The sequence below is a fragment of the Streptomyces sp. NPDC052101 genome (assembly GCF_040680235.1).
GTDB lineage: Bacteria > Actinomycetota > Actinomycetes > Streptomycetales > Streptomycetaceae > Streptomyces.
In genome coordinates, this window is sequence record NZ_JBFAWH010000020.1 from 56,359 (window position 1) to 112,741 (window position 56,383).

General features: G+C 70.6%; 52 protein-coding genes, 3 pseudogenes and 1 riboswitch (2 of these 56 running past the window's edge). Of the genes and pseudogenes, 32 read left to right on the forward strand and 23 right to left on the reverse strand.

The window, feature by feature from the left end; all coding sequences use genetic code 11:
• Together AB0L75_RS30295 and AB0L75_RS30300 are read left to right on the forward strand one after the other, a co-directional pair.
• Positions 1-215, forward strand: the 3' portion of a protein-coding gene (locus tag AB0L75_RS30295) for a hypothetical protein (protein WP_365187171.1). 670 nt of this gene lie to the left of the window's left edge; 215 of the gene's 885 nt are visible here — the last part of the coding sequence; the start codon falls outside the window, past its left edge; the stop codon is at positions 213-215.
• Between the two features lie 66 nt (positions 216-281).
• Entirely contained in the window at positions 282-950 is a 669-nt protein-coding gene (locus AB0L75_RS30300) for a histone deacetylase (RefSeq protein WP_365187174.1), read from the forward strand.
• Between the two features lie 160 nt (positions 951-1,110).
• Here the strand turns inward: AB0L75_RS30300 and AB0L75_RS30305 are convergent, their stop codons facing one another.
• The 3 genes from AB0L75_RS30305 to AB0L75_RS30315 all read right to left on the reverse strand — a co-directional run bounded on the left by AB0L75_RS30305 (position 1,111) and on the right by AB0L75_RS30315 (position 5,108).
• The gene (locus AB0L75_RS30305) at positions 1,111-3,099 is read right to left on the reverse strand and encodes an FAD-dependent oxidoreductase (RefSeq protein WP_365187176.1); all 1,989 of its coding nucleotides are present in this window, start codon (positions 3,097-3,099) and stop codon (positions 1,111-1,113) included.
• Positions 3,100-3,243: 144 nt separating this feature from the next.
• Positions 3,244-3,480 (reverse strand): GMC oxidoreductase, encoded by a 237-nt coding sequence (locus AB0L75_RS30310; protein ID WP_365187179.1) that lies wholly within the window; start codon positions 3,478-3,480, stop codon positions 3,244-3,246.
• Between the two features lie 140 nt (positions 3,481-3,620).
• On the reverse strand, positions 3,621-5,108 hold the full coding sequence (locus AB0L75_RS30315) for an MFS transporter (protein ID WP_365187181.1): 1,488 nt from the start codon (positions 5,106-5,108) through the stop codon (positions 3,621-3,623).
• 16 nt (positions 5,109-5,124) lie between these two features.
• Between AB0L75_RS30315 and AB0L75_RS30320 the strand changes: the two genes are divergently transcribed.
• Positions 5,125-5,727 (forward strand): TetR/AcrR family transcriptional regulator, encoded by a 603-nt coding sequence (locus AB0L75_RS30320; RefSeq protein WP_365187182.1) that lies wholly within the window; start codon positions 5,125-5,127, stop codon positions 5,725-5,727.
• A gap of 204 nt (positions 5,728-5,931) precedes the next feature.
• Here AB0L75_RS30320 and AB0L75_RS30325 read toward each other — a convergent pair whose 3' ends face one another.
• Complete coding sequence (locus AB0L75_RS30325) at positions 5,932-6,105, reverse strand: hypothetical protein (protein WP_365187184.1); 174 nt, start codon at positions 6,103-6,105, stop codon at positions 5,932-5,934.
• A 161-nt stretch (positions 6,106-6,266) separates the two neighbouring features.
• On the opposite strand from AB0L75_RS30325, the gene AB0L75_RS30330 reads away from it, so the two are divergent.
• A complete protein-coding gene (locus tag AB0L75_RS30330; RefSeq protein ID WP_365187186.1) occupies positions 6,267-6,656 on the forward strand; it encodes a LuxR C-terminal-related transcriptional regulator in 390 nt (129 codons plus the stop codon).
• Between the two features lie 24 nt (positions 6,657-6,680).
• On the opposite strand, the gene AB0L75_RS30335 is transcribed toward AB0L75_RS30330, so the two are convergent.
• Positions 6,681-7,349: a DUF1707 domain-containing protein gene (locus AB0L75_RS30335; RefSeq protein ID WP_365187189.1), complete on the reverse strand. Its 669-nt coding sequence runs from the start codon at positions 7,347-7,349 to the stop codon at positions 6,681-6,683.
• Between the two features lie 100 nt (positions 7,350-7,449).
• Here AB0L75_RS30335 and AB0L75_RS30340 point away from each other — a divergent pair, with 100 nt between their 5' ends.
• Together AB0L75_RS30340 and AB0L75_RS30345 are read left to right on the forward strand one after the other, a co-directional pair.
• A complete protein-coding gene (locus AB0L75_RS30340) occupies positions 7,450-7,719 on the forward strand; it encodes a PqqD family protein (protein ID WP_365187190.1) in 270 nt (89 codons plus the stop codon).
• A gap of 73 nt (positions 7,720-7,792) precedes the next feature.
• Positions 7,793-8,290, forward strand: a pseudogene (locus AB0L75_RS30345) (alpha/beta fold hydrolase); the annotation flags it as partial.
• A 134-nt stretch (positions 8,291-8,424) separates the two neighbouring features.
• On the opposite strand, the gene AB0L75_RS30350 reads toward AB0L75_RS30345, so the two are convergent.
• Entirely contained in the window at positions 8,425-8,661 is a 237-nt protein-coding gene (locus AB0L75_RS30350) for an SDR family oxidoreductase (protein ID WP_365187192.1), read from the reverse strand.
• Entirely contained in the window at positions 8,646-8,900 is a 255-nt protein-coding gene (locus AB0L75_RS30355; RefSeq protein WP_365187194.1) for a hypothetical protein, read from the reverse strand. Before AB0L75_RS30355 ends, AB0L75_RS30350 begins: the two co-directional genes overlap by 16 nt.
• Before the next feature lie 172 nt (positions 8,901-9,072).
• On the opposite strand from AB0L75_RS30355, the gene AB0L75_RS30360 reads away from it, so the two are divergent.
• On the forward strand, positions 9,073-9,507 hold the full coding sequence (locus AB0L75_RS30360; RefSeq protein ID WP_365187197.1) for a cold shock domain-containing protein: 435 nt from the start codon (positions 9,073-9,075) through the stop codon (positions 9,505-9,507).
• A gap of 111 nt (positions 9,508-9,618) precedes the next feature.
• On the opposite strand, the gene AB0L75_RS30365 is transcribed toward AB0L75_RS30360, so the two are convergent.
• The 3 genes and pseudogenes from AB0L75_RS30365 to AB0L75_RS30375 form a co-directional block, all read right to left on the reverse strand.
• The gene (locus AB0L75_RS30365) at positions 9,619-9,795 is read right to left on the reverse strand and encodes a hypothetical protein (protein ID WP_365187199.1); all 177 of its coding nucleotides are present in this window, start codon (positions 9,793-9,795) and stop codon (positions 9,619-9,621) included.
• Positions 9,795-10,172: pseudogene (locus tag AB0L75_RS30370) on the reverse strand (beta-ketoacyl synthase N-terminal-like domain-containing protein); the annotation flags it as partial. The gene AB0L75_RS30365 and the pseudogene AB0L75_RS30370, both read right to left, overlap by 1 nt.
• A gap of 186 nt (positions 10,173-10,358) precedes the next feature.
• Complete coding sequence (locus tag AB0L75_RS30375) at positions 10,359-10,733, reverse strand: metalloregulator ArsR/SmtB family transcription factor (RefSeq protein WP_365187201.1); 375 nt, start codon at positions 10,731-10,733, stop codon at positions 10,359-10,361.
• A gap of 79 nt (positions 10,734-10,812) precedes the next feature.
• Positions 10,813-11,002: riboswitch (cobalamin riboswitch) on the forward strand.
• Between the two features lie 26 nt (positions 11,003-11,028).
• Between AB0L75_RS30375 and AB0L75_RS30380 the strand changes: the two genes are divergently transcribed.
• Both AB0L75_RS30380 and AB0L75_RS30385 read left to right on the forward strand, forming a co-directional pair.
• The gene (locus AB0L75_RS30380; protein ID WP_365187203.1) at positions 11,029-12,138 is read left to right on the forward strand and encodes a HoxN/HupN/NixA family nickel/cobalt transporter; all 1,110 of its coding nucleotides are present in this window, start codon (positions 11,029-11,031) and stop codon (positions 12,136-12,138) included.
• Positions 12,139-12,448: 310 nt separating this feature from the next.
• On the forward strand, positions 12,449-14,098 hold the full coding sequence (locus tag AB0L75_RS30385; protein ID WP_365187206.1) for an allantoin permease: 1,650 nt from the start codon (positions 12,449-12,451) through the stop codon (positions 14,096-14,098).
• Positions 14,099-14,117: 19 nt separating this feature from the next.
• Here the strand turns inward: AB0L75_RS30385 and AB0L75_RS30390 are convergent, their stop codons facing one another.
• The 4 genes from AB0L75_RS30390 to AB0L75_RS30405 form a co-directional block, all read right to left on the reverse strand.
• The gene (locus AB0L75_RS30390) at positions 14,118-14,630 is read right to left on the reverse strand and encodes a copper chaperone PCu(A)C (protein WP_365187209.1); all 513 of its coding nucleotides are present in this window, start codon (positions 14,628-14,630) and stop codon (positions 14,118-14,120) included.
• Positions 14,627-16,894, reverse strand: a complete 2,268-nt coding sequence (locus AB0L75_RS30395; protein ID WP_365187211.1) for a heavy metal translocating P-type ATPase — start codon at positions 16,892-16,894, stop codon at positions 14,627-14,629. The genes AB0L75_RS30390 and AB0L75_RS30395 overlap by 4 nt, the downstream gene beginning before the upstream one ends.
• Positions 16,891-17,127 (reverse strand): hypothetical protein, encoded by a 237-nt coding sequence (locus tag AB0L75_RS30400; RefSeq protein ID WP_365187365.1) that lies wholly within the window; start codon positions 17,125-17,127, stop codon positions 16,891-16,893. Before AB0L75_RS30400 ends, AB0L75_RS30395 begins: the two co-directional genes overlap by 4 nt.
• Positions 17,128-17,253: 126 nt before the next feature.
• Positions 17,254-18,945, reverse strand: coding sequence for a hypothetical protein (locus tag AB0L75_RS30405; protein WP_365187213.1), 1,692 nt, complete (start codon positions 18,943-18,945; stop codon positions 17,254-17,256).
• Between the two features lie 184 nt (positions 18,946-19,129).
• On the opposite strand from AB0L75_RS30405, the gene AB0L75_RS30410 reads away from it, so the two are divergent.
• From AB0L75_RS30410 to AB0L75_RS30440, 7 genes and pseudogenes are all read left to right on the forward strand, one after another.
• Complete coding sequence (locus AB0L75_RS30410) at positions 19,130-20,812, forward strand: ABC transporter substrate-binding protein (RefSeq protein WP_365187215.1); 1,683 nt, start codon at positions 19,130-19,132, stop codon at positions 20,810-20,812.
• Positions 20,809-21,753, forward strand: a complete 945-nt coding sequence (locus AB0L75_RS30415; RefSeq protein WP_365187217.1) for an ABC transporter permease — start codon at positions 20,809-20,811, stop codon at positions 21,751-21,753. The genes AB0L75_RS30410 and AB0L75_RS30415 overlap by 4 nt, the downstream gene beginning before the upstream one ends.
• Positions 21,750-22,742, forward strand: coding sequence for an ABC transporter permease (locus AB0L75_RS30420; protein WP_365187220.1), 993 nt, complete (start codon positions 21,750-21,752; stop codon positions 22,740-22,742). The genes AB0L75_RS30415 and AB0L75_RS30420 overlap by 4 nt, the downstream gene beginning before the upstream one ends.
• A pseudogene (locus AB0L75_RS30425) lies at positions 22,739-23,506 on the forward strand (ABC transporter ATP-binding protein); the annotation flags it as partial. The gene AB0L75_RS30420 and the pseudogene AB0L75_RS30425, both read left to right, overlap by 4 nt.
• 50 nt (positions 23,507-23,556) lie before the next feature.
• A complete protein-coding gene (locus AB0L75_RS30430; RefSeq protein WP_365187222.1) occupies positions 23,557-24,597 on the forward strand; it encodes an oligopeptide/dipeptide ABC transporter ATP-binding protein in 1,041 nt (346 codons plus the stop codon).
• Positions 24,594-25,874 (forward strand): alpha/beta fold hydrolase, encoded by a 1,281-nt coding sequence (locus AB0L75_RS30435; RefSeq protein ID WP_365187225.1) that lies wholly within the window; start codon positions 24,594-24,596, stop codon positions 25,872-25,874. Before AB0L75_RS30430 ends, AB0L75_RS30435 begins: the two co-directional genes overlap by 4 nt.
• Positions 25,875-25,934: 60 nt before the next feature.
• The gene (locus AB0L75_RS30440) at positions 25,935-27,143 is read left to right on the forward strand and encodes a M6 family metalloprotease domain-containing protein (RefSeq protein WP_365187227.1); all 1,209 of its coding nucleotides are present in this window, start codon (positions 25,935-25,937) and stop codon (positions 27,141-27,143) included.
• Here the strand turns inward: AB0L75_RS30440 and AB0L75_RS30445 are convergent.
• Positions 27,130-28,119, reverse strand: a complete 990-nt coding sequence (locus AB0L75_RS30445; RefSeq protein ID WP_365187230.1) for a LysR family transcriptional regulator — start codon at positions 28,117-28,119, stop codon at positions 27,130-27,132. The genes AB0L75_RS30440 and AB0L75_RS30445 overlap by 14 nt on opposite strands.
• Before the next feature lie 266 nt (positions 28,120-28,385).
• On the opposite strand from AB0L75_RS30445, the gene AB0L75_RS30450 reads away from it, so the two are divergent.
• From AB0L75_RS30450 to AB0L75_RS30475, 6 genes are all read left to right on the forward strand, one after another.
• A complete protein-coding gene (locus AB0L75_RS30450; protein ID WP_365187233.1) occupies positions 28,386-29,717 on the forward strand; it encodes a cytochrome P450 in 1,332 nt (443 codons plus the stop codon).
• A gap of 386 nt (positions 29,718-30,103) precedes the next feature.
• Positions 30,104-31,513, forward strand: coding sequence for a family 2B encapsulin nanocompartment shell protein (locus tag AB0L75_RS30455; RefSeq protein ID WP_365187235.1), 1,410 nt, complete (start codon positions 30,104-30,106; stop codon positions 31,511-31,513).
• 10 nt (positions 31,514-31,523) lie between these two features.
• Complete coding sequence (locus AB0L75_RS30460) at positions 31,524-32,690, forward strand: family 2 encapsulin nanocompartment cargo protein terpene cyclase (RefSeq protein WP_365187238.1); 1,167 nt, start codon at positions 31,524-31,526, stop codon at positions 32,688-32,690.
• A gap of 30 nt (positions 32,691-32,720) precedes the next feature.
• A complete protein-coding gene (locus AB0L75_RS30465) occupies positions 32,721-33,572 on the forward strand; it encodes a geranyl diphosphate 2-C-methyltransferase (RefSeq protein WP_365187240.1) in 852 nt (283 codons plus the stop codon).
• 61 nt (positions 33,573-33,633) lie between these two features.
• The gene (locus AB0L75_RS30470) at positions 33,634-34,011 is read left to right on the forward strand and encodes a hypothetical protein (RefSeq protein WP_365187243.1); all 378 of its coding nucleotides are present in this window, start codon (positions 33,634-33,636) and stop codon (positions 34,009-34,011) included.
• Between the two features lie 178 nt (positions 34,012-34,189).
• A complete protein-coding gene (locus tag AB0L75_RS30475) occupies positions 34,190-35,860 on the forward strand; it encodes an alkaline phosphatase family protein (RefSeq protein WP_365187246.1) in 1,671 nt (556 codons plus the stop codon).
• Between the two features lie 52 nt (positions 35,861-35,912).
• On the opposite strand, the gene AB0L75_RS30480 is transcribed toward AB0L75_RS30475, so the two are convergent.
• A complete protein-coding gene (locus AB0L75_RS30480; RefSeq protein ID WP_365187248.1) occupies positions 35,913-36,650 on the reverse strand; it encodes a hypothetical protein in 738 nt (245 codons plus the stop codon).
• Positions 36,651-36,800: 150 nt separating this feature from the next.
• Positions 36,801-37,433, reverse strand: a complete 633-nt coding sequence (locus tag AB0L75_RS30485; protein WP_365187251.1) for an RNA polymerase sigma factor — start codon at positions 37,431-37,433, stop codon at positions 36,801-36,803.
• A gap of 370 nt (positions 37,434-37,803) precedes the next feature.
• On the opposite strand from AB0L75_RS30485, the gene AB0L75_RS30490 reads away from it, so the two are divergent.
• The 4 genes from AB0L75_RS30490 to AB0L75_RS30505 all read left to right on the forward strand — a co-directional run bounded on the left by AB0L75_RS30490 (position 37,804) and on the right by AB0L75_RS30505 (position 43,587).
• A complete protein-coding gene (locus AB0L75_RS30490) occupies positions 37,804-38,343 on the forward strand; it encodes a DUF1877 family protein (protein WP_365187254.1) in 540 nt (179 codons plus the stop codon).
• A 70-nt stretch (positions 38,344-38,413) separates the two neighbouring features.
• Positions 38,414-39,151 carry a hypothetical protein gene (locus tag AB0L75_RS30495; RefSeq protein WP_365187256.1) on the forward strand — a complete coding sequence of 246 codons (738 nt, stop codon included), beginning with the start codon at positions 38,414-38,416 and terminating at the stop codon, positions 39,149-39,151.
• Entirely contained in the window at positions 39,148-41,331 is a 2,184-nt protein-coding gene (locus tag AB0L75_RS30500) for a bifunctional polysaccharide deacetylase/glycosyltransferase family 2 protein (RefSeq protein ID WP_365187259.1), read from the forward strand. The genes AB0L75_RS30495 and AB0L75_RS30500 overlap by 4 nt, the downstream gene beginning before the upstream one ends.
• Before the next feature lie 9 nt (positions 41,332-41,340).
• The gene (locus AB0L75_RS30505) at positions 41,341-43,587 is read left to right on the forward strand and encodes a transglycosylase domain-containing protein (protein ID WP_365187261.1); all 2,247 of its coding nucleotides are present in this window, start codon (positions 41,341-41,343) and stop codon (positions 43,585-43,587) included.
• A 28-nt stretch (positions 43,588-43,615) separates the two neighbouring features.
• Here the strand turns inward: AB0L75_RS30505 and AB0L75_RS30510 are convergent, their stop codons facing one another.
• On the reverse strand, positions 43,616-44,536 hold the full coding sequence (locus AB0L75_RS30510; protein WP_365187264.1) for an ornithine cyclodeaminase family protein: 921 nt from the start codon (positions 44,534-44,536) through the stop codon (positions 43,616-43,618).
• Positions 44,537-44,699: 163 nt separating this feature from the next.
• Complete coding sequence (locus AB0L75_RS30515; RefSeq protein WP_365187267.1) at positions 44,700-45,725, reverse strand: proline racemase family protein; 1,026 nt, start codon at positions 45,723-45,725, stop codon at positions 44,700-44,702.
• A gap of 389 nt (positions 45,726-46,114) precedes the next feature.
• On the opposite strand from AB0L75_RS30515, the gene AB0L75_RS30520 reads away from it, so the two are divergent.
• Positions 46,115-47,383 (forward strand): hypothetical protein, encoded by a 1,269-nt coding sequence (locus tag AB0L75_RS30520; protein WP_365187269.1) that lies wholly within the window; start codon positions 46,115-46,117, stop codon positions 47,381-47,383.
• On the forward strand, positions 47,380-47,778 hold the full coding sequence (locus tag AB0L75_RS30525) for a hypothetical protein (RefSeq protein ID WP_365187272.1): 399 nt from the start codon (positions 47,380-47,382) through the stop codon (positions 47,776-47,778). Before AB0L75_RS30520 ends, AB0L75_RS30525 begins: the two co-directional genes overlap by 4 nt.
• Positions 47,779-47,858: 80 nt before the next feature.
• Here the strand turns inward: AB0L75_RS30525 and AB0L75_RS30530 are convergent, their stop codons facing one another.
• Entirely contained in the window at positions 47,859-48,926 is a 1,068-nt protein-coding gene (locus tag AB0L75_RS30530; RefSeq protein ID WP_365187274.1) for an NAD-dependent epimerase/dehydratase family protein, read from the reverse strand.
• A 17-nt stretch (positions 48,927-48,943) separates the two neighbouring features.
• Entirely contained in the window at positions 48,944-50,992 is a 2,049-nt protein-coding gene (locus AB0L75_RS30535; RefSeq protein ID WP_365187277.1) for a DUF362 domain-containing protein, read from the reverse strand.
• Between the two features lie 386 nt (positions 50,993-51,378).
• Between AB0L75_RS30535 and AB0L75_RS30540 the strand changes: the two genes are divergently transcribed.
• The 4 genes from AB0L75_RS30540 (at position 51,379) to AB0L75_RS30555 (ending at position 55,056) form a co-directional block, all read left to right on the forward strand.
• Positions 51,379-52,299: an undecaprenyl-diphosphate phosphatase gene (locus tag AB0L75_RS30540; protein WP_365187280.1), complete on the forward strand. Its 921-nt coding sequence runs from the start codon at positions 51,379-51,381 to the stop codon at positions 52,297-52,299.
• A gap of 147 nt (positions 52,300-52,446) precedes the next feature.
• Positions 52,447-53,013: a Chromate resistance protein ChrB gene (locus AB0L75_RS30545; protein ID WP_365187282.1), complete on the forward strand. Its 567-nt coding sequence runs from the start codon at positions 52,447-52,449 to the stop codon at positions 53,011-53,013.
• Entirely contained in the window at positions 53,010-54,188 is a 1,179-nt protein-coding gene (locus AB0L75_RS30550; protein ID WP_365187285.1) for an MFS transporter, read from the forward strand. Before AB0L75_RS30545 ends, AB0L75_RS30550 begins: the two co-directional genes overlap by 4 nt.
• A gap of 220 nt (positions 54,189-54,408) precedes the next feature.
• The gene (locus AB0L75_RS30555) at positions 54,409-55,056 is read left to right on the forward strand and encodes a phosphatase PAP2 family protein (RefSeq protein ID WP_365187288.1); all 648 of its coding nucleotides are present in this window, start codon (positions 54,409-54,411) and stop codon (positions 55,054-55,056) included.
• 12 nt (positions 55,057-55,068) lie between these two features.
• Here AB0L75_RS30555 and AB0L75_RS30560 read toward each other — a convergent pair whose 3' ends face one another.
• Together AB0L75_RS30560 and AB0L75_RS30565 are read right to left on the reverse strand one after the other, a co-directional pair.
• The gene (locus AB0L75_RS30560) at positions 55,069-56,004 is read right to left on the reverse strand and encodes a M56 family metallopeptidase (RefSeq protein WP_365187291.1); all 936 of its coding nucleotides are present in this window, start codon (positions 56,002-56,004) and stop codon (positions 55,069-55,071) included.
• A gap of 3 nt (positions 56,005-56,007) precedes the next feature.
• Positions 56,008-56,383, reverse strand: the 3' portion of a protein-coding gene (locus AB0L75_RS30565; protein WP_365187293.1) for a BlaI/MecI/CopY family transcriptional regulator. It continues 20 nt past the right edge of the window; the window shows 376 of its 396 coding nt (coding positions 21-396); its start codon lies beyond the right edge, outside the window — the gene reads right to left on this strand; it ends in the stop codon at positions 56,008-56,010.

The following is a 56,383-nucleotide window of genomic DNA, read 5'->3' on the forward strand; positions in this document are numbered from 1 at the left end:
CCGGCCAGGACGGCCCGGACCGGCCGTGGGCCCGCCTGCGCGTCTCCCCCGCGACGCACGGGAGCACCTGCGCCACCCAGCAGGCGGCAGCGCACCCGACCGGGTCGTCCCGCATGGGCACGGTGGCCTGGATCGCGGGCGGGCTGTTCCTCGCCGCCGCGGTGGGAACGACACTTGTTCTGCGGGCCCGCTCCCGTCGCACCGACTCCGCCTGAGCGTCCGGGTCCGCGCCGACGGGTGTCTGCCGTGGCATCGGCTCCGCACCGGACACACTGTCAAGCGTGAAGGCGCTACCCAGCATCGACCCGACATTGCCGAGCGACAACCACCCCGAGCAGGTCTGGTACACCTCCTACGGCTCCAACATGCACCTGGACCGACTGGCCGCCTACATCCAGGGGGGTCGGCCCCTCGGTGCGGGGATGCGGTTTCCGGGGTGCCGGGACCGGAGCATGCCGGCCCGGTCGATCCCTGTGGAGATGACGGGCGCCATGTACTTCGCGACCCAGTCACCTGTGTGGGGAGGAGGCCGGGCCTTCTACGATCCGCATGTCGACGGACGTGTGATGGCGCGGGCACATCTGGTGACGGGCGATCAGTTCTCCGACATCGCGGCGCAGGAGATGTACAGGGAGCCGGGCGGCCTCCTGGACCTTGCGGACGTCCTGTCCAGCGGCCGTGCCGTCCTGGGCGAGGGCCGCTATGAAACCCTGGTGTGTGCGGGGCAGGTCGACGGCCTGCCCGTCCTGACCTTCACCGCCCCATGGGCGATGAACGACGTCCAGTGGGTCGCGCCTTCATCCGCGTATGTGCGTTTCCTCTCCGTAGGGCTGCTGTCGGCCGGCGCCTGGGATGTGGAAGCGGTCGCGACCTATGTGGCCGCGTGCCCCGGCGCGGCCGGCCACTGGTCGGCGCGGGACATCACCGGCCTGCTCGGCGCGGACATGTGAACTGGCCTGCTCGGCGCGGACATGTGATCCGCACGCCCGGCTGACGGCACCTGATCCCGGATCCGACGGCACCGGAGCGCAGGCAGGCTCCGGTGCCGTCAGGGCTGGATCGCCCGGGCTCTTGGCATGAGTCCGCGGCGATAGTCAGCGGGAGCAGGCGTCAGCCTGTGTGGACCTTCAGGGCCGTCCGGACCGCGGACTCCAGTGCACCTTCGATCCAGGCGGGCTTGATGGACGTGTGGTCTCCCGCGAAGTGCAGCGGCCCCTCGGAGGTGGGGACGTCGGGGAACAGTTCCGTGTGCTGACCGGGGAAGAGGACGGAGGCCTCCCCGTAGGCGTAGTGGTCCCGCATCCACGACTGGGTCTTGCACTTGTTGGTGAAGAAGACCTCGCACCGGCGGCCGAAGACCGCCTGCACTCCGGCGAGCGCGCGAAGGTACCGCTCGTCGTCGGCAAAGGCGTCCCACTTCAGCGCGTCGTCGGACCAGCTGTAGGAGGCGAGCATGATGCCTCCGTCGCTGCCCTCCCTAGGATGGGCGTGCTCGAAGTACATGAAGCGGTTGGCGTTGTCGCTCACGCTGCCGCCGCCGCGGATATGGGCCGCTTCGGGGTCGCCGCCGACGGGGCGGAAGGCGGTGAAGCACTTCTTGAGTTCGTCGGGGACGGTCACCCCCAGGTCCTTCACGGACCTGTGCGCGCCGAGGTGTCTGCCGTCCTTGACCCGGCCCGTCCTGTAGGCGTCGTAGAGGTTGTCCTCGATGGAGTTCAGCGCCTCCTTCCACTGTGCCTCGGTGAACTCCCACCACCGCTGGGAGAATTCCAGCAGCACCTTGGTCGCGGCGTCGTAGTGCAGTTCCGTGATGGCCCGGCGCTTGCCGTAGGTGAGCGGCGGGTCGAAGGCGACATGGCGCAGTCCGGAGAAGGGCACGGTGATGATGGCCTCGTCGCCCTCGAAGACCTCCGTGACCCCGCCGTTGCCGGTCTGGCAGTCCTCGGAAACGGTGTGCACCCTGACTCTGCCGGAGCGTTGTTCGATGCGTACGGCGCGCCTGTCGAGCCGCACCTTGCCCTTCACCGGCGCGTACAGCGCGTCGGCGAGCAGCGCGGTGCCGCCCTTGATCTCCCAGAACCTGGTCTTGGGGTCGATCAGCGCGGCGGACAGGAAGCTGTGCGTGAAGGAGAGGTGCAGCCGTGACGTCAGATTCTGGATGGTGCCCACGAGGTCGATGGTCCTGGTGTCGAGTCCGGCGACCTCGGTGAGATACCGGTACATGGACCAGTGGCCGTACCTCCTGAGGACCTCGGCCCATCCGTCGACGAGGGCTGTGCCCTCCTTGCCCCGGATGAGCTGGTGCGCGGGCTCCAGCGCGGCCGCGAGGATGGCGGAGGCGGTCTTCGTGCGGTTGGGGCCCGTGACCCCGAAGGTGTCGTTGATCTTCTCGGGGTTCTTCTCGTAGTCGGCCCGGCGCATGGGAATGCCGTTGACGTGGATCCAGGCGCGGTTGGCCTTCTTCGACGGGTCCTCGACCTCTACGTCCACCAGGTAGAACTCCTGGAGCGGGAGACCGAGCTTCTTGATCAGTGCCATGAGGAGGGAGTGGCTCTCGGGCAGCCGCATGGCCCCCGCCTCGGCGTACTGCCTGGGGTCGGCGAAGGGCTGCTCCCCGTTCTCATGGCCACCCTTGCGGAATGTCTTGATACGGCCGCCGACGCGGTTGCCGTTGGCCTCGATCACGACGACGTCGTGGCCTGCCCGCTTCAGGAGGCCGGCGGCGAGCAGGCCGGCGGGTCCGGCACCGACGATCAGGACCCGCTTCGTCACCTTCGCCCGGCTGGCGGGCAGGCCGTTCTCGATCGCCTTCAGGTAGGCCGGTACGAGGGGTCTGTCGTGCTCGTCGTAGACGGCGATGGCGCGGGCGACCGTGGTGTACGCCGCGGGATCGGTGCCGGGCGGCACCGTCAGGGGTGCGAGGGCGGGGCTCAGCGCACTCGCGGGTGCGGCGGAGGCGGTGGTGAGTCCGGCAGCGAGCGCGGAGGCTCCCGTCGCCGTGATGACGGCACGCCGCGAGGGTCGCGTGCCCCGCGAACCAGGGTCGCTTGATGCGTCCGTGGTCTGCGTGGTCGCAGTGGTCAGGTCCGAGGTGTTCATGTCGTGTGATTGCATCGCTGATCACACTTGACATACGAGCGCCGTGGAGCCAGTGGCTTCCCACGGACCGGGACGGTAAACCACTCCCAGGGATACAAGTCCAGGCGTCCCGCCAACAGCCTTTCGCCAAAAGGAAATTGGCGGTCAGAGGTCTTGCCGGATCGCGTGGGCGACGAGTCCGCCGATGAGGACGGCGGTCGCCGCGGGGCCGCGGTGGGGCGCGTCCGGGAGGATCGAGGTGTCCGCGACACGCAGACCGCGCACACCGTGGACGCGGCCGACCTGGTCGACCGCCGAGCGACCGGGGTCGTCGGCGGGGCCCATCGGAGCGGTACCGCAGGTGTGGTGGGCGGTGCCGAGGAGGCCGGCGGTGACGCGCACGGCCTCGCGCAGCCCGCGGCGGTCGTCCGGGGTGCCGAGGTAGCCGTGGTCGATGCGCGGGGGTGTGGCCGGACGGGCACATGAAGATCTGACACCGTGACGGTGATCGTCACGGCGTCGGAGGACGTACGGGAGAGGAATCAGAGGGAGCCGGCGACCGGCGCGCCACGAGATGTGTCGCCGGCGCTGTCCGCGGGCTGCGCGCTGTACGAGATGTGCCGGAGGCTGAACACGGAGGAGAGAGCGGCAAGTGCGGCCACTCCCGCGCCCACCAACGCGCTGGTGTTGAGCGAGGAGGTGAACGCTTCCCTGGCGGCGTCGAGCAGTTGTGCCGCCTGGGCGGGCTGCAGGTGCGGTGCGGCCTCCGTCGCAGCGCCCACAGTTTCGTGGACGGGTGACGGCAGGGCCGCGCTGAGCTTGGGCGGCAGGGCGTCGTCGAGCTTGTGGGTGAACACTGCCGCGCCGATGCTTCCGAAGATCGCGATGCCGACGGCTCCGCCGAATTCCTGGAAGGTCTTCTGGAGAGCGGCGACGGAGCCGGTCCGTTCCGCGGGTGCCACGGTGACGACCAGGTCGGTCATGATCACGAGGATCGCGGACGAGCCTGCACCGATCGCGGCGATGCCACCGATGACGAGCGGCAGATTCCGGTCCGTGGTCAGCTGGGTCATGGCGACGAAGCCGACCGCGGTGACCAGGAAGCCACCGGCGATGACGTAGGCGGGGCGGACCTTGTTGACGACGGTGGCCGCGACGGGCGCCAGGACGCCGGCGGCCACCGGAGTGACCAGCATCCACAGCCCGGCGGTCAGGGGCTTCATGTTCAGTACGATCAGGAGGTATTGCGTGCTGTAGAGGCCGAAGCCGATGGTGCACAGGAACGCGACGAACGTCAGGCCGATGACCGGACTGAAGCCTCGGTGGCGGAACAGCCTCGGGTCGATCATCGGGTCGTTCATCCGCTTCTGACGGACCACGAAGACGGCGCCGAGCAACAGCCCGATGACGATGCCGGCCGCCGGACAGCGGCTGAGGCCGTTGATCGCGGCCTCCTTGACACCCCAGATCGTGGCGAGCACGGAGGCGAGCGAGAGCACCGCGCTCAGCAGGTCGAACCTTGCGATCTGCTCCTTGGGCAGCCGGCACTCGGGGACCACGGTGGGGAGCGTGATCAGCATGATGACGATGACCGGGACATTGATCAGGAAGATCGAGCCCCACCAGAAGTTGTTGAGCAGCGCGCCACTGATGACCGGGCCGAGGCCCGTGCCCGCCGCCACGCCCATGGACCAGATCGCGATCGAGGAGCGGCGCTCGCGCTCATCGGGATAGATGTGGCGGATCAGGGCCAGAGCCGAGGGCATGAGCGTTGCCGCTGCCAGCCCTTGGATCGCCCGGAAGCTGATGAGCATCGCCGGGCTGGTGGACAGACCGGCACCGACCGAGGCGAAGCCGAAGACGACGGAACAGTCAGGTCCATCGAGACCACGAACGGCGGCAGGGTGAGGGCGGCCAGAGCCATCGACGCCTTGCGTTTGCCTAACGCGTGCGTTTCTGCCATGCCGGAACCATACGACCGTTCCATACGCTCGTACAAGTCGCCCGTGTAATACGTCCGTCTCATACATACGCTAGGTTTGCGGTATGGGACACCGTGAAGATCTACTCGTCGGCGCGAAGCGCTGCCTGATCGAGAAGGGTTACGCCCGGACGACCACGCGCGACATCGTGGCGGCCTCGGGCACGAATCTGGCATCCATCGGCTACCACTACGGATCCAAGGAAGCGCTGCTCAACAAGGCGCTCATCGATGCCGTCAGCGACTCCGCGAGTCAGCTGGCCGACGCGATGACGGCGGGAAGCGACGCGGCCCCCATGGACCAGTTCGAGGCGATGTGGACCCGCCTCATCGAGCAGTTCGCGACCAACAAGCAGCTGTGGCTGGCCAGTTTCGAAGTCTTCGCGCAGATCGGCCGTGTGCCGTCGGTACGCGATGCCCTGGCCGACGGCATCCAGCAAGGGCGCGAGGGCATGGCCCAGATGTTCCGGGGCACGGCCGGCGAGAACACCGACGAGCAAGCACTGCTCGCCGTGGGCTCGTTCTACCAGGCCCTGGCCACCGGCATCATGGCCCAGTGGCTGGTCGACCCGGAACGCGCACCCAGCGGCAGCGACCTGGCTCTCGCCATGCGGACCATCATGGATTGGCAGCGCACCGCGGAGCCGGAAGCACAGTCCGCCACCTGACCTCGGCCAAAGGGCCGCCGAGGGCACCGCAGGCACTAGCCGGCGGCGGCCTCGGCGGCCCTTTTCACCGCACGTCCTTCCAGGCTCTCCGTCTTACAGGCCCTCCGCAGTCCCTCCGCTTACAGGCCCTCCGCGCCGATCCACTCCTCGATGATCCGCGCGGTGTCCTCCGCCTTGTCCTCCAGCATGCTGAAGTGATTGGCGTCAACACTCCGCAGCGTCTGGGACGCATACCAGTTCGTCCGCGATCCCGGCCCGGCCGCCGCCTTCGGTCTGGTAGGTCTCCAGCAGCACGATTCCTACGGGCCGAACGATGTGCATCTGCGGATCGGGCGCAAGAAGACCGCCCACGAGCTGGCGACCGAGCAGATGCACCACCCGGCGGCTCCGGCTACCGCGTCTGCGGGCTCTCGCTGCGCATCATCGCCGCCTGCAGCACCCTGCGGGAGCGCTCACCCATCCTGCGGGAGGCGATCAACCAGCTCCAGGCCTCCGGCGATCGCTTCGAGCTGGCGCGTGCGCTGGCCGATCTGAGTGAAGTGCACCGTCAGCTGGGCCAGTTCGGTCGCGCCGAGATGATGGCGCACCGCGCGAACCAGGAGGCCGAAGCCTGTCAGGCGGACGTATGGGTGCACACGCCGCGCCGCGGGCTGGGCAACGCCGAGGGTGCCAAGGACCAACCAGCGGGAACGGGGCTGCTGAGCGAGGCGGAGCAGCGAGTGGCGGCGCCGGCCGCGCTGGGCCACAACAACCGCGAGATCGGCCGCACGCTCTACGTCACCCTCAGCACGGTGGAGCGGCACCTCACCCGTGTCTACCGCAAGCTCAACGTCCGGGGCCGCAAGGACCTGCCGGCGGCGCTGTCGATCCATTCCCTTCCCCCCATCGCCGAGACGCCCTCCGCGTCTCTGCCGCGACTGGGTTCCTGAGACCTGCGGCCCGGCCGCTCCCCGTCACTGCGACGCGCGCTTCACGCGCACTCGGCTGTGCGCCAGCAGGCCGGTGACCACCAGCCGCAGGGCTCCGGCGTGTGCCTGGCGGGCGCGACGGTCATCGAACTCGGAGTGCTCGCAGTCCAGGTCGCTCGGTTCGACGACGGTCCCGGGCGGCACGATCAGCTGCAGTGTGCCGTGGCGCAGATCGACGTCGATGACGATGTCGCTGCCCGGCAGCACGGCCTGGCGGAAGTCGAGTGTGCAGGTGCCGTGTTCACCCGTCACCTCGATACGGGAGGCGGCGCGCCAGGGGCCCACCCGCTCGGGGCTCCCGTGTTCGTACTCGATCCGGACCACGTCGCCCGTCGCCGGTGCCCCGGCGGTCCGCAGCGCCGGTGCCTCGGCAGTCCGCACCGCAGGGACCGCGGCGGTCTGGGGCAGGTCCGCGACCAGCACAGCCAGCTCACCCATCGTCCGGGCGCCGAAGGCGATCTCCAGCCGCTCGTCGAGTTCGTCCAGGTCGATCCTGCCGTCACCCGCGGCCGTCCGCAGGATCTCGATGACCCGCTCGCGGTCATCGTGGGAGGCCCGGAGGTCAACGGGCCTGGGCTCGCTCTCGCGTAAGTCAAGGGCCTTGGACTCGCTCTTGCGTAAGTCAAGGGCCTTGGATTCGCTCTCATTTGGCATACCTTGCAGCCTAACGAGGTTTCCCACGGCCCGGTACGGCGCTACGCGTTCCCGCGTGGCTGGTACGCGCCCTTGGCGTACACGCCATTCACCTGTACACGTGTATAAGATATTTGGACACCTGGAACTGCACAGCGCGTCCACCGGCGCCTGGTTCCGCTGCAGCCCGGTCGGCGCCGCCATGTGGATCACGCTCAGGCAGCACGACGGCGACGTTCATCGCGCCGCGCACGTCCTGGCGTCCCGATGGAGCACCGACCCGGTCAACATGTGCGCCGATCTGGAGGTCTGGGTCGGGGAACTGTGCGATCTGGGGCTGCTCGCGACGGAACCCCACGACACCGGGGAGTACCGCGAACACCGGGGATGACGGGCAGTCACATCCCTTTCCGCACCATGCGTTCCACGCACGGCACCCCTGACCTGATCCGCGGCGACCCGGACGGCAGGACCGCCAGGACGAGCCCGCCCTGCTGGACCTCGGCGAACTGGCCGACCTCGTGACAGAGGAGTTGCGCCCGTGGCTCGACCGGCCGGTGACACTCTTCGGACACAGCATGGGGGCGGTGCCGGCCTTCGAAGTGGCCACGCGGCTGGAACGGGAAGGGCGGGCGCCCACCGCGCTGTTCGCCTCCGGTCGACGCGCGCCGTCGACCTTCCGCGACGAACGTGCGCACCTCATGGACGCCGACAGCCTGATCGCCGACCTCAAGCGGCGAAACGGCACGGACACTCTATTCCTGGACGACGAGGACGTGCTGCGGATGATCCTGCCGGCGATGCGCGCGGACTACACCGCGGTGGATACCTACCGCTACCAGCCACGCCCACCGCTCGGCTGCCCCGTCCACGCGCTGACCGCCCCCGGCAGCCACTTCTTCCTCAACGAGCACGCGAGGGCCGTACAGGACGAGATCCGCAGGCGCCTCGCACGGCTGTAGCCGTACCCGCACCGGCGACGACCGGGCCGGGGGACGCGAGTGGCAGCCGCCCCTTCGAGGGAACGGCGGCCGCTGGACGTCACCATGACCGGGCGAGGCGCCAGGCAGCCCGGCAGAGGGTCATGTACCGAGGTTCATTTGCCCGCCTTGTTCACCGCCCCCGCATCCACCCGCAGCTGAGTGCCCGTCACATAGCGTGACTCGTCGGAGGCGAGGCAGGTGATGGCGTGCGACACGTCGATCGGCTGCACGTACGGGATCGGCATCGAGTTGACGTACTGGACGAGGGTCTGTTTGGCGAAGGCGTAGGCGGAGCCGCCGGGGCCCATCGCGCCGGGGCTGCCGTACGTCGATATCAGCCCCGCGGCCACGGACGTCGGCCTCCCTCGTGAACGCCCGGCGACCCGGCCTTCTCGACCAGCCGGGCCGTCTCCTTGAGGTCCTCCTCGGTCGACAGCGGGTACGGTACTGCCTCCAGGTCCTCGCACAGGTCGATCGCGATGATGTCGGCGCCCTCCTCGGCCAGCCGTACCGCGTGACTGCGCCCCTGTCCGCGTGCCGCACCTATGTTGACGACGACCTTGCATGAGACGTGAATTCGTCCCTTCACCCCTAACCCGGCTGCCCCGGGCTCTTTAGGGGGCCTCCCCTACTCCACGGAGCTGCCCCATGAGGCAGACTTGACCTGGAGAGGACCCGGCGTCCTCACAGGAACTACTGGTCTGTCTTCAGTGGCAGGGTGTTGGCCGGGCAGTGGGCCCGGCGGTTGAGGGGTTGATGGCATGGTTGCGGGTCGTGTGGTGCGGTTCGACGGTATGCGGGGTTATGGCTTCATCGCTCCCGACCATGGCGGGGAGGATGTCTTCCTGCATGTGAACGACCTGCTCATTCCTGAGCAGTATGTGCGCACCGGTCTGGCCGTGGTGTTCGAGGTCGAAGAGGGCGACCGCGGCCTCAAGGCGTCGTCGGTCCGTCTCGCCGACGGCGCAGACGTCAAGCCGGTCTCTCCGGCACCCCTTGTCGGCTCGGCCTCCGTCCCGGCGAGGCACCCGGACGGTGACGAGCCGCTGTGTGACGTGCTGAGCGCGGAAGAATTCGTGCACGAGGTGACCGAGGCGCTCCTGTCGGCCGCGCCGTCCCTCACCGGGGCCGAGATCGTGCAGGTCCGCCAGGGGCTGCTGCAGTTCGGCAAGAACCACGGATGGATCGAGGGCTGAGCGTCGGCCGGACCGAAGGCGGGGCGTCGGCTGACTCGAAAGCCGAGCGTCTGAGAAGCACGTGGTCGTCTCCGTCGCGCAGCCGTGCGGCGCGACGGAGACGACCAGTCCTCACCGCCCGAGTTCCGCGTCGAGTATGTCGAACAGCTCCTCCGTGCCGGCCTCCACGAGGTCCTCGTCCATGACCGCCTCCTCCGTCTCGAACAGCAACTCGCGCAGATAGGCCGCGAAGGCGGCTGCGGACGGGTGGTCGAAGACCAGCATCGGCACCAGGTTCCGGCCGGCCATCGCGGGTCCATGGCCAGGGCCTCGTTCGGGCTGATCCCGAAGAAGCCGGGATCGAACTCCGCGGCGTCGTGCAGGAATCCGCCTTCTCGGATGTAAGTCTTTCCCGGTTTCCCCGGCTCCGGGTCGTACAGCCCGTCGATGTCCCAGCCGCGATCCGTGGGGAACCCGGATATGGCGTCGACTCCTTCAGCGACCAGGCTCCAGAGGTCCTCCGGCGACTGCACTCCGCCCGGATAGCGGCAAGCCATCCCTACGATGGCGATCGATTCGTCGTCCGGCTTCCGTGCCGCCTCGTCCAGGCATCGGCGAGCGTCGCGCAGCTCGGCCAGCGTTCGCTTGAGGTACTCGACGAGCCTCTGCTCGTTGCTCGTGCTCACCGACTGACATCCCCTTCGGTGCGATGCGGCCTGGGATCACGTGACGTGGATGTGCTGCAGGGTTGGTGTGGCGCGAGCCATGACGCGGAGACCCTATGGAGAACACCCGCTCGGCCCAGATCCCCTACGAGCCCCTAAAGAGGTTCCCGGCACCCTTGTCCCGGGTCGCCGACGACGTCACGGCGGTCAGGCGCCGTTCGGTTCACCGTCCTGGGGCGTGCAGTGCTCCAGCAGCGCGGAGATCGGGCCGTCGACGAGCCGGTAGCGGACGATCCGGCCGTCCCTCTCCCCCTCCACGATGCCGGCGGTCCGCAGGAGACGCAGGGCCTGGGACACGGCGGTGTCCCTCATCCCGGTGGCCAGGGCGAGGTCGGTGACGGCGATGGGGCCGGCCTCGTGCAGGGCGAGCAGCAAGGCAAGACGTCCGGGGTCGGAGAGCAGGGAGAAGCGCTCGGCGAGGGCACGTACGCGCTCGGGCTCGCCGACGGCGGCGATGGCGTCGCAGACCCGGTGGCCGTCGATGGTGCGTTGCCCGGCGCGTTCCGCGGGGACGAGATGCATGGGCTCATCATGGCAGCCGTCGACGCTCGCCTCCATACCTGCTCAGTTGTGCAGGTTTGCAGCCATGACCTGCGGCCTTCTAAGGTGGGCGGGCCGTGGTGTTCGGGAAGACCGGTGCCGGCCCCCCAGGGGCTCAGTCCGGAGCGGCCCTCGCCACTGTGATCGGGGAGTTCCCGCCCCACGTATGCCACTGGCCTCATGGCCGGGAAGGCTGGGGCGGGCGCGTCGACCCGTCAGCCAGGAGACCAGCCACGGCATCACGAAGTTGATCCACGAGGTGCTGGAGCGTGACCGTATGACCGCGTCCCCAGGCGTGCCCGAGGCCGCCGCCGTCAAGTCCTTCCGCTGGCGACGCGAGGACACCGTCCGGACCGCCGGGTTGCTGGCCGTGATCGTCGCGCTGCACGTGGCCGCCTTCGGCATCCTCTTCCTGCTCGTGGTCCCGCATCACTATGAGGTCGGCAGCAAGGCGTTCGGGGTGGGCCTCGGCATCACGGCGTACACCCTCGGTATGCGGCATGCCTTCGACGCCGACCACATCGCCGCGATCGACAACACCACCCGCAAGCTGATGGCCGACGGCCAGCGGCCGGTCTCCGTGGGCTTCTGGTTCGCGCTCGGGCACTCCAGTGTGGTGGTGCTGCTGGCGGCGCTGGTCGTCGGGGGTGCGAAGCTCGCCGGCACCCTGATGAACGAGGGATCCCGCACCCATCAGGTCCTCGGCACCATCGGCACCACGGTCTCCGGGGGCTTTCTGTACCTCATCGCCGCCCTGAACCTCGTGGCGCTGTTCGGCATCGTCCGTGTCTTCAAGGCGATGCGGGCCGGACGGTACGACGAGGCGGAGCTGGAGGCGCACCTCGACTCACGCGGCTTCATGAACCGCCTCCTGGGGCGGCTCACCAAGTCCATCCGCCGTCCCGGCCAGATGTTCCCGCTGGGGTTCCTGTTCGGGATCGGTTTCGACACCACGACCGAGGTCCTGCTCCTCGCGCTGGCCGGCAACGGGGCCGCCGCCGGCCTCCCCTGGTACGCGATCCTCTGCCTGCCCCTGCTCTTCGCGGCGGGCATGAGCCTGTTCGACACCCTCGACGGCACGTTCATGAACTTCGCCTACCAGTGGGCGTTCTCGAACCCCGTTCGCAAGGTGTTCTACAACCTCACGATCACCGGCCTGTCCATCTCGGTGGCCTTCTTCGTCGGCACGATCGAACTGGTCGGCGTTCTGCACGACAAGCTCGGCCTGGAGGACGCTGTCACCGGCTGGATCGCCGCCCTGGATCTGGACAACGTCGGCTATGTCATCGTCGGACTGTTCGTGGTGGTCTGGGCCGTGGCGATCGCCTACTGGCGTCTGGCCAAGGTCGAGGAGCGCTGGAACGCCCGTGCCATGGACGCCGGCTGACGGCTTCCAGGGCGCGCCGGGGCGGTCCACCAGCACTGAGCCGAGATACCGAAACACAGGGTGAGTTCTCGGAAACACCGCGTTCACGACGGCGGGAACCGACGGTAACAACCGCTTCCTAGCGTGACCGGCCATGGGATCGGAGTCCTATCCCCGGCCGCACGCGACTCATGACGGTCCGTCGGTTCCCCCGTCCTGTCGATGACGCCAAGCGGGGCTCCTTCTTTCGTGCCGAAACACGAAGCACGAAGAACGAAGGACGACGCACCACGCACGAAGTGCCCGCACCAGCGTCATCGGGAGGCGCGACATGAGCACCACCGGGTCACGGCCGCAGACGGCGGCTGCGGCGAAGACCGCTGAGAACCAGGCGGCCAGGGAGACCCTGGAGGACTACACCCTCCGTTTCGCGCCCCGCAGTTACCGCCGCTGGACCCCCATGGTCGTGGCGACGACCGCACTCGGCGGCATCGCCTACATGGCCGACTTCTCCATCGGCGCCGGCATAGGCCTGGCCCACGGGACCGGCAACGCGCTCGTGGCGATCGCCGTGGCCGCCGTCGTCATCTTCGTCACCGGTCTCCCTCTCGCCTACTACGGCGCCCGCTACAACATCGACCTCGACCTGATCACCCGGGGCTCCGGCTTCGGCTACTACGGTTCGGTCCTCACCAGCGTCATCTTCGCCAGCTTCACCTTCATCTTCTTCGCCCTCGAAGGCTCGATCATGGCCCAGGGCCTCAAGCTCGGCCTCGGACTGCCGCTGTGGCTGGGCTACCTGGCCTCCACGCTCATGGTCATCCCCCTGGTGATCTACGGCATGAGGGCGCTCAGCAAGCTCCAGGTGTGGACGACCCCGATCTGGCTGCTGCTGATGGTCGGCCCGCTGGTCTACCTGGTCTCCACCGACCCCGGCACGGTCGACCGCTTCCTCGGCTACGCCGGCACCGACGGCGACGGCGGCGTCGACACCGCCTCCGTCCTGCTCGGCGCCGGGGTGTGCCTCTCCCTCATCGCGCAGATCGGCGAGCAGATCGACTACCTGCGGTTCATGCCGCCCAAGTCCGAGGCGAACAAGCGCAGTTGGTGGACCGCCGTGGTCATGGCCGGCCCCGGCTGGGTGGTGCTCGGCGCGCTGAAGCAGGCCATCGGTGTGTTTCTCGCCGTCTACATCCTCGCCAAGGTCGGCCCGGCCGCCGCGACCGAGCCGATCCAGCAGTTCCGCGGCGCCTTCGATGCGATGATGCCGTCCTGGATGGTCATCCCGCTGGCCGTGGCCCTGGTGGTCATCAGCCAGATCAAGATCAACGTGACGAACGCGTACTCCGGTTCGCTGGCCTGGACGAACTCCTTCACACGGGTCACCAGGCACTATCCGGGCCGCATGGTGTTCGTCCTGGTCAACCTGGGTTTCGCGCTCGCCCTGATGGAAGCCGACATGTTCAGCTTCCTCAACGACATCCTGGGCTTCTACTCGAACTGCGCGATCGCCTGGGTGGTCACCGTCGCCACGGACATCGGCATCAACAAGTACGTCCTGAAGCTGTCCCCGCTCCAGCCGGAGTTCCGCCGCGGCATGCTCCACGCCGTCAACCCGGTCGGGGTCGTGGCCTTCGTCGCCGCCTCCGGCCTGTCGATCGCCCTGTACTTCCATCTGCTGGGCGACACCCTCCAGCCGTACTCCCCCGTCGCCGCGGCGGTGATCGCCTTCGCCGTGACCCCGCTGATGGCGATCGTCACCAAGGGCAGGTACTACCTCCGCCGCGCCGACGACGGCATCGATGAGCCCCTGCTGGACGCGGACGGCAGCCCGAGCGCTCTCACCCTCGACTGTCATGTCTGCCACCAGCCGTACGAGCGCCCGGACCTGACCGCCTGCGTCACCCACGGCGCGCTGGTCTGCTCCCTGTGCCTGAGCACCGATAAGACCAGCGACCATGTGCTGCCGGCCACCGCGTAGCGGTGCCCGGTCCCTTCCGTCAGCCGGTGCCCGGGCGGACCACGACGGCCAGGGCTTTGATCCGCCCGCTGTGCCGGAAGTGCAGGACGAACGGCACGAGGTCGCCCGCGTGCCACGTCCCGCGCACCGCCACCATCACATCGAGGCCCTGCGGTGACATCGCCACGGTGCCGCCCGCCGGGACGGTGACGGAGTCCACCGCGCGCATGGTCCCGGTGTTGCGGTTCGTCGTCGTGTTGCGGCCGAGCATCGCCGCGTCGGTGGCGGTCGAGGTCACACCCGTCAACTCGTCGTCGGTGCCGCCCGCGTTGGAGATCCGGAAGAAGGCGGCGGATTCCGTGCTGTTCCCGTACGGCAGCAGCACCCGTCCGGACGTCACGTCGACGCGTGCGGGGCTGCCCGCCGCCCCGGCCGCGGTCCAGGCGGCCAGAGTGCCGAGCGCGAGCACGCATGCCGCCACGGGGGCGAGCGCGGCGCGGAGTGCCTCGCCCAGCCGGCGGCGGGAGGGCAGCCACACGGCCGGTGCCGTCACGACGCACCTCCCAGCCGCTGCGGCCGCCCCGGCTGCCAGGTGCGCAACCGCAGGCTGTTGCCGACGACGAGCACCGAACTCGCCGACATCGCGGCTGCCGCGAGCATCGGATTGAGCAGGCCCACGGCGGCGAGCGGCACGGTGAGGGCGTTGTAGCCGAACGCCCAGAGAAGGTTGGCGCGGATCGTGCCGAGGGTCCGGCGGGCCAGTCGGACCGCGTCCGCGACGGCCTCGATGTCCCCGCGGACGAGGGTCACATCGGCGGCTCCGATGGCCACGTCCGTGCCGCTGCCCATGGCGATCCCGAGGTCGGCACCGGCCAGCGCGGCCGCGTCGTTCACTCCGTCACCGATCACCGCGACGCGACACCCCCGCTCCCTCAGCTCCCGTACGAGATCGGCCTTGTCCTCGGGCGTACACCGGGCCCGTACGTCGTCGATGCCCAGTTCGGCGGCGACGGCACGGGCCGTCTCCGCGCGGTCGCCCGTGGCCAGCACCGGCCGCACACCGAGGCGCCGCAACCGGTCCACGGCACGGTAACTGCCCGGCCGTACGAGGTCCCCGACCGCGATCAGCGCCTCGGGCCGACCGTCCACGAGGACCAGAACCGGGGTGTGCCGGGCCGTCGCGCACGCGTCCAGGGCACGGGCCAAGGGGGCCGGCAACTCGCCGTCGGGCGCCCGGACTTCGACCGTCCGACCTTCTGCACGGCCGCTCACGCCCAGCCCGGGCAGTGCGCGGAAGCCGGTCACCTCGGGCAGTGGCCGTCCGGCGTACGCGACGATCGCCCGGCCCAGCGGATGCTCGGAGCCCTGCTCGACGGCGCCCGCGAGCCGCACGGCCGCCTCTTTGCCGATCCCGCCCGCCACCTCGGTGACCCGGGTGACGCTCATGTCCCCGGTGGTGAGCGTGCCGGTCTTGTCCAGGACGACGGTGTCGATGTGCCGCAGGGTTTCCAGCGCCTGCGGACCGCTGACCAGGACACCGAGCTGGGCGCCACGGCCGGTGGCGGCCATCAGCGCCGTGGGAGTGGCGAGCCCCAGCGCGCACGGGCAGGCGACGACCAGGACCGCGACGCACGCGGTGACGGCCGCCTGCGGGTCGGCTCCCGCACCGAGCCAGAAGCCGAGCACCGTGACCGCGATCGACAGCACCACCGGGACGAACACCCCTGCCACCGCGTCCGCCAGACGCTGAGCGCGCGCCTTGCCCGCCTGCGCCTCGCTCACCAGCTCGGTGATCCGGGCCAGTTGGGTGTCGGCACCGACCGCCGTGGCCCGCACCAGCAGCAGCCCGCCCGCGTTGACGGCACCGCCGACGACCGCCGAGCCGGCCTGGACCTCGACCGGTTCGCTCTCGCCGGTGACCAGCGACACATCCACCGCGGAGCTGCCCTCCACGACCTCGCCGTCGGTGGCCACCCGCTCCCCCGGCCGGACGACGAAGACCTGACCCACCCGCAACTCCTCGATCCGGATGCGCCGTTCACGTCCGCCGTCCCGCACGTCCCGCACCGCCACGTCCTTCGCCGCGAGCACGGCGAGCGACCGCAGCGCCCGCCCGGTGCCGTGCCGGGCCCGCGCCTCCAGAAACCTTCCGGTGAGCACGAACAGCGGTACGGCGACGACGGCTTCCAGGTAGACGTGCGCGCCGCCGTCGGCGGTCCCGGCGGAAGGCAGCAGGGTGAAGGGCATGCGCATTGCGGGGTTCCCCGCGCCACCGAGGAACAGCGCGTAGGCCGACCAGCCGAAGGACGCCACCACGCCCAGCGACACCAGCGTGTCCATGGTCGCCGCCGTATGCCGCAACCCGCGCACCGCCCGTACGTGGAACGGCCACGCGCTCCACACCGCGACCGGCGCGGCCAACACGAAACACAGCCACTGCCAGTTCCGGAACTGCAGGGCGGGCACCATCGACAGCACGAGCACGGGGAGCGAGAGGAGCGCGGTGACGACGAGCCGGTCCCGGCCCCCGGACTCGGCTGCCTCGTCCGGCTGTTGGGGGTGGGGCTCGGGGGCGGGGCCGGGCGGGGCGGGCAGTTCGGCGGTGTACCCGGCGCGCTCGACGGCCGCGACCAGCTCGTCCGGTGTGACGTCCGTCGGATGGCTCACCCGGGCCCGCCCGGTGGCCAGATTGACCGTCGCGCTGACCCCCTCCAGCTTGGCGAGCCGCTTCTCCACCCGCCGTACACAGGCCGCGCAGGTCATACCGCCGACCGTCAGGTCCGTGGTCGCCAGGGCGCCCGCCTCGGGGGCCGTCATCCGTGCATCCCGCCCATGCCGCCACCGTCGCCGTGTGGCACGGGGTCTCCACCGCCGGAGCCGGAGCGGCTGCCGTGCATGCCGGGCGCGACCGGTCCGTAGGCGGCGCCGACGGCGTACGACACCCCGAACATCAGCGCCAGCAGCAGGACGAAGCCGCACAGGGCGGGCGGCGGCACCAGTTTCCTCAGCGCGGCGCCTGCACCGGAGTGCAATGGTCGGGACTCTTCGATCACCGGGTTCTCCTGGTCGCGTCGTACGGCGCACTCGGTTCGAGCCGTACCGGTTCAGGAGTCGGGGCCGCGAAGGGGCGAGTTCCCATGCCTGGATATGAGCTGAGTCACTGCATCGCTGACGGCTCAATGTTCCGTCGTGCAGCAGCCCTCTGCCTCGGCGGTGCCCGAGACCGCGTCGAGGCGGCAGAAGCAGGACGCCTCGACCGGCACGTCCGCCAGCGCGACGGCGATCTTCAACTTCTGGGCCACGATCTGCGCTTCTCCCGCCTTGCCCAGCCGGACCAGACACTCGTGCAGCCCGTGCAGGGCCCAGACGTTGCCGGGGTGCTGGGCAGCGCGTGGAAGCGTGTCGTCGAGTCCCAGGTCGGCCCGGTAGACCGCCTCGGCCTCCGCGACGCGCCCCTGTTCCAGGAGCAGGGCGCCGTACGCGTGCCGGGTGGGCTGCATCCATCCCCACGGCTCGTCGTAGGGAAGGTTGTCGTCCAGTTCGATCGACCGCCTGAGCGCGGCGAAGGCGGCGTCGTGGTCGCCCTTGCGGTAGGCGAGTTCACCGTCGAGCATCGCCGACGCGATCGCCAGGATGTCGGCACAGGTGTTGTTGAACAGCATGCGGGTCCGCGGCACCCGGTCGACCGCCTCGCCGAACAGCCGGCGTTCGGCCTCGGCCTCGGCGACACGGCCGGTGGCCGAGAACGCGACACCACGGCCGTAGTGCAGCATCGCCGTGCTCACGCTGTACAGCTCGGGGTCGGCGGGCCTGGGCATCCGCAGGATGTCGTCCCAGCGGCCGAAGCGGATCAGTACGTGGACCCGCATGGCGAGAAAGCCCTCCAGCCAGTCGGCCATGGGCGGACTCTGCACGCGCAGCAGTTCCTCGGGGACGGACGCCTCCAGCCGGGCAGCGGCCTCCAGAGCGGTCCGGAACCGGCCGAGGAACATCGCGCCGTAGATCTTGAAGTGGTGGTTGTGCGACCGGTACAGGGTGTAGAAGTTCATGGCCCCGGCCCGCGCGTGGAACTTCTCGTCGGCGGCGATCGCGTCCTCGTTGTCCGACACCACGCGGCGGTAGTCGCCGCAGAGCACCTCGATGTGTGAGGGCATGTGCAGCAGGTGGCCGGCGTCGGGCACCAGCCGGCGCAGCCGGTCGGCGGCGGGCAGGGCCGCCTCGGGTGTCGGGGACATCTCCATCAGGTGGATGTACATGTGCAGGATGCCGAGGTGTCCCGCCCCGGCCTCTGTCGCGACCGCGCGGTCCAGGACGGCCTTGGCCTCGATCGTGCGGGCGCCTTCGGCCGGTTCACCGGTCCGCAGGTTCCACAGCCGCCAGGGGGTGAGGTTCATCAGCGCGTCGGCGTACAGGGTGGTGATGTCGGGGTCGTCCGGGGCGAGTTCGTGGACGGCGCGCATGCTGTCGGCGTACGGCGCGTTCCACACGGAGCAGTCCTCGACGGCCGCCGCCTGCGGATAGCGGGCGCGCAGCGCGCCGATCAGGGCTCGTTCCACGGGCGTGGCGCCGGTTTCCGCCTTCTCGTGGGCGCGTTCCACGGCGGCATGGGTGCGTTCGACGGTGCGTGCGAGGTCCTGGGTGTCGAAGAACTCCCAGGGCTTGTTGTAGTTGGGGCCGAGTGCGTACGCGATGCCCCAGTACGCCATGGCGCAGCCGGGGTCGGCCGCCGCGGCGGCTTCGAAGCAGGAGACGGCCTCCTCGTGGTTGAAGGCGTACGTCCAGACCAGTCCGCGGTCGAACCACCGTTGCGCCTCGGGCGAGGAAGTCGTCACGGGGCGGCTGTAGGTGCCGAGATCGTAATAGTCCATGCAGCGTCCCTCATGCGTTTATTACGCAAAGCGTGCACCGAGCAGCATAGTGGGCCGGGTCGTGACCGCCCCCTGCATCCATAACCCGATGTTCTGGGGAGCCGAGAGCTGGCCGTCGGGTCCGGCCGCCTCCACCCTTGGCCCAAGCCGCTGTGCAATGTCACATCACATAGGAGCTTCCATCGTGAGAGCACGACGATCCGGGATGGTCATGGCTGCCGCCCTCGGGCTCGTCGCCGTCGCCGGCTGCGGGGGAGCCGGCGGGGGCGACGGACAGGGCGGACCCGCGAGCAAGGGAGGCACCCTGCACGTGCTCTCCAGCACCGACCTGGAGCACCTCGACCCGGCCCGCAACTACGTCACCACCTCCGAGAACGTCGGCCGGCTGATCTACCGGACGCTGACGACGTACGCGGCGGCACCCGGCCCGGCCGGCGGCAGGATCGTGCCGGACCTGGCGACGGACACCGGACGTCCGAGCGCCGATGCCCGCACCTGGACGTTCACGCTCAAGGCGGGGGTGAAGTTCGAGGACGGGCGGCCCATCACCAGCCGTGACATCAAGTACGGGGTCGAGCGGACGTTCGCCGCGGAACTCCCCGAGGGACCGCCGTACGCGCGGATGTGGCTTGCGGGTGGCCGGAGTTACAAGGGCCCCTACAAGGACAAGCAGGGGCTCGCCTCGATCGGGACGCCGGACGACAGGACGATCGTCTTCAGGCTCAACCGGCCGGTGGCCGACTTCGGTTCGGCGGTGTCGCTGCCGACCTTCGCCCCGGTTCCGCAGGACAAGGACACCGGGGTCCGCTACGACAGCAGGCCCTTCTCCTCCGGTCCGTACAAGATCGGGGCCTTCGAACCCAAGAAGCAGCTCACGCTGGTCCGCAACACCCACTGGAGCCCGGCCACCGACACGGTGCGCAAAGGCCTGCCGGACAAGATCGTGATCGATCTCGATCTCGACGGGGCCGTGGTCGACCAGCGCCTCATCGCCGCTCAGGGGCAGGATGCGGACGCCGTCGCCTTCGCGCCGGTCGGGCCTGCCTCGGTCGGGCCGGTGCTGGCCAACCCCGCGGTGCACAAGCGGCTGGTCACCGGCGAGTCGATCAACACGCGCTATCTGAGCCTCAACACCCGGCACAAGCCGCTCGACGACGTCCGCGTGCGGCAGGCCATCGCCTACGCGCTGGACAAGGACGCGCTGCGCACGGCCCGGGGCGGTCCGATCGCCGGCAAGCTGGCCACCACCCTGCTGCCGCCGTCGCTGCCGGGCGCCGTCCTGGACGATCCGTTCCCGAGCCCGGGCGGCAAGGGCGACCCGGCCAAGGCCAAGACGCTGCTCGCCCAGGCGGGCCACGCCTCGGGCCTGACCCTCACGCTCGACACCCCGGCCACCGCGGGCGGCCAGACACAGGGCGAAGCCGTGCAGGCATCGCTGGCCAGGGCCGGGATCAAGGTGAACATCAACGCGATCAGTTCATCGGCGTTCTACAGCACGGTCGGGAACACCTCGCAGGAGCACGACCTGGTGATCGACGGCTGGACGCCCGACTGGCCCGGCGCCTCCACGTACCTGCCCCTCGTGTTCGACGGCCGGCTGATCACCCCGGAGGGCAACAACAACCACGCCCAGTACAACTCCCCCGCGGTCAACGCCCGCATCGACGCGATCGCCCGGATGAAGGATCCGTCGGCCGCCGCGACGGCGTACGGCGAACTGGCCGGGCAGATCATGCGGGACGCTCCGGTCGTACCGTTCCTGTGGGACAAGGCGGCCGTCCTGACCGGGCCTCATGTCACCGGCGCCTACGGGCACATCGCCTACGTCGGCGAGCTGGATCTGGTCTCGCTGGGGCTGCGCAAGTGACCGCCACACTCCCCGCCCCGATACCGTCCGACGCGCCGCAGCGCGTCGTACCCCGCGAGACGTCCCTGTTGCGCCGGCTGCTGGCCCAGCGCTCCGCGACGGTCGCGCTGACGGTGGTCGTGCTCCTGGTGCTGATCGCCCTCGCGGCCCCGCTGATCACCTGGGCCGCCGGCACCTCCCCGACCGACTTCCACTCCGAAGCGGTGGACCCGACGCTCGGCGGACTGCCGCGCGGCACCGGAGGCGGGATCAGCGGCGCGCACTGGCTGGGCGTCGAGCCCGGCAGCGGCCGGGACATCCTCGCCCGTGTCGTCTACGGCGCCCGGGTCTCGCTGCTGATCGCCCTGCTCGCCACCGCCCTGTCGGTGGCGCTCGGCACGGCGCTCGGACTGGCCGCCGGGTTCTTCGGCGGCTGGACCGACACCGTCATCGGCAGGCTGATGGATCTGCTCATGTCGTTCCCCGCCCTCATCTTCATGATCGCGCTGATCTCCGCGGCGCCGGGTGTGAACCGGCAGCTGCTGCTGGTCGTCGTACTCGGCTTCTTCGGCTGGCCGTACGTCGGGCGGATCGTGCGCGGACAGGCGATGGTGCTGGCCCGCGGCGAGTTCGTGGCCGCGGCCCGGGTGCTGGGTGCCTCCCGGCGCGCGCTGCTGCTGCGGGAGGTGCTGCCCAACCTGAGCGGACCGATCCTCGTCGTGGCGACCATGTCGATCCCCGGTTACGTGGCCACCGAGGCGGGCCTGTCCTTCCTCGGTATCGGGGTGCGCCCGCCGACCCCTTCATGGGGCCAGATGATCGCCTCCGCGGTGCCGTGGTACGCCGCCGACCCCGTCTACTTCCTCGTCCCGGGCGTCTTCCTGTTCGTCACCGTGCTCGCCTTCAACGTGCTGGGTGACGCGGTGCGGGACGCACTCGATCCCCGGAGCCGCCGACGATGATCCTCTATGTCCTGCGCAGACTGGCCGCGACGGCGGCGATCCTGCTGGTGGTCTGCGCGGCCACCTTCGCGATCTTCTATCTCATGCCCGCCGACCCGGCCCAGGGCGCCTGCGGCAAGGCGTGCAGCCCCGAGCGCATCGCCGAGATCCGCACCACGCTCGGCCTGAACCACTCGGTGTTCGTGCAGTTCCGCGACTATCTCGTCGGCATCGTGGCCGGGCGCGGCTACGGCACGGGGGCGCATGCCGTGCACTGCCCTGCCCCCTGCCTGGGCTTCAGCTTCCAGACCGATCAGCCGGTGTGGCGGATGCTCACCGACCGGCTGCCGGTGAGCGTGTCCATCGCCGTGGGCGCGGCGGTGCTGTGGCTGATCGTCGGTGTCACGGCGGGTGTGATCTCGGCGCTGCGCCGTGGCAGCGTGTGGGACCGGGCGGCGATGACGGCCGCGCTGGGCGGCGTCTCGCTGCCGGTGTACTTCACCGCCCTGGTGCTGCAGTACCTGCTCGTCGTCAAGCTCGGCCTGCTGCCCTATCCGCAGGCGATCCCGCTCACCGAGGATCCGGTCGGCTGGGCGGAGTCCATGGTCATGCCGTGGATCACGCTGGCGATGCTCTACGCCGGGATCTACGCACGGATGACCCGGGGCGAGATGCTCGACAGTCTCGGCCAGAACTACGTCCGCACCGCGAGGGCCAAGGGCCTGCCCGAGCCGACCGTGCTGCGCCGGCATGCGCTGCGGCCCGCGCTGATGCCGATCGTGACGATCTTCGGGATGGACCTCGGTGCGCTGCTCGGCGGCGCCCTGATCACCGAGTCGGTCTTCGGCCTGCCCGGCGTGGGCAAGCTCGCGGCCGACGCGATCAACAGCGCCGACCAGCCGGTGATCCTCGGCGTGACGCTCTTCGCCGCGGCGTTCGTCGTGATCGCCAACGTCGCAGTGGACCTGGTCTACGCGCTCCTGGACCCGAGAGTGAGGGCCGTGGGATGACCCTGCTGACCGTACGTGATCTGACCGTGGACTTCGCGGGCGGCGTGCGCGCCGTCGACGGACTCGATCTGGACCTGGCCGCCGGGGCGGTGCTCGGCGTGGTGGGTGAGTCCGGCAGCGGCAAGTCCGTGACCAGCCTGGCCGTCATGGGTCTGTTGCCCGATGCCCGCGTCACGGGTGAAGTCCGCTTCGACGGGAGGCAGTTGACCGGCCTGGACCGGCGGGCGCTGCGCCGGCTGCGCGGAGACCGGATCGCGATGATCTTCCAGGATCCGCTGTCCTGCCTGAACCCCTACTACCCGGTGGGCTTCCAGATCGCCGAGGCGTACCGTGCGCATCGCCGGGCCGGACGCCGCGAGGGGCACCGGGTCGCGGTGCGGATGCTGGACCGGGTCGGCATTCCCGAGCCCGAGCGGCGCGCCCGCGCGTATCCGCACGAGTTCTCCGGCGGCATGCGCCAGCGTGTGATGATCGCGATGGCGCTGTGTCTGGAGCCCGACCTGCTCATCGCGGACGAACCGACCACCGCGCTCGATGTGACCGTGCAGGCCCAGATCCTGGACCTGCTGCGGGAACTGCGGGAGCGGTCCGGCACCGCCATCATGCTCATCACCCACGACATGGGCGTGGTCGCCGGACTCGCCGACGAGATCGTGGTCATGTACGGCGGCCGCGCGGTCGAGCGGGGCACGGTCCGCGAGGTGTTCTACCGCCCGCGCGACCCCTACACCAAGGGCCTGCTCGCCTGTGTGCCCCGGGTCGACGGGCCGTTGCCCGACCGGCTGCCCACCCTGTCGGCACCGGAGGTGACCGCGTGAACGCCCCCCTGCTCGAAGCGCGGGACCTGGTCAAGCGGTTCCCCGTACGGCACGGCCTGACCCGGCGGCTCGCCGGACATGTCAGGGCCGTCGACGGGGTGTCGCTGCGGGTGGACGCGGGAGAGACGCTGGGTCTGGTCGGCGAGTCCGGCTGCGGCAAGTCCACGGTCGCCCGGTTGCTGACCCGGCTCATCGAACCCACCTCGGGCACGGTCTCGGTCTCCGGACGGGAACTGACCACGCTGGACGAGCGGTTGCTGCGGCCCGTGCGCCGCGATCTGCAGATGATCTTCCAGGATCCGTTCTCCTCGCTCAACCCCCGCCACACCGTCCGGCAGATCCTGACCGCCCCGTACCGCTACCAGGGCCTGACCCCCGACGAACCGGTGGAACACCTGCTGGAGCGGGTGGGCCTGCGGCCGGAGCACGCCGCCCGCTATCCCCACGAGTTCTCCGGCGGCCAGGCGCAGCGCATCGGGATCGCCCGGGCGCTGGCGCTGCGGCCCGAACTGGTGGTGTGCGACGAACCCGTCTCGGCACTCGACGTGTCCGTCCAGGCGCAGATCCTCAACCTGCTCAAGGACCTGCAACGGGAGTACGGGCTCGCCTACGTGTTCATCGCGCACGACCTCGGCGCGGTCCGCCAGATCAGCACCCGCGTCGCCGTGATGTACCTGGGCACGGTCGTGGAGACGGCCGACCGGGACACGCTCTACGGCAGCGCCGCGCACCCGTACACCCACGCCCTGCTCTCCGCCGTACCGCTGCCCGATCCGGACGCCGAACGGGCCCGTGAGCGGATCGTCCTCCACGGCGACCTGCCCAGTCCGCTCGCTCCGCCCAGCGGCTGCCCGTTCCGCACCCGCTGCCCAAGGGCAGCCGACCGCTGCGCCGCCGATCGGCCCGTGCTGCGCGCGATCGCCCCGGGCCACGAGGTCGCCTGCCACTACCCCGAGCCGCTGCAGCCGCCGTCCTCCACGTCGTTCGCCGAGAAGTCGTTCACCGAGAAGTCGTTCACCGAGGAAAGGACCTCATGAGCCACAGCTACCGCCTGCCCGGTCTCGCCGTGACCGACCACGTCCTCACCGTGCCGCTCGACCACGCCGCCCCCGCGGGGTCCTCGATCCAGGTGTTCGCCCGGGAACTGTCCGACCCGGCCCGCGAGGGCGAGCGCCTGCCCTGGCTGCTGTTCCTGCAAGGCGGCCCCGGAGGCAAGTCACCCCGCCCGCTGAACGCCACCAGCGGGTGGCTCACCCGTGCCCTCAGGACCCACCGCGTCCTGCTGCTGGACCAGCGCGGCACCGGCCGCAGCACCCCGGTCACGGCCCGGTCGGCCGAGCGGTTCTCCGATGCCGAGGCGCTGGCCGCCCATCTCGCCCTCTTCCGCGCGGACTCGATCGTCGCCGACGCGGAACTGATCCGGCATCAGCTGTGCGGCGAGGAGCCGTGGGAGACGCTCGGCCAGAGCTACGGCGGCTTCATCACCCTGACCTACCTGTCCCGGGCCCCCGAAGGGCTCCGCGCCTGCTACATCACCGGTGGCCTCCCCGGCCTGGACACCACCGCCGACGACGTCTACGCGGCCACGTATCCCCGCGTCAGGGACAAGATGGCCGCGTTCTACGCCCGCTACCCCGGTGACCGCGACCTGATCCGGCGCATCGCCGGCCTCCTCGACCGCCGGCCGGTCCGGCTGCCCGACGGGGACCGGCTCACCGTCCGGCGGCTGCGCACCCTCGGCCTGATGCTGGGCATGGGTGAGGGCGCCGAGCGCCTGCACTGGCTGCTGGACGAAGCCCTCGGCGCCGACGGCGACCTCTCGGCGACCTTCCTGCATCAGGTGACGAACCTGACCGGGCTCGTGGACAACCCGCTCTTCGCCGTGCTCCAGGAGGCCTGCTTCGCGCAGGGTGGCAAGCCCACCGACTGGGCCGCCGCCCGAGCGCTCGCCACTCGCCCGGAGTTCGCCGAGGACGCCGACCCGCTGCTGTTCACCGGCGAGATGTTCTATCCCTGGATGTACGAGGAGATCGCCGGACTGCGCCCGTTCCGCGATGCGGCCCACCTCCTGGCCGAGCGAGCCGACTGGCCCGAGCTGTACTCCCCGTCGCGGCTGGCGGCCAACCAGGTGCCGGTGGCCGCCGCGATCTACCACGACGACATGTACGTACCCACAGAGCTGTCCCTCCCGACCGCGCGCTCGGTCGGCGCGCTGCGCGCATGGGTCACCAACGAGTGGGAGCACGACGGGGTGAGCGCGTCCGGCGAAGGCGTGCTGTCCCGCCTGATGGACATGGCCGGCGGACGCGCCTGACATCCCCGCCCGACCCGAACTCCACGTCCCCGCACCGACCCGAAGGAGAGGCAAGGAGACATGTCCGGATCCCCCCACACGCTCAGGGCCATCGCCGCGGGTGCCGCCGCGACGGCGCTCCTGTCGCTCGGAGCCGCCGTCCCGACCGCGCACGCGGCGCCGGACCCGGCACACCGCGCGACCGCGGCCACCGACTGCGCCCTGCCCGGCCGGACCGGCTGGACGGACGAGGGCCACACCACCGACTACACCACCCAGTTCCAGCGCCCCCTCGGCACCAGGCACGTGCTCATGCTGTTCGTCGACTTCCCGGACGCCCGGGCCGCGGGTTCCACCTCCGACTACTACCGCCAACTCGCCCCGGCTGCCGACTGGTTGAAGCGCGACTCCTACGGACGGACCACACTGGACATCACCCCGCTCAACCGGTGGATCCGGATGCCGCAGGACTCCACCAGCTACGGCTTCCAGCGCGGGATCACCTTCGAGCAGCACGAGGCGTACGTCCGGCAGGCGGTGGCGGCCGCCGACCCGTACGCGGACTTCTCCCGATTCGACATGGTCTACCTCGTCCCGTCGAAGTCCGCCGCCGCGATCAGCTTCTCGCCGACGTACCTGTTCGACCCCACCACGGCGGGCGTCACCGCCGACGGCACGCGCATCAAGTGGGCCGTGACGTTCGGGCAGGACATGTGGCACTGGGGCTTCAAGGTCGCCGACCACGAGACCGGCCACACCTTCGGCCTGCCCGATCTCTACGCGTTCACCGGCACCGACTACCACCGCTTCGTCGGCGGCTGGGACCTCATGGGCGACATCGCCGGCGCCGCCCCGCAGCACCTCGGCTGGGAGCGGTGGAAGTTCGGCTGGATCGACGACCGCCAGGTCGCCTGTCTGCCCACGAGCGGCAGCCGCACGGTCCGCCTGAGGGCCGTGGAAAGCCCCGGTGGCACGAAGGTCGCCGTGATCCGCACCGGCGAGACCAGCGCCTACGTCGCCGAGTCCCGCAGGGCCGTAGGCGCGGACGACCACGCCTGCTCCACCGGCGTGCTCATCTACCAGGTGGACACCTCCGTCCAGACCGGCTACGGCCCGGTCCGGATCGTGAACGGCAACCCCGACGCCACCCCGCCCTCGGGCTGCCGGGCACTGGACATGGCGGCGTTCCATGCCGGCCAGTCCTTCACCGACCCGGCCACGGGTGTCCGGATCGACGTCGACGACGGCAGCACCACTTCCCAGGACGAGATCTCGATCACCAAGCGGTGAGACCACCGGCTCTGTCCGACACCCGCGGTGCGTCCGGATGGCGCCGCCGCCATCGCGCGTACGCCGGTGCGGCGGCGCAGGTGGCGAGATACCCCTCGGCCACTCTGCGGACGACCGCGTCGCCGTGCGCGGCCAACGGCCCGTCGCAGCGCCAGCCGAGTACATGGCGGTACCAGAGCGGATCGCCCGAGAGAGGGCGCACCGCGACGCCGGGCACCTCGATGAAGGTCGCCTGGCAGAGGCTGACGGCCAGCCCCGCCCGTACCACGTCGACCAGCTGCCTGCCTTCGGCCTCGTAGGGGGCGTGCGGCTGACGGCCCGTCCGGGAGAAGACGGACGCCCAGTACTCCCGGGTGCGATCGCTGTCCGGATGGGGCAGGGCCCAGTCCTCCTCGATGAGTTCCTCCAGGCTCACCTCTTCGCGTCCGGCCAGCGGATGGGCGGACGGCAGCAGGGCGAAGACGGGCTCGCTGACGACCGGGCGCAGGAACACCCCCTCGCGCGGCGGGAGTTCATGGCCGGGGTTGTCACCGAGGACCGCCGCCTCCAGGCGTCCCGCCGCAAGGTCGTCCAGCAGCGGCGACGGGGAGTACTGGCACCGGGTCGTCACCTCCGCGCCGGGGATCAACTCCCTTGTGGCAACGACGAGATCGGCGAGCAGTGGCGCGCCCACCGATCCGAGGCGCACGCGGCCCGGGGTGATTCCGCAGCGGGCGGCACGGGCGGTGTCGGACAGCAGGCCGTCGATACCCGGCAGGATCGCCCGTGCCCGGGGCAGCACCAGCTCGCCCAGGGCGGTGGGTACGGCGCCGGCCTGCCCCCGGTCGAAGATCGGTCCGCCCAGCATGGTTTCGATGCGCCGCAGCTGGGCGCTGAGTCCCGGTTGGGTCATACACAGCGACGCGGCGGCACGGGTCAGACTTCCGGCCTCCGCGATCGCGCAGATCACGCGCAAGTGCCGTACCTCTAGATCCATGGCGCGGATGGTAAGGAGCGACGGGAGGCTTCCGGCAGGGGGCGGACCCGGCACGGTCACATATGAAATGTCACACGCCGTCCAAGAGTTATGGGATGCGGGCTGCGCAGCCCTTGACGAGAAGCGCCATGTGAAAGCCACGAGGGCCCGGTGCGATCGTCATCGCCTCGGAGACGATCTGCCACCGGATGTGCCTGCTCCCGTACAGTCCGTGGCACAAGTGCCCCAGCACGGGCGAGCCCCAGCGGTTGACCAGGAGAAGAAACATGGACACCGAAGCCGGTCCCGGCTCCCTCCCGCACGTGCCCGGAGCGGTGCGGCCGGTCCCCGAAGCCGAGCCAGGGCTCGTGGAGCGCTGGCGTTCGCAGGGCGGCGAACTGGTCGAGCTGCTCACCCAGGTGCGCGAGCGACTGGGCGGGATCGCCGCGTTCCGCCTCGGGCCCGCCCCCACCGTCCTCGTCACCGACCCGCAGGCGGTCCAGCACGTACTCGCCCGGCACCCGGACCGGTACGTCAAGCGCTCCCACCGCGCCCGCCTCCTGATCGGCGACGGCGTCCTCGCCGCCACCGGCACGGCGTGGAAGCGGCAACGCCGCCTGCTGCAGTCCCAATTCACCGGTACCGGGATGCGCCGCTACGAACAGCGGATCACCGAGGCCGCCCGGACCACCGCCGCACGCTGGAGCGGGTACGCCCGTACCGGGCAACCCCTCGATGTCGAACGGGAGATGCGCCGCTTCGCCCTGGACACCATCTGGCGCTCTCTCACCGGGCACCCCCTGGATGACGGAACCGAGCGCGAACTGGCCACCGTAGCCGCCGTGACGGCCGCGCTTCCGACCCTGCCGGCGGACGTCACCGACGCCCAGGACGCCGTCGCCTCCGACCTCGCCCGGATCGACGCGGTCGCCCGGCATGCCATCAAGGCCGCCCGCAGCGGGTCGGCCGGCCCCGACGGCCCGGGCCTCCTGCACCTCCTCGTCGATGCCGCCACCGAGCGCCCCGAATACACCGACCGGCTCATCCGCGATGAGCTGGTCACGCTGCTCGTGGCCGGGCACGAGACCACCGCCACCACCCTGACCTGGCTCTACCTACTCCTCGACCGGTACCCCGCCGGCCGGGAGGAAGCCCTCGCCGCCGGCGGGGCAGGATCGGCGCAACGCCGTCAGGCCATCCAGGCTCTGGTCCACGAGACACTCCGGCTCTACCCCTCCGCCTGGATCCTGCCCCGCCACGCCACCGAGGACGACACCCTCGCCGGCTACACCGTCGAGGCGGGCACCGACATCCTGGTCTGCCCGTATCTCACGCACCGCGATCCCCAACTCTGGCCGGACCCGGAGCACTTCGACCCACGGCGCTTCATCACCCCGGACGGCCGGCCCACCCACCCGGGCGCGTACTTCCCCTTCGGCATCGGTCCCCGCGCCTGCCTCGGCCTGCAATTCGCGCTCCGCGAATCGACCGTCCTGCTCGAACACCTGCTGCCGGCCCACACCCTGGCCTTCGACTCCACCCCCACGAAGACGTCGTACGGCATGACCGTCCGCCCCGACGGCCCCACCCTCGCCACCGTGGCACAACCACACACCTGACGTGCATGAACGCGTGAGGCGTCGGCAGTCTCGTCCCGCTGACACGGGTGTCGGCGGCACCGACGAGGGATTATCGGCCACCTCGCTCGCATGCCGCCGGGGCATCAGGGCGCGTGCACCACACCGGATCCGGTTGCCCGGACTGCGGTCCTCGTGCGGCCATCACGACACAGCGGGCATATCAACCACCTCTGGCCGGTCAGAGAAGCCGGGTGGGCCGCGCGCGGTCCCTGTCCGTCCGGTGGCGCAAAAATGTCGGTTCTTCCTCCGGCCGTCTCGACCAACATCATTTGACGTTGATTCACTTGCGCCACAGGAGCCTCACGGACCGACCGGCCCGTCACGGGCTCCTTCTTGATGCAGGCGCCCATACGGAGGGGACCAGGATGTCGCAGCCGGAGCAGCCCGACCACTCAGCAGGCCGGGCACAGCTCAGCCTCGGGATCGCCGCCGCGCGGAACCTGACGACCACCACCAAGACCGTGCCGCAGATGCAGGGCATCAGCTCACGGTGGCTGCTGCGCATGCTGCCCTGGGTGGAGGTGAAGGGCGGCACGTACCGGGTCAACCGGCGGCTGGTGTACGAGGTGGGCGACGGCCGGGTGACGTTCGTCCAGGAGGGCTCCGCGGTCAAGGTCGTCCCCGCCGAGCTGGGCGAACTGCCGCTGCTGCGCGGCTTCGGCGACGAGGCGGTGCTGCGGGCCCTGGCCGAGCGGTGCGAGCAGCGGGAGTACGAACCCGGCCAGGTGATGGCCCGGCAGGGCCGGGCCGTCGACCACGTCTACCTGATCGCGCACGGCAAGGTCGAGAAGCTCACGCCCGGCCAGTACGGCGAGGAGACCCGTCGCGGCGTGGTGGCCGACGGCGGGTTCCTCGGCGGGCAGATGGTCGCCGAGCAGCCGGGTACATGGGAGTTCACGGCTCGCGCGTTGACGGCGTGCACGGTGCTGGCGCTCCCCCGGGAAGCGTACGAGGAGGTGGCGGGCCGGTACGAGGGGCTTCGGGCCCATGTCCGGCGCAGCCAGGACGAAAGGGCACGGCCGCGGAACAGGAAGGGCGAGGCGGCCATCGCCCTCGCCTCCGGTCACACCGGCGAGCCGGTGCTGCCGGGCACGTTCGTCGACTACGAACTCCGGCCTCGCGAGTACGAGTTGAGCGTCGCGCAGACCGTTCTGCGGGTGCACAGCCGGGTCGCGGACCTCTACAACGACCCGATGGACCAGGTCGAGCAGCAGCTGCGGCTGACCATCGAGGCGCTGCGCGAGCGCCAGGAGTCCGAGCTGGTCAACAACCGTGACTTCGGGCTGCTGCACAACGCCGACCACAGCCAGCGCATCTCCACCCATTCCGGGCCGCCCACCCCGGACGACATGGACGAGCTGCTGAGCATGCGGCGCGGGACGAAGGCGTTCTTCGCCCACCCGCGGGCGATCTCCGCCTTCGGCCGCGAGTGCAACAAGCGGGGTCTCGCGTTCGACACCGCCGAGGTCGGCGGACACCCGGTGCCGGCCTGGCGCGGCGTCCCCCTCGTTCCCTGCGGCAAGATCCCGGTCTCCGAGCAGGGCACCTCCGCGATCCTCGCGATGCGGCTGGGCGAGGGGGAGCAGGGCGTCGTCGGCCTGCGGCAGACCGGCATCCCGGACGAGTACGAGCCGGGCCTGAACGTCCGGTTCATGGGCATCAACGAGCAGGCGATCATCTCCTACCTGGTCAGCACCTACTACTCGGCGGCCGTTCTCGTGCCCGACGCGCTCGGCGTTCTGGAGAACGTCGAGGTCTTCGGCACGCCGTCGTAAGGAGAAGTCCGTGTCACTGCTGTCCCGGATCGCGGCGCCCACGGCCCGTCACGACGTGGCGCGGCTCGTGGCCGAGCTGCTCGCCGAGCACCCCGGTGCCCGCCCGGAGGGGCCGGCGAGAAGGACCGCCCTGCCGACCGGACCGACGGGGCTCGGCACGTCGGCCGCCCGGATCACGGCCCGGCGCAAGGACGCCGAGGGCACCGGGGTCCCGGAGCTGTACTGCCCGGCGGCGCTCCGCGACGACCCGGCGCTCGCCGAGGAGGTCAACGTCCGCCTGCTGGCGTGGGCCGAGGAGATCGGCCTCTACGCCGGCCGCCTCGACCGAGTCCGCGCGGCGGACTTCGGACGCCTGATGATGCTGGCGCACCCCGACACCGACGACCCGGACCGGCTGCTGGCTGCCGGCAAGTGCGCTCTGGCGGAGTGGGCCACGGACGACTACTACTGCGACGACGAGACGATGGGGTCCGCGCCGGCGCTGCTCGGCGCGCACCTCGGTGTCGCCTACGCGGCCATCGACCCCGCTCACCCTCCGCTCCGCTACGTCCCCGCCGTCGAGCAGGCCATGCAGGACGACCCGGTCCGGACCGCCCTGCGCTCCGCCTTCGCGCACCTGGCCCGGTACGCGGACTCGTCCCAACTGGCCCGGCTGCGCCACGAGGTCGCGGTGCTGTTCGTGGGCTACGGGCAGGAGGGGTCCTGGCGCTCCCAGGGCCGGATGCCCGCCGTCTGGGAGTACCTGGCGCACCGTCAGATCAACAGTTTCGTCCCGTGCGTCGCGATGACCGACATGGTGGGCGGCTATGTGCTGCCCGCCGCCGAGTACGCCGATCCGCGCGTCCGCCGTGCCGTGACCATGGCGTCCACGGCGGCCACGCTCGTCAATGACCTGTACTCGATGGCGAAGGAGCACCACTCGGACAGCGTGGAGTTCAACCTGCCGACCGTGATCGCCGCCGAGGAGCGCTGCACGCCGCGCGAGGCGGTCGAGCGGAGTGCGGCGATCCACGACGAGCTGGTCCGCACCTTCGAGACCGAGGCGGCAGCCCTGGCCCTGACCGGCTCCCCTCAGCTGCGCCGCTTCCTCACGGGGGTGTGGGCCTGGCTGGGCGGCAACCGCGCGTGGCACAGCGGCAGCCGGCGCTACACCTCCTCCACCTCCACCACTTCCTGACTTCCGCACCTCGCAAGGAGCCCCACTCTCATGACCACCACCCCCGCCCCTGTCCTGCGCACCGCGTACCAGAAGTCCGTGGCGGACTACTGGAACGCCGAGAAGGACCCGGTCAATCTGCGCCTGGGCGACGTCGACGGCCTCTACCACCACCACTACGGGATCGGCGACTACGACCCCTCCGTCCTGGACGGCCCCGAGGACACCCGCGACGAGCGCATCATCGCCGAACTCCACCGTCTGGAGTCGGCCCAGGCCGACGTCCTGCTCGACCACCTCGGCCCCATCGCGCCCGGCCACCGCCTGCTGGACGCCGGCTGCGGCCGGGGCGGCACCAGCATCATGGCCAACGCCCGCTTCGGCTGCCAGGTCGACGGCGTCTCCATCTCCGAGGCCCAGGTGGAGTTCGCGTGCGGCCAGGCCCGCAAGCGGGGTGTGGACGACAAGGTGCGCTACCACTTCCGCAACATGCTGGACACCGGCCTGCCGACCGGCGCGTTCCAGGGCATCTGGAACAACGAATCCACCATGTACGTCGACCTGTTCGACCTCTTCGCCGAACACGCCCGCCAACTCGCCTTCGGCGGCCGCTACGTCGTCATCACGGGCTGCTACAACGACGTGACGGGCGGCCGCTCCAAGGCCGTCAGCCGCATCGACGAGCACTACACGTGCAACATCCACCCGCGCAGCGCCTACTTCAAGGCCATGGCCGCGAGCGGCCTGGTCCCGATGAACGTCCTCGACCTCACGGACGCGACCATCCCCTACTGGGAGCTGCGCGCCAAGTCCTCCCTGGCCACAGGCGTCGAGGACCCCTTCCTGACGGCGTACAAGGAGGGCAGCTTCCACTACCTCCTGATCGCGGCGGACCGAGTCTGACGGCGGGGGCGCCCCGCCCGGAGTGCTGATACAACCCGGGCAATGGCTCTAGAGTGCGGCCATGGGGAGCAGGCGCAGGGTCCGTCGTATCGCGGTGGGCGGCACGGTGTACGGCTGGTGTTTCGGGCACCGGCACGATCGTGTGCGGGGCTACCCCGGGTGCAGCAGCACGGTGACCCTGTGGCGTCCGGGAAGCCGGGCCTGTCTGCGCCTGGTGTTCCAGCCGGCGTCCGACCGCGTCATCGGCTACCTCGACGAGGGCGCGGTGATGCGCCTGCCGGACCGGGAGCATCTGAATCTCCACGAGCCGGGCAGCGTGAGGGCGTTGCTGGACGAGGCCCTGGTCTGCGGGCTGTTTCCCGCAACGGGGCAGGTGGAAGTGGACGGCTGGCCCCTTTTCGACACTGTGCGACCGAAAGATCCGCTCGACAGTCCCTAGGTGTGGAGAGCCGCCGCACCAGTTCTCCGGCCGCAGGGGTGCCCGCGGCTTTGCGTGTCCCAGTGGGTTTCTTGGTCAGGACACGGCATGTACGTCCGCTTCCGTACACGTCGTGCCCTTCGGATGTCCCCGCACGGACCGCATGCCGCCCCCCTCCCGCACTGCCTGAGGAGAACCCTTGTTCCGACGTTCGGCCCGTAGGGCCCGTCCGGCCCGTATGGTCACCGCGGCAGCCGCCGCGCTCGCCGCCACCAGCGCGCTCACCGCGACGGCCATCGAGCCCGCCTCGGCGCACACGCCCGGACACCCGGCTGCCCGGCACGTCCTGCTGCTGTCGGTCGACGGCCTGCACCAGTCCGACCTGGCCTGGTACATCGCCCGCCACCCGCAGTCGGCGCTCGCCCGGCTCGCGGGCGGTGGCGTGGAGTACACGCACGCGAGAACCACCATCCCCTCCGACTCGTTCCCCGGCATGGTCGGCCAGCTCACCGGCGGCAACCCGGGCACCACGGGCGTCTACTACGACGACGGCTACGACGCCGCCCTGCTCCCGGCCGGCACCACCAGGTGCGCGGGCGCCAAGTCCGGCGCGGAGGTCGACCTCACCGAGGACCTCGACAAGAACAAGGACTCCATCGACGCGGGCCAGGGCCTGACCGGACTGCCCGGCAGCATCCTGAAGATGACCCCTCACGCCGCGAGCCTCATCGACCCGACGAAGCTGCCGGTCGACCCGAAGTCCTGCGCGCCGGTCTCCCCGCACGCGTACCTGCGGGTGAACACGGTCTTCAACGTGGCCCGCAAGGCCGGGCTGCGGACCGCGTGGTCCGACAAGCACGTGGCGTACGACATCCTCAACGGCCCCTCGGGCAACGGCATCCAGGACCTGTTCGCCCCCGAGATCAACAGCACCGCCACCGGCTACCCCGCGGGCGTCGACTGGACCAAGGACAACGCGGCGACCGAGCAGTACGACGGCTACAAGGCGCAGGCCGTGCTCAACGAGATCGACGGCTACGACCACGGCGGCACCCACAAGGTCGGCACCCCGGCGGTGTTCGGCATGAACTTCCAGTCCGTGTCGACCGCCCAGAAGCTGGCCGCCTCCGACGGACTGGCCGGCGGCTACCAGGCAAAGGGCGTACCCGGCCCGCTGCTGGAGAAGAACCTCGCCTTCGTCGACAAGGAGGTCGGCGCGTTCACCGTCGAGCTGCGCAAGCGGCACCTGGACGGCAGCACCACGGTCGTCCTGTCCGCCAAGCACGGCCAGTCGCCGACCGATCCGAAGGCGCTCACCCGCGTCGACGACGGCCCCCTCCTGGACGGCCTCAACGCCGCCTGGAAGAAGGCCCACCCGGGCTCCGGCGACCTGGTCGCGCACGCCGTGGACGACGACGCCATGCTGATCTGGCTCACCGACCGCTCGAAGGCCGCCACCGACTTCGCCAAGGCCTACCTGCTCGCCCAGTCCGGCACCGGAGTCGGCATCGACGGCAACGCCAAGCCCTTCACGGCGGGAGGCCTGAAGACCCTGTACGCGGGGGCGGACGCCGCCCGGTACTTCCACGTGAAGCCGGGTGACTCCCGCGTGCCCGACCTGTTCGGCATCACGCAGTACGGCGTCGTCTACACCGGCGGCAAGAAGATCGCCGAGCACGGCGGCGCCCACGCCGACGACCTCGACGTCCCGCTCGTCGTCTCCGGCCCCGTCACCCCGCACGACGTCCGGATCGCCGCCCCGGTCGAGACCACCCAGATCGCCCCGACCATCCTGCGGCTCCTCGGCCTCGACCCGCGGGCCCTGGACGCCGTACGCGCCGAGCACACCCCCGCGCTTCCGGCACGCTGACCTCACGGTCCGCAGGCTGGGGAGCCGCTCCCCGGGCTCCCCAGCCCCTGGGCTACCGGTGCTTTCCGCTGCCCTTCCCGGCGCTTGTCCGGCCGTTCCCGGTCGCGTTGTCCGTGCCGCCGGGGCGGTCACCGGGCGTGCCGGTGCCGCCCGCTGTGCCGTTGCGGGCGTCCGCGGCACCCGCGCCGGGTTTGCCCGAGCCGGCCGACCCGTTCGACGCGGCCGCCGCCCGCCTCAGCTGCTCGGAGCAGTACGCGGTGACCTCGTTCTTTCCGCCGGCGGCCGCGACGAGTCGCTGCCATGCCCTCGCGTCGAGCGCTTTGCCGCGCTTCTCGACGTGTTCATAGGCACGGCAGTGGGCCGCGGTGTCCCGGGCGGAGGAGGGGCGGTCCGTCGGCCCGGGGCCGCCCAAGGACACCGGCGAGGTCGCACCGCCCGGTTGGTCCGTGGCGGCCGCCGACGGGTGCGCGTCCCCTCGGCGGGTACCGGCGCCGTCCGTGGTCGAGCCGGCGGAACCGATGGCCGCTACCGCGACACCGCCCAGGGTGAGGCTGGCGAACACCACGCCGAACGTCATGTGCAACGGGCGGCGGACACGCCGCTCCTCGGGCGGCCGCCAGTCGTCCCGGCGCCGGGTACGCGCCCGGCGCGCGCCCACGCCGTGTGCGGCGGCCCGGAAGGCGGTCAGGGCCCGCTGCTCGGCCTCGGAGTCGAGACGGCTTGCGCGTATGGCGGTGGCCAGCGCCGATTCCAGCGTGGCGGAGTCATCCACGTCCTGCGGGCCGGACACGGCGCCGCCAGGGTGCACACGTCGACGGCCCGGAACTCTGCCGCCGCTCAGCCGTTCACCCATGCGCGTTTCCGTTCCTGTCCGACAGTTTCGATTCGTTCGGCGTAGGAGCCTGTTGCCTTTCCGTACGCACACTGTCGACGTCATTGTTCATTTCGACTCCCCCAGCGTTCGGGAGGCGTCATCCGTCACACCCTCCTCCGCCTCGCCTCCGACGCCCAGTTGCCGGGCGAGGCGTTTGAGGCCCCGGTGGGCGGCAGTGCGCACCGCTCCCGGGCGCTTGCCGAGAATGCGTGCGGTGGCGGGACCGTCCAGGCCGACGACGACCCGCAGAAGCACGGCCTCCGCCTGGTCCTGCGGCAGCCCGCGGACCAATGCGAGGGCCCGCTCGGTGGAGAGGCCCTCCAGGGCCTGCTCATGGGTGCTGCACGGGCCGGGCAGGTCGAGTACGTCCTGCTCCGTCCCTCCCGCCCGGGGCCGTACCCGTTGCCGCCGCAGGTGGTCCAGGGCCCGGTGCCGGGCGATCGTCGCCGTCCAGCCGCGGAAGCCGGCGCCGTCGCCCTTGAACCGGCCGAGGTCGCGGGCTATCTCCAGCCAGGCGTCGGACGCCACGTCCTCCGCCTCGTCGCCGACGAGGCCGTGCAGGTAACCGAGGAGACCCGGCTGCACGATCCGGTAGGCGACCGCGAAAGCGGTCTCGTCGCCGTCCTGGGCCCGCGCGACCGCCGCGCCCAGTTCCCCGTCGTACGCCTGTACACGACGGGGTTGCCGTACCTGGCCCAAGACTGTCCTCGTTCGCACCGGTTCCTAGCGATTGCATGCCGTCCGCCGTGCTCCGGTCGTTTCGACGGCCCCATGGTGACCAGCGTCCGTCCTCACAGAAGTGTCACAACGCACCAGGAGCCCTTCACGTATCGCCGGTGCCCGCGCGACCGGCACCGCCCCGCTCGGGTGACGTTTCGCGTGGATCGTGCGCTGCGGGAGTACCAGGTTCGGTACCCGCAGGCCGAGGCGTCCGCCCGCCGTATGCCGGTACCGCAACCCGTGCCCCGGACCCCTCTCCGTGCCGTTCGTGTCTCCCCCCGTGAGCGGCACGGAGAGGGTTGGGGTGGCGGCGTGTGATGGTTCGGCGGCCCCGTGCGCTCCTTCTGGCATGGATGCGTACCTCCGTCTGCGCGCGGTGCCGCCCCCGGCACTGCGCAACAGTGCGACCTGGATGGAACGACTTTTCGAGGAGGACTCGGAGGCCGTTCGGCGCCGGGTCGGCCGCCACCGTGAGGAGGTGCTGGACGAGCGCTATCTGGACCAGGAGCGCATCTATGCCGGCGCTCCCGCGCGCCATGCCGAGCACCGGCCCCAGAGCCAGGTGGTGCTCGGCGGCCGGCCGGTGTGCCGCACCGACCCGCACAAGCCGCGGTTCCTGGTGCTGACGGCCGCTCAGGCCCGCCGGGTGGCGGAATTCCTGGCGGCGGCCGACTTCGCCGCGCTGTGGGACTTCGCCCGCGACGAGCTGCTGCCGCGCTATGGCGGCGTGATCGCGGAGCCCCGGACATGGCACGCCTTCGCGGCGGGGCACCAGGAGCTGAAGGCGTTCTACGCGCAGACGGCCGAATGCGGGGACGCGGTGGTGAAGTGGCTGCCGGACCGGAGGCGTTCTGTCATGATTCGCCCGCATCACGAGTCCCAGGTGTAACAGTTTCGGCCGAGCGCGCTCTTTCCATGCGGACGACCGCACCGGTCGGCCGGGACAGGAGGCACGACTCGTGCAAGGGACGGACGACAGCGGCAGAACGTACGGCGAGGATCCGTACGGCGGCGCGGGGTACGCCCATGCCCACGGCCACGAGTACGCCGGCAGCGCCACCACCGACACGGTCACGCTCCCCTGGGTGCCGGAACAGACCGCGCAGTGGACGTACCCGACGCCCTGGGGCGCGCCCCGCAGCACCCACGGCGACGTCCTCACCGAGCCGCCTCCGGAGACCGTGCCGCCTGCGGAGACCGTGCCGCCTGCGGGGTACGACACACTCACCCACTCCGTGCCGGAGCTGGACACACCGGCAAGCGAGTCGGTGCGGCCGGTCTTCGTGGATGTCTCGGGGCGGCGCCAGCGCCGCGTACTGCGCGTCGCCCGGCTGCTGGTGATCCCCGCCGGCGGCTATGTCACCCTGCTGCTCAGCACGATGCTGGGCGGCCCGAGCATCAGCTCGCCGTTCGTCCCGCAGCCGGACGCCCCGCATCCGAGCCTGCCCCCGGCGACCGCACCCGACTCCGCGTCCGGCGCCGGACACGCGGAGGACAGCGCGAGCCGCCCCTCGGTACAGAAGCAGTCACGCCCCGCGGCGCAGCGGACCCCCGGGCCCACCGGCCGGCCGGCAGCCGCCCCCGCGACCACGTCCGGTACCGCTGCCGCCCCCGCCGGAGTCACCTCCCGGACCCCGGCCGCCACCGCCACCCGCAGGGGGCGCGCCCTCGGCTCGTCCCACCGTCCCGTGAAGTGACCCAAAGCCCCGACGTGACCGACCGCCGCCTCCGCAATGCTCTCGCCCGGCGCCACAGCCGCACCCGCCAGCTGACCCCCCGCACCCCCTGGCTGCTGCTGAGCGTGCTCATGGTGACCCTGGCGATGGCTCTCCTGCTGCAGGGCTACACCCACCACATGTTCGGCATCACGTCGGACGACGTGACCGGCGCCCGTGGCCGCGCCGAGGCGGTGCCCCGCCAGGTGACCCACGGCGGCCCCGTGATCGCGGACGCCGCCGCCTCCGCCCACACCGCCGGGGTCAAGGCGCACACCATCGCCCTCACCTTCGACGACGGCCCCGACCCCGTCTGGACGCCGCGCATCCTGGACGTGCTGCGCCGCAACCATGTGCACGCGACCTTCTTCGTCGTGGGAAACGAGGTCGTGGACCACCCGGAGCTGGCCCGCCGGATCGTCGCCGAGGGCCACCAGCTCGGCATCCACACCTTCACCCATCCCGACCTGGCCCGCCTCGCCCCCTGGCAGCGGTCCCTGGAACTGCGCGAGACACAGCTGGCGGTGGCCGGCGCCACAGGGGTCACCACCGCACTGCTGAGGCCGCCGTACTCGTCGCGCAACGACGCGCTGGACGACGCCGACTGGTCCGTCCTGAAGCAGGCGGGCGCGGCGGGCTATGTCACGGTGCTCTCCACCCAGGATGCCGAGGACTGGCAGCGGCCCGGCGCGGACCGCATCCTCGCGAACGCGACACCGCGCGGCCGTGCCGGACAGATCGTGCTGATGCACGACGGCGGCGGTGACCGGTCCCAGACCGTCGCCGCCCTGAGCGCCCTGATCCCCCGGCTCAAGGCGCAGGGCTTCCGGTTCGGGACGGTCGGCGCCGCGGTCGGCATGGCCGGACCCGTCCAGCCCGCCGGGCTCGCCGACCATCTGCAGGGAATGGCTCTCATCAAGGTGCTGCGGGCCGGTGACCGGACGGTGTGGCTGCTGGGCGTGCTGATGTACGCGGCCGGAGTGATCACCCTGCTGCGCGCGGCGGTCGTGCTGTTCGCGGCCCGCCGGCACCGCCGGCTGCGCAGGAGGGGCCCCGGCCGGTCCTGGGGGCCACCGGTGACCGAACCGGCCAGTGTCATCGTCCCCGCGTACAACGAGAGTGCCGGGATCGAGGCGGCTGTGCGCTCGCTGCGCGCCTCGGACCATCCGGTGGAGATCATCGTGGTGGACGACGGTTCCACCGACGGCACCGCCGACCTGGTGGAGTCGCTCTGCCTGCCGGGGGTGCGGGTGATCCGGCAGCAGAACGCGGGCAAGCCCGCCGCACTCAACACCGGACTCGCCGCGGCCACCTGCGACCTGGTGGTCATGGTCGACGGCGACACGGTCTTCGCACCCGACACCGTCCGTACGATCGTGCAGCCCTTCGCCGACCCCCGGGTGGGCGCCGTCTCGGGCAACGCCAAGGTCGTCAACCGCGGGGGACTGCTGGGCCGTTGGCAGCACATCGAGTACGTGGTCGGCCTCAACCTCGACCGCCGCCTGTTCGACCTCGCCGAGTGCATGCCGACCGTGCCGGGGGCGGTGGGCGCGTTCCGCCGCGGTGCGTTGCTCGACCTCGGCGGCGTCAGCGACGTCACCCTCGCCGAGGACACCGACCTCACCATGGCGCTGTGTCGCGAGGGCTGGCGTGTCGTCTACGAGGAGGGCGCGGTGGCCTGGACCGAAGCGCCCGCGTCACTGAACGCCCTGTGGCGGCAGCGGTACCGCTGGTGCTACGGCACCCTGCAGGCGATGTGGAAGCACCGCGGCGCAGTGGTGCAGCGCGGCGCCGCGGGCAGACTCGGCCGCCGGGGCCTCCTCTATCTCCTCCTCTTCCAGGTTCTGCTGCCCCTGCTCGCCCCCGTCGTGGACGTCTTCGCCCTGTACGGCGTGGTCTTCCTCGACCCGGTCCGGATCATCGGCCTGTGGCTGGCCTTCCTGCTGCTGCAACTGCTGATGGGCCTGTACGCCTTCCATCTGGACGGAGAGCGGCCCGGCCCGCTGTGGAGCCTGCCACTGCAGCAGTTCGTCTACCGCCAGTTGATGTACCTGGTGGTGATCCAGTCCGTCTTCACCGCCGTGTCGGGCTCACGGCTGCGCTGGCAGCGCATGAAGCGCTACGGCAGCCTGCGGGCCCCGGCCCCCATGAAAGGACAGTGATCCGAGTCCATGAGCGGACACCGGCGCCGACCGCCGCAGCGCTCCAGGCGAAGGGGGCCGGCCCCCCAGCAGAAACGTTGGATCGACTATCCGCGCCGAGGGCGGACCGGTCCGCGCCGCTGGCTGCCGTCGGTGCGCCAACTGCTGGCGCTCTTCCTGTTCTTCTTCGGCGGCACGGCAGCGGCCGTCGGCTATGCCTACGCCACGGTCACCATCCCCGACCCCAACCCCTCGACGCTGCTGCAGAACAACGTCTACTACTGGTCCGACGGCACGGTCCTGGCGACCGACGGCAGCGTCAACCGGCAGAACGTCACGCTCGCGCAGGTGCCCGCCGACGTGCAGTGGGCCTTCATCGCCGCGGAGAACTCGTCCTTCTACACCGACCCGGGCATCGACCCGCAGGGCATCGCCCGCGCCGTCGTCCACATGGCCGAGGGCGGCTCCGTGCAGTCCGGGTCGACGATCACCCAGCAGTTCGTCAAGAACACCTACCTGGACCAGTCGCAGACGTTCTCCCGCAAGTTCAAGGAGCTGCTGATCTCGGCGAAGATCGGCGCGGTCACGACCAAGCAGCAGATTCTCCAGGGTTACCTGAACACCTGCTTCTTCGGCCGTCAGGCCAACGGCATCCAGGCCGCGGCCCGCATGTACTACGACCTCCCGGTGGAGAAGCTCGACATGAGCCAGGGAGCCTTCCTCGCCGCGGCGGTCAACGAGCCGAGCCTCTTCCAGCGCGCGGACTCCGATCCCGTGGCCAGGAAGCAGGCGGAAGCACGCTGGTCCTGGGTGCTGGACCGGATGGTGAAGGTCGGCAAGCTGACGCCCGGGCAGCGGGCACGGTACGCGGCCGCCGGATTCCCGGCACCCAGGAAGTGGAACCCCGGTTCGGGGCTCACGGGCGAGACCGGCTACCTGGTCCAGCTCGCCAGGTCGTACGCCGAGGCACACGACCGCACCATCACCGACAGCAGCCTGAGCCGGGGTGGCTACCAGATCCACACCACCTTCGACAGGAAGCGGACCGCGGCACTGGCGAGGGCCGTCGCCGAGGTCCGCAAGGAACGCCTCGACCCCGCCCGCCGGTCGGTCGACCGGGACGTCCAGGTCGGAGCCGCCTCGGTCGAACCCACGACCGGCAGGATCCTCGCCGTCTACGGCGGTCCCGGCTTCGGCAACGCCCACTACTCGGACAACGCCGACACCTCCGGCGTACCGGTGGGCTCGACGTTCAAACCCGTCGTCCTCGCCGCCGCGCTCCAGCACGGAGCCGTACTGCGACCGGGCCGATCCCCGGCGCCGATCACCCCGGCCAGCAAGTTCGACGGCGACGACGGCATCGAGATCAAGGACCAGCAGGGTGACTACGTCACCGACGACAAGGACCCCTCCGGCCTGCTCCACCAGCACAACGACACCACCCGGCGCTGGGGCTACATCTCTCTGCGCCAGGCGATGGAGCAGTCGGTCAACACGCCGTACGTGCAGCTGGGAGAGGACGTCGGCTACGGGAACGTGGCGAAGACGGCGGGGGCCCTCGGCCTGCGCCGCGACAGCCTCGCCGCCCCCAGCGCCGGCTTCTACATCGGCACCTCGACACCGAGCGCCATACGCATGGCAGACACCTACGCGACCTTCGCCGCCTCCGGTGTGCAGGCCACCCCGTACTCCGTGACCAAGGTGACCCGCGACGGCTCGGCACTTCCCGGCTTCACCGCCCCCGCCCCCGTACGGGCGCTGCCGCCGGCGATCGCCGACACCGTGACCGACGTCCTCCGCGGCGTCATAGCCCGGGGTACCGGCACCAAGGCCGGGGCCCTCGGCCGGACGGCCGCGGGCAAGACCGGAACCACCGACGACTACCGCTCGGCCTGGTTCATCGGCTACACCCGCCAACTCGCCACCTCCGTGGTCCTGTTCCGCGAGGACCCGGCCCACCCCCAGCTGCAGTCCCTGGTGGGCGTCGGTGGCCGGCACAAGGTGTTCGGCGGCGACATCCCCACCGAGATCTGGACCCAGTACATGCGCGCCGCCCTCGCCGGCCTCCCCGACTCCCCCTTCCCAGCCCCCGCGCCCCTCGGCCACGGCACCGACGAGCCCGGCGCTCCCACACCGTCCCCGTCCGCGGCCCCCGTCAAGCGGGGCGGCAGGACCGGCACCACCGCCAAGCCCGGCAAGAAGACGGCCACCACCGCCGCCCCCAGACCGGGCACCCCGCCGTCCCTCCCCAAGTGCCGCCCCCACAAGTGCCATTGACCGCATCAACACCGGGCGGAGCGATGGATCAGCGGAGGAACTTGTCGGCCAGGAGCCGTGCGATGGCCCAGTCCTGCATGGCGACGCCCACGCTCTTGAACACCGTGCGGTTGCCGTGGTCGGCGGGGGCGGAGGTCAGGACGGTGCCCAGTTCGGTGAGACCGTCCTCGGTGATGACGCCGGACTGAAGGGCGTGGATGATCTCGCCGGACTCTTCGAGGACGGCGTCGAGTTCGTCGATGATCACGGTGCTGCCGGCCAGCAGTTCGTCCGGCAGTTCGCGCATGGTGGGGCGGAAGGCGCCGATGGCGTTGACGTGCACCCGGGCGGGCAGCGCGGACTCAGGGAAGAGCGGGCTGGTCGCGGGCGTGGCGCAGCACACGACGTGGGCATCGCTGACGGCGGAGGACGGGTCCGTGGCGATGCGGATCTCGGTGCCGCCGAGTTCGGCATGCAGCGTGTCGGCCAGCGACCGGGCACGCCGGGTGTTCGTGCTGACGATGGTGAGGTGACGCAGCGGACGGACCGTGTGGACGGCCCGGACCTGGTCGGCAGCCTGGCCTCCGGCGCCGATCAGAGTCAGCCTGTCGGCGTCGGGGGCGGCGAGGAGGTCGGTGGCGACCCCGACGGCCGCGCCGGTGCGCAGCGTGGTGACGGCGCCGGCATCGGCGATCAGTTGGTCGAGCCGGTCCAGCGTGCTCCACACGACGGAGCCGGCGATGGCGGGAGCCCGGTCGAAATTCACGCTCAAGGTCTTGATCATGGCGGACCGGGTGGGCCGGTGGTGGGCCGACATCACGAGGAACTGACCGTCCCGCAGGGCGGTGCGGGTGGGCATCTCGAACTCTCCGCCCGCCAGTCCGATGAACCCGCCCCGCACGGCGTCGATCGCCTCGCGCATCGACACGGCCTCGCGGACGTCGCGCTCGTTGAGGCTGATGGTCTTCATGGAACTCCGTCCGCCGGGTCTCCTCGACGCCTCATGCATAACATGTCAGCGCACCTGGACGAGATCTTCCGGCTGCGCACCATGCACGAAGCGCCGGCCATGTCCGAAGTCACTGGCGTGCGCGGCCGGAAGAACCGCGCACGCACGCTCGGCCGGTGGGTGGCTACCGCAGGACGAAGCCGGTGCCGAGGCCGTCCGCGGGATCGAGTTCGAAGCGGTGCTCACCGGTCCGGTACGCCGTCCCCGTGACCTCCGCGACGACGGCGGGATATCCGACGGCGGTCAGCTCCCGGGCGATCCGGGCGCGGAAGCGGGTGCCGACGATCGAGTCGTGGACGAGGGTCTGCCCCGGCCTGAGGCGACCTGTCGCCGCGAGGACCGCGACGCGTGAGCAGGTGCCGGAGCCGCACGGGGAGCGGTCGACCTGGCCATCGGCGAAGACGGTGACGTTGCGCTGGTGCGGGTTGCCGTCCTCGTCGGTGCCGAGGTCGTCGTACAGGATGGTGCCGTAGATGCCGCTGAGGCGGTCGTCGGCGGGGTGACGGGCGTGCTCGGTGTCGTTCAGCGCCCACTTCACCTCGCGCCCGATCGCGATGAGGTCGGAGTAGTGCTCGGGGGTGACGGCCAGTCCGACACCGGCCGCGCCGAGGTGCGCGTAGAGGGCACCGCCGTAGGCGATGTCGACGACGACGTCCCCGCGCGAGGTGGCTACGGTGACCCGTTCGGAAAGCCGGTAGCTGGGGACGTTGACGAAGTCGACGCCGGTGATGCGATCGCCGGCCGTGTGCACGCGCAGGGTGACCCGGCCCGAGGGGACGTCGATGACGACCGTGGTGAGGCCGGAGGGGTCGCGGGTGACACGGCCGGTCTGCACGGCCCAGACGGCGAGCGCGATGGAGCCGTGACCGCAGGCGGTCGAGAAGCCGTCCTTGTGCCAGAACAGCACGCCGAAGTGGGCGCCCTCGTCATCGGGCGGGGTGATGAACCCTCCATACATGTCGGCGTGTCCGCGGGGCTCGAAACACAGCAGCTTGCGCAGCTTGTCCACATCGGGGTCGCTGATGGCGAACATACGGCGTTCGGCGACAGTGGCTCCTTCGATGGCGACCGGGGACCGGGGGACGATGCGGAACGGCTCACCACCCGTGTGGTAGTCGACGGTGCTGATCGCCTCGAACTGGCTCGCCATGGTGCTCCTCGTGCCGTAGGGGTCGGGGTGCGTCGGGGAACTCCTCCGACCGAGTGGTATCAGGGCCGGCTAACTCCCACTGGTCCCGTCAACACGGCGGTTCACTCAAAGGTGCCCTTGAGCCGACATGCCCTCGACATATGCCAAGGGAATGGACATACTCACCCATGTCGGACGTGAACTTCCTGTAATCAAGACCGTCCCCGACACATCCCGCGAACGGGCTACGCGCCCGCAGCGTGTTCCGCTTCGCCATCGACGTCTCCGACACCAGGCCGGTCACCCTCGGTGACATCCGCAAGGGCCGGAAGCCGGACAGCAACGAAATGCGGCCTGACCGCACCCCTCGTACGATGATCCATGGAGGCTGAGCACATGGAGGCCGGTCCATGATGGTGACATCCGCCGACCGCTATCCCTATGCCTTCCACATCGCCCTCGACGGCAACGGTCTGAACGGTCTGGAGGGTGCGGCAGGCGTCTGCGTCTTCCGCTACAACCCGGACAGCGACGAATACGCCTATCGCGTGCAGTACTACGACGGTGTGTCCGGCGGCCACGCCATCAGCATCGCCCCCGACCGGAAATTCGGGTTTCTCGGCAATGCCGGACAGCAACTCCTGTTCTACGACGTCCACTCGCTGGACGAACGCGAGCGTGTCTCCACCCTGCGGTTCGAAACCCCCGACGCGTCCATCAAGAGCAGCACGCACATGGTGTGGCTGGACAACACCCAGGGGGTCACGGCCATCGGTGACGGCCTCTGGCTGGTGGACCTCGACCGCCCGACCAAGGCCGAGCGCATCGGCGATCACCTGCTCAAACTCCCGCACGCCATGAAACGCACCGCCTCCGGCCGCTACCTCGTCTACGGCGGTATGGACCATCCAGGCCGCGGAGAGGCTGCCGAGGTCGGCATCTTCGATCTCGAAAAGCGCGTCGCACGGCGCATCGCCCTGCCGACGACCTGCTGGCATGTGGCCTGCCATCCGTTGGAGGACGTCTTCTACGCACTCTCCTTCCGGGTCCATCCTCAGGAGGGCCGGGACTGGCACGAATGGGCCATGGCCTACTTCAAGGAGTACGTGTTCGAGATCGACGCCGGCAGCGGGCAGATCCTGCGGCACTGGACCTGCGGTCAGAACGTGCCCGCACACATCAACTCGGACGTGTGCGTCTCCGACCGCGAGCTGATCTACTGCAACGGCGGCAGCGGCACCATCGTCATGATCGACCTCGACGACTTCACCTCGTACCGGGTCATCGACGAACGACCGGGACTGTCCGTGCAGATGCGCTCGGCCCGGCAGGCCGCCCGGCAGGTCACCGACGCTTTCACCCGGGGGTCCCTCATCCCGAGCAGCAGGCATTTCGTCGGCGCGCTGCGCGTCACGCGTGGCACGCTGATCGACTCGGTCTACGCCTGCCAGCTCTCCGCCGACCAGAAGCTGCTGTTCACCGCCAACCGCGGGCTCAACACGATCACCGTGTACGACTACCCGGCCAATTCCGTGCGCCTGCGGGTCGAGATGCCGGAGTTGCGCGCCTACCTACCCGATCTGCCTGTCTGGACCGATCCCCGGCTGGGGTTCCACCACAGCACCCTGTTGAGCCCGATCCCGGCGGCTGCCGGGGCCCGACCTGAGGAGTGTTCATGAGCACCGAGACGACCGAAGAGCTGACCACCGAACTCCGCCGAAGCTGGGAGCACTTCCGGAGCGCAGCCGTCCGGATCGGCGAGCTGCAGACGGCGATGTGGGGTGACTGCGCGGAGTTGATGACCGGGCTGTTCAACGGCAAACCCACCTGGGGCGACGTCAACAGGGCGTACTGGCAGTTCGTCGGCGACGAGGGCCTGAAATACGCCGCGGCGGTGAGCGGACTCGGCATCGACTACGCCAGGAACATGACGGAGCTGACCCGGGAGTACGAACAGCGCCTCTGGGAGCAGTTGCGCGCGTCCGCACCGGGTGCCGTGACGGACAACAAGAGCGGCGGAGGCGGGAGCGCATCGGCCGGCGCCTCGCCCCGCTCCAGGGGCACGAAGCGATGACGGCGGTTTCCGGGGCGGCCGGCGTACGGTGACACGGCCCGGCACCTCGCCGTACGCCGCCGCCCCCTCGGGCGCTTCGGTCAGCTCGGCGCTCCGGCTCCGTCGTCCAGCTTTCTGGGAATCAGCTCCCGCGCGCCCAGGACCTCCGGATGCGGCCGCAGACCGGACCTGACGCGGTCCGGCACATGCGGGCTGGTCACCAGCCAGCCGAGCGCCTCGGCGAGCGCCTGGCGGGCGGGCCGCGGGGTGTACCCCAGGAGGGCGGCCTTTTCGTGCCGGTACCAGTAGTACCGGCCCATGGTCCGGGCCTCCGCGCGGGTGGTCGCAGGGGGCCGGGCGCTCAGGACCGCCCGGATCTCCGCCAGTGTCGCCGCCAGGTACGCGGCGGTGTGCGTGGCAGTGGCCCACGGCCCATGGGTACCGCACAGCTCGGAGACGGTCTGGTGGATCGTCCGCCACGCCCAGTTCTCGCCGCCCAGCAGATAGCGTTCCCCGGCGGTTCCGTGCTCCGCGAGCAGTACGTGGCCATGGGCGACGTCCCGGACGGAGACGATGTTGCATCCGCCGGGGAAGGTGGTGCGCAGCGGATCGGCCAGATACCGGGTGAGCAGTGCGTTGCTGGGTACCAACCGCCGGTCGGGCCCGCCGACCACGATGGTCGGGCAGGCCGCTACCACCTCCAGCCCCAGTTCGGTGCCCGACGCGAGCGCCGTCCGTTCCTGCTCCAGCTTGGTGAGGAAGTAGTCCGGCAGGTACTCCTCGCCGGGCATCCCGTTCTCGTCGCGGGGAACCGGGCCGTCGGACGAGCCGCAGGTGACCGACGACGAGGTCACCACCACACGCCGGACCCCCGCCGCCGCAGCCGCCCGCAACACCTCACGAGTGCCCTCGACATTGGCCCGGGCCAGTTCCTCCCGGGTGATGTCCCAGTACGCGAAGACGGCGGCGCAGTGGAACACCGTCTCGCAGCCCTCGAACGCGGGTCGCAGGGTGGCGGGGTCACAGAGATCCGCCTGTACGACAGGGACGCCGAGCGAGCGCAGTTGCCGCGTGTCACTGTCCCGGCGGACCAGCGCCCTCGCCTCGTGGCCGGCGCCCAGCAGGGTGCGCACCACCTGGGCACCGACAAGCCCGGAGGCTCCGGTCACACACGCTTTCACAGTGACTACCTCGATTGCTTGTCCCGGGCCACGGCTTCGCGCAGCCCCTGCCAGAAACCGGTGACCGCGGGGCGCAGCTCTTCCCGGAGTTCCGCGAGCAATCCGGAACGGGACGGGACGTCGCCGGGCGCGACGTGCCGGAAGCCGTCCGGGCCCAACCGTCCCGGCAGCCTCGACACGGCCAGGGCCTGCGACGCGGCGCTCCGTACGAGCTGGACGGCCTCGGTCAGGCGCCGGGTGGGCAGCTCGGCGGCCAGAATGTCGTCATGTTCCTCCCAGGCGCGGCCGATCCGGTACGACCGTCCCTCGTACTCCGCCTCGAAGTTGTCGAGCGTGCGGATGAAGAACCGCTGATAGGCATCCCGCACCAGCGGGTCCCTGAGCTTCGGCCGGGACTCGGGACGGAATACCTGCCAGGTCAGCGGCAGCGTGAACCGCTGGCGCACCCGGACCACGATCCGGGTCCTGTCTCCTCCGTCCGCCGGGAGAAAGGCCACCGAACCGTCGTCGTACTCGGCTGAGCCGTTCGGGCTGCGGACCGTGCGCCAGGCGATCCGCTGCGACTGCTCCTCGTAGCTGATCGACTCAAGCTTGCAGACATCGATGGGCGGTCCGCCGTAGAACGCCATGTAGTTCGGCTGCGCCAGATACAGATTGCGTTCGATCTGGCGGGTGGGCCGCCCTTGCGCATCGCGGGACACCACATGGACCCGTCCGCCCAGGTAGTCGGTCATATAACTGATGGACCGGCTGATATCCACCCGGCGCACGAACTCCGCGTACGGCGCGTTGACGGTGCGTTCGCAACCGAAGAGGACCGAGTTGCCCAGGTGTTGCCACCGCATCGACCAGGCATCTGCGGGAAGCGCGCCGATCACTTCTTCCAACGGCTGGAGGAGACCGTTGATCCGGTCGAACTCGCTGTGGGCATAGGCGTCCGGGTCGATGGCGAGGGAGACGTTCCGGCGCCGGATCTTCTCCTTCCCGTACCCGGTACGCCACGCGCGTACGGTGGACGACGCCGACGCGGCTGCCCCGATCACGGTGCAGAGGGCAGCGGAAGCCGCCGGGTTCTCGTCCGCGACGCGGATCAGCGTGGTGAGGACGCGGGAGAGCCGTGCGAGCGCGGGATCGGTGAACCCTGCCGCATCCGGGGCCACCTGCCAGGAGGCGATGCTGAACAGCCGGTGCACCCGGCCGTCCGGGTCGAGCCGGCGCACCGACTCGACCAGGGCTCTTGGAGGGTTGCGCCATCCCTGGTACGGCGTCAGGTCTCCGTCGAGGTGATAGCCGTCCGGCAGCCCCCTGTCGCGGAACACCCGTGCATGCAGCGGTGACGAGAGAGGATCGACGCGCATGAGCAGAGCGCCGACCATGTCCGCCAGCGCTCCGTCCGGGGCGGCGATGACCGTCCCCGTTTCCAGCGGTTTGCCCACGTACGAGCCGGCGCACCCGTGACTGCTCACCACCGCGTCGATGATGTGGAAGTCCGGTGGGTAGGAACTCAGGAGGTCCACGACGACCTCGCCGCCGTCGTGGCGCGCCCGGTAGTGATGATGTGTGTCGGCGTGCGGCAGCACGCCCAGCAGATTGGCCAGGCACAGGGCGTACCCGAACTCCGGATGGGTGCTGTTCTTCGCGATGTTGATGCGGAAGTCCGCCTCCAGCCAACCCCGTGCCATTCCGCTGCCGTGCAGCACGCTGGAAGCGGGAAACCGGGCCGGTTCGATGTCCTCGCGCAGGTCAACGATCCGGTAGGCGTTGCCCTGTTGGGTGCGCCCGCCGTAGCCGAGCCGGCGACAGGCCTGGAGGAGCCCTGGGCCGTCAAGCCACAGGTCCGGGCCGCAGCGGGCGGCTCCGACGGTGATGTTCGGGTAGCCCCTGTCACACAGCAGGTCGATCAGGTGCTCCACGAGCACGGCGCTGACCGCCGTCGTCGGATCGCCGTACGCGGATGTTCCCGGCGTCAGCATCACCGCCAACCCGCCCGGATCGCCGGCCGCGCGTTCGGCGAGCCGCTCCCAGAGTCCGGCCCGGGTCACCGCGTCTGCCAACAGGCGCGCGGGCGGAAGTGGCCGGGTCCGGGTGGACCGCACGACGGCTGCGACAAGGGCCCTATCGTTCTGGGAGATCATCTGCATGGCCTCCGCCTAGGGGCGCGTCGTTCAGTGGTGCCCATGGTCGACCCAGGACATCCGTCAAAAACGACTAAAAATCTTCAAATGGGATGTTACTGCGCGGAAGGTGGACGCACGGCAGGACGCGCTGACGTCGAACGCGAATCGCGGCACGAGGGATGGTGAACCTTGCGGGTCGCCGAGATGAACACCACTCGCCCAAGCCGCATGGTTTTACAAGATGTAGTAGTTTCCGGACTGGCCGGAGCCGCCGCGAGCGTCGCCCCAAGCCTGACCCCTGCATTCCGAGCAAAAGGCCATCCATGTCCGTCCTGACCTACCCCGAAGCCATAGGCGTCGGCCTGCTGCAAGGCGTCACCGAGCTGTTCCCCGTCTCCAGCCTGGGGCACAGCATCCTGATTCCCGCGCTGCTCGGCGGGCACTGGAAGCACGACCTGGACGTCTCCGCCGACGGTTCCCTCTACCTCAACGAACTGGTCGGCCTCCACCTGGCCACCGCGCTCGCCCTGGTGGTCTTCTTCTGGCGCGACTGGGTCCGGGTGATCCGCGGACTGATCACGTCGATCACGCAACGCCGCATCCAGACCGTGGACCAGCGGCTCGCCTGGCTGATCATCACGGCCTGCATTCCGGTGGCCGTCGCCGGCGTCGCGCTCGACAAGGTCTTCCGTACGACGCTCGGGCGGCCCATCCCGACCGCGATCTTCCTGGCCCTCAACGGCATCGTCCTCTTCGTGACCGAACAGCTGCGACGCGGCGGCACCGGCCGCAGGCGGGCCGAGAACGCCGTCACGCCCGACGAGGAGCACCTGAGCCCGGACGAGCTGTCGGACCTGCGGATCACCCGGATGACCATCCGCCAGGCAGTGACGATCGGCGCAGCCCAGATCCTCGCCCTGTTTCCAGGCATCAGCCGCTCCGGCTCCACCATCAGCGCGGGCATCTTCAAGGGCCTCAGCCACGAGGACTCCGCCCGCTTCGCCTTCCTGTTGGCCACCCCCGTGATCGGCGGCGCTGCGCTGCTCAAGCTGCCCCCGCTCCTCGGCCCCGAGGGCAACGGCCTGCGCGGACCGCTACTGGCGGGCAGCGTCGCCGCCTTCATCGCGGCCTACCTCGCCACCCGTTTCCTCGTCCGGTACTTCGAGAACCGCACCCTCATCCCGTTCGCCGTCTACTGCACCCTCGCCGGACTCGGCAGCCTGGCCTACTTCACCATGGGCTGATCGGGCACGGGGGTTCGGCGTCAGGAGCTGCTTCTACGAGGACGTCTGCGCCGGCTACGCCGCTGACCGGATCTCCGCCCCGGGCGCACGCCTTCCGCGTTCACCCACCCGCAGCCATCGCATGTAACGCCTGCTACATTCCATGATGTGTCGAGTGTGGAACCGGAGAGCCGCTGGCTCGTCCTCGTGATCAAACTGCCTGCCCAGCCGTCGCGGCACCGTGTGGCGGTCTGGCGGGAGCTGCGCAGGATCGGCGCGCTCTCGCTCGGCCAGGGGATCTGGGCCGTACCGGACGTGCCTGTCTTCGCCGACGGCATTGCGCGGGCGATCACGCTGACCGAGCAGGCCGACGGCCAGGTCGTGACGCTGAATGCCGCCGGGCGTGGCCCGCAGGACACCGTCCGTCTCCAGAAGATGTTCGGTGCCGCCCGGTCGGCGAACTGGGCGGAGTTCCTGGCCGACTGCGGCAAGTTCGAAGCGGAGATCGCCAAGGAGATCCGTATCTCCAAGTTCACCCTCGCCGAACTGGAGGAAGAGGAGCAGTCGCTGGAGCGGCTGCGGCGCTGGCACCGGGATCTGACAGCACGCGACGTGTTCGGGGCTCCCGAGGCGGCCGAGGCCGGCGAGCGGCTCAAGCAGTGTGTGGCCGTCTGCGAGGACTACGCCGAGCGCGTCTTCGCCGCCCTGCACCAGATCCCGGAGACGGAACGATGACCACGGCAGCCGCGGGGCGGTCGGCTCCGGCCAAGCACATGTGGCCGCTGTACGCGGCCGGTTTCACCACCGCCTTCGGCGCGCACGGGATCGCCGCGAACCTCGGCGGGCACGCCCAGGGCGCGGTCACCTCGCTGCTGGTGCTCGGCGGTCTGCTGGCCCTGTACGACGGCGCCGAGGTGCTCCTCAAGCCGGTGTTCGGCACGCTCGCCGACCGGATCGGCGCGCGGCCCGTGCTGCTCGGCGGACTCGTCGCCTTCGCGGCCGCGTCCGCGCTGTACGTCGTCGCGGACAGCCCCGGTTGGCTGTGGGCCGCCCGCCTCGGGCAGGGTGCCGCGGCCTCCGCGTTCTCCCCGTCGGCCTCCGCGCTGGTCGCCCGCCTCAACCCGGCCGCCAAGCACGGCCGCGCCTTCGGCAGTTACGGCTTCTACAAGTCGATCGGCTACACCCTCGGTCCGCTGCTGGGCGGGGTGCTGGTCTGGGTCGGCGGGCTGCGGCTGCTGTTCGCCGTCCTGGCCGCACTCGGCGCGGCGGTCGCCGTATGGGCCGCGCTCTCCGTTCCCGTCGTACCACCGCTGCCGAAGGCCCGGCAGACAGTGCTGGATCTGGCCCGGCGGCTGGCCGACCCCGCCTTCCTCGCCCCCACCTCGGCACTGGCCGCGGCGACCGCCGCCCTGTCCGTCGGGGTGGGATTCCTGCCGGTGTCCGGGCGGGCGGCCGGCCTGGGTACGGTGGCGACCGGTGCCGCCGTGTCGGTGCTGGCGGCCTGCGCGGCCGTCGTTCAGCCGAAGGCGGGGCGGGCGCTGGACCAGGGCCGACTCACCACCTGTACGGGCATCACGGCGGGGCTTGTGCTCACCGCCGCCGGCATGGGGTGCGCCATGCTGCCCGGCCTGACCGGCATCCTCGTCGGCGCCGCGCTGATCGGCGCCGGAACCGGTCTGATCACCCCGCTCGGCTTCGCCGCCCTCGCCGCGAGCACCCCCACCGAGCGGCTCGGGCAGACCATGGGCGCCGCAGAACTCGGCCGCGAACTCGGCGACGCGGGCGGCCCGTTGCTCGTCGCGACGGTGGCCTCCCTCACCACCCTCACCCACGGCTACGCCGCACTCGCCGTCATCCTCGCCCTCGGCCCCATGATCACTCTCCTGCGAGTTCACCTCAAGAGAGGGTGACCCGCGGCCCCTCCTGCGCAAGCGGACGACAGGCGTGATCCGGTGAACGAGCCGATCCGGGCCGACCACGGACTGAGTTTCTACAACATGTAGTAGATTAGGCTGACGGCCACCACTCGTTCACCGGGATGTCATCAGCATGCCATCACCGGTCGTGGAGGTCGACCGAGGCCGCGGGCCGTTCCGCGTCACTCGTGCTCATACGGAAGGACGTCCGCCGATGACCGCGCCCGCCACTGCCCAACTGGCCTTCGACGGCTCCGGCATCGACGGGTCGCTGTTCACCTCCGTCACCGACTTCGCCCGCGACACCAAGTGGCTGAACACCCCCATCGAGCTGTGGACCAACCTCGGCCTGGGCGTCTTCGCGGTGCTCATGGTCATGGGCTGGTGGAGTGCGCGCCGCCGTGGCACGCAGGCGATGACCGTCGCGCTGGCCGCGCCGGTCGCCGTGGTGATCGCCTTCGCCGCCGCCGAGGTGGTCAAGAAGATCGTCGCCGAGGTACGGCCGTGCCGGTCGATGCCCCACGCCTACATCGTCGACGCCTGTCCCGCGCGCTCCGACTACGCCTTCCCCAGCGGGCACTCCACCGTGGCCGCCGCGACCGTGGCCGCGCTGTTCCTGCTGGACCGCCGCCTGAGCGCCATCGCGGCCGTGTTCGCCGTGGTGGAGGGCTTCACCCGGGTCTACGTCGGCGCCCACTACCCCCACGACGTCCTCGGCTCCGCCGTCCTCGCCCTCCCCGTCGCCTACGCCACCAGCCTCGCACTGCGCCGCTGGGCCGGCCCACTGGTCGCCAACCTGAGCCGCGGCGTGCTGCGCCCCCTGCTGGCCGCCGAAACAGCCGCCCCACAGCACGCCCAGTAGAAGTCGAACCGGTCACTTCGACGGCAGGTGCGCTCCGGCGGCATGTGCGTGCATCGCGGCTTCGAACAGCCGCTCCGTGTCATGCGCGGTCAGGGCCAGACTCGCGCAGCATGCCGCCATCAGCACCGCGAACGCAGCCGTCGCACCGTTGTGGCGCCGTACCGGCGGGGCCATCAGCGCACGGACGCGCTGGGGCACCTGCCCGCCGGTGGCGGCCAGAGCCGCACGTCGGGCCCGGCTCGCCGCCAGGGCGGCCCGCGCGATGGCCCGGGCCACCAGCTGCCGGTCCGCCACCTCGGCACCCGCCTCCTCGTCGGCCCACCGCTCGACCGCAAGCGCTCCGGCCCGCTCCAACGGCCGCAGCAACGGATTGACCGCGGCCGTCAGATGCAACACCAGCGAGAACACATGGTGCCGATGCCTCAGGTGCGCCCGCTCATGGGCGAGCAGGGCCCGCCGCTCCGGCGCGTCCAAGAGCCGCAGCATCCCTGAGGAGACCACCACGCGCCCGGGCGCGCCGAGAACGGCGAAGGCCGCCGGCACCGGATCGTCGACCACGGCCAGTTCCCCGCCCCCGGCGATGTGCCGGCACTCCCGCCAGGCGTCGACCAGCGCCCGCCCCCGGCGCCAGGACGCCACCGTCACACTGACCACCACGACCAGCACCACCCCGGCGCACACCGCGGCGACCTCCCGGTTCACCGGGTCCTCCGCCGCCAGCACACTCACCGACCACGACCCCTGCGCCGCCACGAGCGGCACCTGACCCACCGCGGTGAACGCCAGAATCGCCAGCTCGGTCACCCATGTACCGGCCGCCACGACGGCCGCGCACACCATCGCCCATGTCCCTGCCCGCGGCGGCATCCTGCGCCCCGCCCACGGCGCCACCAGCGCCTGCGCCGCGCTCACCAGCAGCGGCAGATACATCGGTACGGGCCAGAACACGCCTTATCCCCGCAGGGGGCCGTCACCGTGCAGCAGCTGCTCCAGCAGCCGCTCGTCCTCGGCCGACAGATCCGACACGAACCGGGCCAGCACCGCCGCACGGTCCCCGCCCTCGTCCAGCAGCGAGTGCATCCCCGCCGCGGCCATCCCCGGCTGGTCGTCCACGGGCGTGTACAGGTAGCTGCGGCCCTCGCGCTGCCGGGCCACCATCCCCTTGTCGCACAGCCGCGTCAGGATCGTCAGCACGGTGGTGTAGGCGGTGTCGTCCCCCAGATACTCGAGCACCACCACAGCCGTCGCCGGGCCGCCGGCCGCCCACAGGGCCGCCAGCACCTCCCCCTCCAGCTCTCCCCGCGCACGGCGCCGGGCTTCCTTACGG

What these genes read in the sequence shown, in the direction of transcription:
- AB0L75_RS30305 (WP_365187176.1), bottom strand. Translation starts at nt 3,099, where the DNA reads ATGAACACCTCGGACCTGACCACTGCGACCACGCAGACCACGGACGCA.
- AB0L75_RS30315 (WP_365187181.1), bottom strand. Translation starts at nt 5,108, where the DNA reads ATGTATGAGACGGACGTATTACACGGGCGACTTGTACGAGCGTATGGA.
- AB0L75_RS30320 (WP_365187182.1), top strand. Translation starts at nt 5,125, where the DNA reads ATGGGACACCGTGAAGATCTACTCGTCGGCGCGAAGCGCTGCCTGATC.
- AB0L75_RS30335 (WP_365187189.1), bottom strand. Translation starts at nt 7,349, where the DNA reads ATGCCAAATGAGAGCGAATCCAAGGCCCTTGACTTACGCAAGAGCGAG.
- AB0L75_RS30360 (WP_365187197.1), top strand. Translation starts at nt 9,073, where the DNA reads ATGGTTGCGGGTCGTGTGGTGCGGTTCGACGGTATGCGGGGTTATGGC.
- AB0L75_RS30365 (WP_365187199.1), bottom strand. Translation starts at nt 9,795, where the DNA reads ATGGCCGGCCGGAACCTGGTGCCGATGCTGGTCTTCGACCACCCGTCC.
- AB0L75_RS30375 (WP_365187201.1), bottom strand. Translation starts at nt 10,733, where the DNA reads ATGCATCTCGTCCCCGCGGAACGCGCCGGGCAACGCACCATCGACGGC.
- AB0L75_RS30380 (WP_365187203.1), top strand. Translation starts at nt 11,029, where the DNA reads ATGACCGCGTCCCCAGGCGTGCCCGAGGCCGCCGCCGTCAAGTCCTTC.
- AB0L75_RS30385 (WP_365187206.1), top strand. Translation starts at nt 12,449, where the DNA reads ATGAGCACCACCGGGTCACGGCCGCAGACGGCGGCTGCGGCGAAGACC.
- AB0L75_RS30395 (WP_365187211.1), bottom strand. Translation starts at nt 16,894, where the DNA reads ATGACGGCCCCCGAGGCGGGCGCCCTGGCGACCACGGACCTGACGGTC.
- AB0L75_RS30405 (WP_365187213.1), bottom strand. Translation starts at nt 18,945, where the DNA reads ATGGACTATTACGATCTCGGCACCTACAGCCGCCCCGTGACGACTTCC.
- AB0L75_RS30420 (WP_365187220.1), top strand. Translation starts at nt 21,750, where the DNA reads ATGATCCTCTATGTCCTGCGCAGACTGGCCGCGACGGCGGCGATCCTG.
- AB0L75_RS30435 (WP_365187225.1), top strand. Translation starts at nt 24,594, where the DNA reads ATGAGCCACAGCTACCGCCTGCCCGGTCTCGCCGTGACCGACCACGTC.
- AB0L75_RS30440 (WP_365187227.1), top strand. Translation starts at nt 25,935, where the DNA reads ATGTCCGGATCCCCCCACACGCTCAGGGCCATCGCCGCGGGTGCCGCC.
- AB0L75_RS30445 (WP_365187230.1), bottom strand. Translation starts at nt 28,119, where the DNA reads ATGGATCTAGAGGTACGGCACTTGCGCGTGATCTGCGCGATCGCGGAG.
- AB0L75_RS30450 (WP_365187233.1), top strand. Translation starts at nt 28,386, where the DNA reads ATGGACACCGAAGCCGGTCCCGGCTCCCTCCCGCACGTGCCCGGAGCG.
- AB0L75_RS30455 (WP_365187235.1), top strand. Translation starts at nt 30,104, where the DNA reads ATGTCGCAGCCGGAGCAGCCCGACCACTCAGCAGGCCGGGCACAGCTC.
- AB0L75_RS30465 (WP_365187240.1), top strand. Translation starts at nt 32,721, where the DNA reads ATGACCACCACCCCCGCCCCTGTCCTGCGCACCGCGTACCAGAAGTCC.
- AB0L75_RS30470 (WP_365187243.1), top strand. Translation starts at nt 33,634, where the DNA reads ATGGGGAGCAGGCGCAGGGTCCGTCGTATCGCGGTGGGCGGCACGGTG.
- AB0L75_RS30490 (WP_365187254.1), top strand. Translation starts at nt 37,804, where the DNA reads ATGGATGCGTACCTCCGTCTGCGCGCGGTGCCGCCCCCGGCACTGCGC.
- AB0L75_RS30505 (WP_365187261.1), top strand. Translation starts at nt 41,341, where the DNA reads ATGAGCGGACACCGGCGCCGACCGCCGCAGCGCTCCAGGCGAAGGGGG.
- AB0L75_RS30510 (WP_365187264.1), bottom strand. Translation starts at nt 44,536, where the DNA reads ATGAAGACCATCAGCCTCAACGAGCGCGACGTCCGCGAGGCCGTGTCG.
- AB0L75_RS30515 (WP_365187267.1), bottom strand. Translation starts at nt 45,725, where the DNA reads ATGGCGAGCCAGTTCGAGGCGATCAGCACCGTCGACTACCACACGGGT.
- AB0L75_RS30520 (WP_365187269.1), top strand. Translation starts at nt 46,115, where the DNA reads ATGATGGTGACATCCGCCGACCGCTATCCCTATGCCTTCCACATCGCC.
- AB0L75_RS30525 (WP_365187272.1), top strand. Translation starts at nt 47,380, where the DNA reads ATGAGCACCGAGACGACCGAAGAGCTGACCACCGAACTCCGCCGAAGC.
- AB0L75_RS30540 (WP_365187280.1), top strand. Translation starts at nt 51,379, where the DNA reads ATGTCCGTCCTGACCTACCCCGAAGCCATAGGCGTCGGCCTGCTGCAA.
- AB0L75_RS30550 (WP_365187285.1), top strand. Translation starts at nt 53,010, where the DNA reads ATGACCACGGCAGCCGCGGGGCGGTCGGCTCCGGCCAAGCACATGTGG.
- AB0L75_RS30555 (WP_365187288.1), top strand. Translation starts at nt 54,409, where the DNA reads ATGACCGCGCCCGCCACTGCCCAACTGGCCTTCGACGGCTCCGGCATC.